This is a genomic window from Hyphomicrobiales bacterium, assembly GCA_030688605.1.
Taxonomy (GTDB): Bacteria; Pseudomonadota; Alphaproteobacteria; order Rhizobiales; family NORP267; genus JAUYJB01.
The window spans coordinates 1-54391 of sequence record JAUYJB010000163.1 but is presented as its reverse complement, the minus strand read 5'-3'; the positions used below and the strand labels follow the sequence as shown (position 1 = coordinate 54391).

Annotated in this window: 54 protein-coding genes; 30 read left to right on the top strand and 24 right to left on the bottom strand. The window is 65.6% G+C overall.

Annotated elements, in window-relative coordinates:
• Positions 1-72: 72 nt before the first annotated feature.
• The 3 genes from Q8P46_17195 to coxB form a co-directional block, all read right to left on the bottom strand.
• Positions 73-1017: a heme o synthase gene (locus Q8P46_17195; protein MDP2621884.1), complete on the bottom strand. Its 945-nt coding sequence runs from the start codon at positions 1015-1017 to the stop codon at positions 73-75.
• Between the two features lie 35 nt (positions 1018-1052).
• Entirely contained in the window at positions 1053-2651 is a 1599-nt protein-coding gene (gene ctaD, locus Q8P46_17190) for a cytochrome c oxidase subunit I (protein ID MDP2621883.1), read from the bottom strand.
• Positions 2652-2724: 73 nt separating this feature from the next.
• Positions 2725-3585, bottom strand: a complete 861-nt coding sequence (coxB, locus tag Q8P46_17185; protein MDP2621882.1) for a cytochrome c oxidase subunit II — start codon at positions 3583-3585, stop codon at positions 2725-2727.
• A gap of 638 nt (positions 3586-4223) precedes the next feature.
• Between coxB and Q8P46_17180 the strand changes: the two genes are divergently transcribed.
• Genes Q8P46_17180 through Q8P46_17170 form a run of 3 tightly spaced genes read left to right on the top strand, consistent with a single transcriptional unit; the run spans position 4224 to position 7956 of the window.
• A complete protein-coding gene (locus Q8P46_17180) occupies positions 4224-4724 on the top strand; it encodes an invasion associated locus B family protein (protein ID MDP2621881.1) in 501 nt (166 codons plus the stop codon).
• Positions 4725-4731: 7 nt separating this feature from the next.
• Positions 4732-6162: a metalloprotease TldD gene (gene tldD, locus Q8P46_17175; GenBank protein ID MDP2621880.1), complete on the top strand. Its 1431-nt coding sequence runs from the start codon at positions 4732-4734 to the stop codon at positions 6160-6162.
• A 27-nt stretch (positions 6163-6189) separates the two neighbouring features.
• Positions 6190-7956: a monovalent cation:proton antiporter-2 (CPA2) family protein gene (locus tag Q8P46_17170; GenBank protein MDP2621879.1), complete on the top strand. Its 1767-nt coding sequence runs from the start codon at positions 6190-6192 to the stop codon at positions 7954-7956.
• 53 nt (positions 7957-8009) lie between these two features.
• On the opposite strand, the gene Q8P46_17165 is transcribed toward Q8P46_17170, so the two are convergent.
• Positions 8010-8315 (bottom strand): DUF1127 domain-containing protein, encoded by a 306-nt coding sequence (locus tag Q8P46_17165; protein ID MDP2621878.1) that lies wholly within the window; start codon positions 8313-8315, stop codon positions 8010-8012.
• Between the two features lie 127 nt (positions 8316-8442).
• On the opposite strand from Q8P46_17165, the gene Q8P46_17160 reads away from it, so the two are divergent.
• Both Q8P46_17160 and Q8P46_17155 read left to right on the top strand, forming a co-directional pair.
• A complete protein-coding gene (locus tag Q8P46_17160; GenBank protein MDP2621877.1) occupies positions 8443-9321 on the top strand; it encodes a LysR substrate-binding domain-containing protein in 879 nt (292 codons plus the stop codon).
• Between the two features lie 43 nt (positions 9322-9364).
• Complete coding sequence (locus Q8P46_17155; protein ID MDP2621876.1) at positions 9365-9544, top strand: hypothetical protein; 180 nt, start codon at positions 9365-9367, stop codon at positions 9542-9544.
• Positions 9545-9593: 49 nt separating this feature from the next.
• Here Q8P46_17155 and Q8P46_17150 read toward each other — a convergent pair whose 3' ends face one another.
• Together Q8P46_17150 and Q8P46_17145 are read right to left on the bottom strand one after the other, a co-directional pair.
• Positions 9594-10964: a glutamate--cysteine ligase gene (locus Q8P46_17150; GenBank protein ID MDP2621875.1), complete on the bottom strand. Its 1371-nt coding sequence runs from the start codon at positions 10962-10964 to the stop codon at positions 9594-9596.
• 69 nt (positions 10965-11033) lie between these two features.
• The gene (locus Q8P46_17145; protein ID MDP2621874.1) at positions 11034-11786 is read right to left on the bottom strand and encodes a 16S rRNA (uracil(1498)-N(3))-methyltransferase; all 753 of its coding nucleotides are present in this window, start codon (positions 11784-11786) and stop codon (positions 11034-11036) included.
• A gap of 99 nt (positions 11787-11885) precedes the next feature.
• Between Q8P46_17145 and ubiA the strand changes: the two genes are divergently transcribed.
• Positions 11886-12827 carry a 4-hydroxybenzoate octaprenyltransferase gene (gene ubiA, locus Q8P46_17140; protein ID MDP2621873.1) on the top strand — a complete coding sequence of 314 codons (942 nt, stop codon included), beginning with the start codon at positions 11886-11888 and terminating at the stop codon, positions 12825-12827.
• A gap of 138 nt (positions 12828-12965) precedes the next feature.
• The gene (locus Q8P46_17135) at positions 12966-14090 is read left to right on the top strand and encodes a zinc-binding dehydrogenase (GenBank protein MDP2621872.1); all 1125 of its coding nucleotides are present in this window, start codon (positions 12966-12968) and stop codon (positions 14088-14090) included.
• A gap of 86 nt (positions 14091-14176) precedes the next feature.
• Here the strand turns inward: Q8P46_17135 and Q8P46_17130 are convergent, their stop codons facing one another.
• The gene (locus Q8P46_17130) at positions 14177-14488 is read right to left on the bottom strand and encodes a hypothetical protein (protein ID MDP2621871.1); all 312 of its coding nucleotides are present in this window, start codon (positions 14486-14488) and stop codon (positions 14177-14179) included.
• A gap of 126 nt (positions 14489-14614) precedes the next feature.
• On the opposite strand from Q8P46_17130, the gene Q8P46_17125 reads away from it, so the two are divergent.
• From Q8P46_17125 to Q8P46_17095, 7 genes are all read left to right on the top strand, one after another.
• Positions 14615-16003, top strand: a complete 1389-nt coding sequence (locus Q8P46_17125; GenBank protein MDP2621870.1) for a metallopeptidase TldD-related protein — start codon at positions 14615-14617, stop codon at positions 16001-16003.
• The gene (locus Q8P46_17120) at positions 15990-16799 is read left to right on the top strand and encodes a 3'(2'),5'-bisphosphate nucleotidase CysQ (GenBank protein MDP2621869.1); all 810 of its coding nucleotides are present in this window, start codon (positions 15990-15992) and stop codon (positions 16797-16799) included. The genes Q8P46_17125 and Q8P46_17120 overlap by 14 nt, the downstream gene beginning before the upstream one ends.
• Positions 16800-16998: 199 nt before the next feature.
• Positions 16999-18879 carry an ABC transporter ATP-binding protein gene (locus Q8P46_17115; GenBank protein ID MDP2621868.1) on the top strand — a complete coding sequence of 627 codons (1881 nt, stop codon included), beginning with the start codon at positions 16999-17001 and terminating at the stop codon, positions 18877-18879.
• A gap of 12 nt (positions 18880-18891) precedes the next feature.
• Positions 18892-19593, top strand: a complete 702-nt coding sequence (locus Q8P46_17110) for a lysophospholipid acyltransferase family protein (GenBank protein ID MDP2621867.1) — start codon at positions 18892-18894, stop codon at positions 19591-19593.
• Positions 19577-20860, top strand: a complete 1284-nt coding sequence (locus Q8P46_17105; GenBank protein MDP2621866.1) for a 3-deoxy-D-manno-octulosonic acid transferase — start codon at positions 19577-19579, stop codon at positions 20858-20860. The genes Q8P46_17110 and Q8P46_17105 overlap by 17 nt, the downstream gene beginning before the upstream one ends.
• A 4-nt stretch (positions 20861-20864) precedes the next feature.
• Complete coding sequence (lpxK, locus tag Q8P46_17100; protein MDP2621865.1) at positions 20865-21878, top strand: tetraacyldisaccharide 4'-kinase; 1014 nt, start codon at positions 20865-20867, stop codon at positions 21876-21878.
• A 350-nt stretch (positions 21879-22228) separates the two neighbouring features.
• Positions 22229-22621 carry a RidA family protein gene (locus Q8P46_17095; GenBank protein ID MDP2621864.1) on the top strand — a complete coding sequence of 131 codons (393 nt, stop codon included), beginning with the start codon at positions 22229-22231 and terminating at the stop codon, positions 22619-22621.
• A gap of 188 nt (positions 22622-22809) precedes the next feature.
• Here the strand turns inward: Q8P46_17095 and Q8P46_17090 are convergent, their stop codons facing one another.
• From Q8P46_17090 to Q8P46_17055, 8 genes are all read right to left on the bottom strand, one after another.
• Positions 22810-23391: an aromatic-ring-hydroxylating dioxygenase subunit beta gene (locus Q8P46_17090; GenBank protein MDP2621863.1), complete on the bottom strand. Its 582-nt coding sequence runs from the start codon at positions 23389-23391 to the stop codon at positions 22810-22812.
• An 11-nt stretch (positions 23392-23402) separates the two neighbouring features.
• Positions 23403-24776 (bottom strand): Rieske 2Fe-2S domain-containing protein, encoded by a 1374-nt coding sequence (locus Q8P46_17085; protein ID MDP2621862.1) that lies wholly within the window; start codon positions 24774-24776, stop codon positions 23403-23405.
• An 18-nt stretch (positions 24777-24794) separates the two neighbouring features.
• Positions 24795-26288, bottom strand: coding sequence for a glutamine synthetase family protein (locus tag Q8P46_17080; protein ID MDP2621861.1), 1494 nt, complete (start codon positions 26286-26288; stop codon positions 24795-24797).
• A 172-nt stretch (positions 26289-26460) separates the two neighbouring features.
• On the bottom strand, positions 26461-27438 hold the full coding sequence (locus tag Q8P46_17075; GenBank protein MDP2621860.1) for an ABC transporter substrate-binding protein: 978 nt from the start codon (positions 27436-27438) through the stop codon (positions 26461-26463).
• A gap of 6 nt (positions 27439-27444) precedes the next feature.
• Positions 27445-28152 carry a class II aldolase/adducin family protein gene (locus Q8P46_17070; protein ID MDP2621859.1) on the bottom strand — a complete coding sequence of 236 codons (708 nt, stop codon included), beginning with the start codon at positions 28150-28152 and terminating at the stop codon, positions 27445-27447.
• Positions 28153-28265: 113 nt separating this feature from the next.
• Complete coding sequence (locus Q8P46_17065) at positions 28266-28463, bottom strand: hypothetical protein (GenBank protein MDP2621858.1); 198 nt, start codon at positions 28461-28463, stop codon at positions 28266-28268.
• Between the two features lie 10 nt (positions 28464-28473).
• On the bottom strand, positions 28474-29913 hold the full coding sequence (locus Q8P46_17060) for a hypothetical protein (protein MDP2621857.1): 1440 nt from the start codon (positions 29911-29913) through the stop codon (positions 28474-28476).
• Between the two features lie 426 nt (positions 29914-30339).
• Complete coding sequence (locus Q8P46_17055) at positions 30340-31098, bottom strand: IclR family transcriptional regulator C-terminal domain-containing protein (GenBank protein MDP2621856.1); 759 nt, start codon at positions 31096-31098, stop codon at positions 30340-30342.
• Positions 31099-31262: 164 nt separating this feature from the next.
• On the opposite strand from Q8P46_17055, the gene Q8P46_17050 reads away from it, so the two are divergent.
• The 6 genes from Q8P46_17050 to Q8P46_17025 all read left to right on the top strand — a co-directional run bounded on the left by Q8P46_17050 (position 31263) and on the right by Q8P46_17025 (position 39050).
• Entirely contained in the window at positions 31263-32684 is a 1422-nt protein-coding gene (locus Q8P46_17050) for a UbiD family decarboxylase (protein ID MDP2621855.1), read from the top strand.
• An 18-nt stretch (positions 32685-32702) separates the two neighbouring features.
• Positions 32703-33002, top strand: a complete 300-nt coding sequence (locus tag Q8P46_17045) for a hypothetical protein (GenBank protein MDP2621854.1) — start codon at positions 32703-32705, stop codon at positions 33000-33002.
• Positions 33002-34510 carry an AMP-binding protein gene (locus tag Q8P46_17040; GenBank protein ID MDP2621853.1) on the top strand — a complete coding sequence of 503 codons (1509 nt, stop codon included), beginning with the start codon at positions 33002-33004 and terminating at the stop codon, positions 34508-34510. The genes Q8P46_17045 and Q8P46_17040 overlap by 1 nt, the downstream gene beginning before the upstream one ends.
• Positions 34511-34612: 102 nt before the next feature.
• Positions 34613-35611: a TAXI family TRAP transporter solute-binding subunit gene (locus tag Q8P46_17035; protein ID MDP2621852.1), complete on the top strand. Its 999-nt coding sequence runs from the start codon at positions 34613-34615 to the stop codon at positions 35609-35611.
• A gap of 65 nt (positions 35612-35676) precedes the next feature.
• Positions 35677-37593, top strand: coding sequence for a TRAP transporter fused permease subunit (locus Q8P46_17030; protein MDP2621851.1), 1917 nt, complete (start codon positions 35677-35679; stop codon positions 37591-37593).
• Positions 37590-39050: a UbiD family decarboxylase gene (locus tag Q8P46_17025; protein ID MDP2621850.1), complete on the top strand. Its 1461-nt coding sequence runs from the start codon at positions 37590-37592 to the stop codon at positions 39048-39050. The genes Q8P46_17030 and Q8P46_17025 overlap by 4 nt, the downstream gene beginning before the upstream one ends.
• A gap of 58 nt (positions 39051-39108) precedes the next feature.
• On the opposite strand, the gene Q8P46_17020 is transcribed toward Q8P46_17025, so the two are convergent.
• From Q8P46_17020 to Q8P46_17005, 4 genes are all read right to left on the bottom strand, one after another.
• Entirely contained in the window at positions 39109-39711 is a 603-nt protein-coding gene (locus Q8P46_17020; GenBank protein ID MDP2621849.1) for a pyridoxamine 5'-phosphate oxidase family protein, read from the bottom strand.
• Between the two features lie 62 nt (positions 39712-39773).
• Positions 39774-40136 carry a nuclear transport factor 2 family protein gene (locus tag Q8P46_17015; protein ID MDP2621848.1) on the bottom strand — a complete coding sequence of 121 codons (363 nt, stop codon included), beginning with the start codon at positions 40134-40136 and terminating at the stop codon, positions 39774-39776.
• A gap of 108 nt (positions 40137-40244) precedes the next feature.
• The gene (locus Q8P46_17010) at positions 40245-40739 is read right to left on the bottom strand and encodes a carboxymuconolactone decarboxylase family protein (protein ID MDP2621847.1); all 495 of its coding nucleotides are present in this window, start codon (positions 40737-40739) and stop codon (positions 40245-40247) included.
• 113 nt (positions 40740-40852) lie between these two features.
• Positions 40853-42409: an alpha/beta fold hydrolase gene (locus Q8P46_17005; protein MDP2621846.1), complete on the bottom strand. Its 1557-nt coding sequence runs from the start codon at positions 42407-42409 to the stop codon at positions 40853-40855.
• 482 nt (positions 42410-42891) lie between these two features.
• Between Q8P46_17005 and Q8P46_17000 the strand changes: the two genes are divergently transcribed.
• From Q8P46_17000 to Q8P46_16980, 5 genes are all read left to right on the top strand, one after another.
• Complete coding sequence (locus tag Q8P46_17000) at positions 42892-43827, top strand: DMT family transporter (GenBank protein MDP2621845.1); 936 nt, start codon at positions 42892-42894, stop codon at positions 43825-43827.
• A 228-nt stretch (positions 43828-44055) separates the two neighbouring features.
• Positions 44056-44466 (top strand): DUF3775 domain-containing protein, encoded by a 411-nt coding sequence (locus Q8P46_16995; protein ID MDP2621844.1) that lies wholly within the window; start codon positions 44056-44058, stop codon positions 44464-44466.
• Positions 44467-44480: 14 nt separating this feature from the next.
• Positions 44481-44744 carry a PadR family transcriptional regulator gene (locus Q8P46_16990; protein MDP2621843.1) on the top strand — a complete coding sequence of 88 codons (264 nt, stop codon included), beginning with the start codon at positions 44481-44483 and terminating at the stop codon, positions 44742-44744.
• A gap of 319 nt (positions 44745-45063) precedes the next feature.
• Positions 45064-45618: a hypothetical protein gene (locus Q8P46_16985; protein MDP2621842.1), complete on the top strand. Its 555-nt coding sequence runs from the start codon at positions 45064-45066 to the stop codon at positions 45616-45618.
• A 117-nt stretch (positions 45619-45735) separates the two neighbouring features.
• Entirely contained in the window at positions 45736-46521 is a 786-nt protein-coding gene (locus Q8P46_16980) for a hypothetical protein (protein MDP2621841.1), read from the top strand.
• Positions 46522-46775: 254 nt separating this feature from the next.
• Here Q8P46_16980 and Q8P46_16975 read toward each other — a convergent pair whose 3' ends face one another.
• The 3 genes from Q8P46_16975 to xseA all read right to left on the bottom strand — a co-directional run bounded on the left by Q8P46_16975 (position 46776) and on the right by xseA (position 48685).
• Entirely contained in the window at positions 46776-46916 is a 141-nt protein-coding gene (locus Q8P46_16975) for a hypothetical protein (GenBank protein ID MDP2621840.1), read from the bottom strand.
• Positions 46917-46944: 28 nt separating this feature from the next.
• Positions 46945-47172 (bottom strand): DUF2093 domain-containing protein, encoded by a 228-nt coding sequence (locus tag Q8P46_16970; GenBank protein MDP2621839.1) that lies wholly within the window; start codon positions 47170-47172, stop codon positions 46945-46947.
• A gap of 85 nt (positions 47173-47257) precedes the next feature.
• Positions 47258-48685, bottom strand: a complete 1428-nt coding sequence (gene xseA, locus Q8P46_16965) for an exodeoxyribonuclease VII large subunit (protein MDP2621838.1) — start codon at positions 48683-48685, stop codon at positions 47258-47260.
• A 124-nt stretch (positions 48686-48809) separates the two neighbouring features.
• Here xseA and purD point away from each other — a divergent pair, with 124 nt between their 5' ends.
• From purD to Q8P46_16950, 3 genes are read left to right on the top strand one after another with little or no spacing between them, the layout of a single operon-like run.
• Positions 48810-50099: a phosphoribosylamine--glycine ligase gene (purD, locus tag Q8P46_16960; GenBank protein ID MDP2621837.1), complete on the top strand. Its 1290-nt coding sequence runs from the start codon at positions 48810-48812 to the stop codon at positions 50097-50099.
• The gene (locus tag Q8P46_16955; GenBank protein MDP2621836.1) at positions 50096-50989 is read left to right on the top strand and encodes an alpha/beta hydrolase; all 894 of its coding nucleotides are present in this window, start codon (positions 50096-50098) and stop codon (positions 50987-50989) included. The genes purD and Q8P46_16955 overlap by 4 nt, the downstream gene beginning before the upstream one ends.
• Positions 50990-51019: 30 nt before the next feature.
• Entirely contained in the window at positions 51020-51862 is an 843-nt protein-coding gene (locus tag Q8P46_16950) for a patatin-like phospholipase family protein (GenBank protein MDP2621835.1), read from the top strand.
• 9 nt (positions 51863-51871) lie between these two features.
• On the opposite strand, the gene Q8P46_16945 is transcribed toward Q8P46_16950, so the two are convergent.
• Entirely contained in the window at positions 51872-52303 is a 432-nt protein-coding gene (locus Q8P46_16945) for a nucleoside deaminase (GenBank protein ID MDP2621834.1), read from the bottom strand.
• Between the two features lie 67 nt (positions 52304-52370).
• Between Q8P46_16945 and Q8P46_16940 the strand changes: the two genes are divergently transcribed.
• Both Q8P46_16940 and rsmD read left to right on the top strand, forming a co-directional pair.
• On the top strand, positions 52371-53201 hold the full coding sequence (locus Q8P46_16940; GenBank protein ID MDP2621833.1) for a pseudouridine synthase: 831 nt from the start codon (positions 52371-52373) through the stop codon (positions 53199-53201).
• Positions 53202-53206: 5 nt separating this feature from the next.
• Positions 53207-53779, top strand: a complete 573-nt coding sequence (gene rsmD, locus Q8P46_16935) for a 16S rRNA (guanine(966)-N(2))-methyltransferase RsmD (GenBank protein MDP2621832.1) — start codon at positions 53207-53209, stop codon at positions 53777-53779.
• 396 nt (positions 53780-54175) lie between these two features.
• On the opposite strand, the gene Q8P46_16930 is transcribed toward rsmD, so the two are convergent.
• The coding region (locus Q8P46_16930) for a DNA mismatch repair protein MutL (protein MDP2621831.1) at positions 54176-54391 on the bottom strand (216 nt) is incomplete at its 5' end.

Genomic DNA, 54391 nt, shown 5'->3' with positions numbered 1-54391 from the left:
CGAGCGCGCCCGCCGGCGCTTGGCCTGCTGCTCGTCCAACGGGGGAGGAAAGCTGTCCATTACCGCGCATTCTCACAGCGCCGCAGCCGGAGCAAGACCCAAGACCTGCTCGGCCAGCAGCAACGCGAACACCATGAATAGATATAGGATCGAATAGCCGAAAAGCCGACGTGCGGCGGAAATCATTTCGGTTTTTTCCGTCAGCCGGAAGATGCGCCAAGCGAGGTGGAGGAACACCACTCCCATCGCGGCCATGACGAGCACATAGAGCGGACCGGCAAACCCGAGCAGCCATGGCAAAATGGCGGTCGGCGTCAGCAGCAGCGAATAGATCAGGATCTGCCGGCGCGTCTCCGCAGCCCCCGCGACCACCGGCAGCATCGGCACGCCGGCGCGCGCATAGTCGTCCGAGCGGAACAGCGCCAGCGCCCAGAAATGCGGCGGCGTCCACAGAAAGATGATCAGGAACAGGATCACCGGCTCCAGCGCGATGCCGCCGGTCGCCGCCGTCCATCCAACCACCGGCGGAAGCGCGCCCGCAGCTCCGCCGATGACGATGTTCTGCGCCGTCAGGCGCTTCAGCCACATGGTGTAGACGACGACGGAGAAGAAAATCGTGAAGGCGAGAAGACCGGCCGCCAGCCAGCCGACGAGGATGCCGAGAACCAGCACGGAACCGGATGCCAGAGTGAGACCGAAGGTGCGCGCCTCCCCCGCCGAGACCCGCCCCTGGGGCACCGGGCGGCGCGCTGTGCGCGTCATCACCGCGTCGATGTCGGCGTCGTACCACATGTTCAGCGCCGCGGCGGCGCCAGCCCCGACGGCGATGCATATAAGCGCGGTGAAGGCCAGCACCGGATGCATGGCCCCCGGCGCCACCACCAGGCCGACCAGGGCGGTGAACACCGACAGCGACATGACCCGCGGCTTCATCAGCTCGACATAGTCGCCGACGCTGCCGCCGCCGATCGCCGCGGCGTGGCGTTGCTTGCTGGTCTCGGCGCTCGTATGCGACATGCGCAATGCCTTGCTTAGCGGCCCCGGGGCTCTGCCTACCTTATGCGCGGCAGGGTCTCGTACTGGTGGAACGGCGGCGGCGAGGGCAAGGTCCATTCGAGGGTCGTCGCGCCGGTGCCCCACGGATTGGCTTCCGCCTTTCGCTTCTGGGCGAAGGCAACAATGACCCCGATCACGAACGCGACCGTGCCAGCCGCCGACAGGTAGGAGCCGAGCGAGGAGACGAAGTTCCAGCCGGCGAAGGCGTCCGGATAGTCGACATAGCGGCGCGGCATGCCGGCAAGCCCGAGAAAATGCTGCGGGAAGAACAACAGATTGACGCCGATGAAAGTCAGCCAGAAATGGGTACGGGCGAGTACTTGGTTGTACAGATAGCCGGTTATTTTCGGGAACCAGTAATACCAGGCCGCGAAGATGCCGAAGGTGGCGCCGAGCGACATGGTGTAGTGGAAATGCGCGACCACGTAATAGGTGTCGTGCAGCGAGCGGTCGATGCTGGCATTGGCGAGCACGACGCCGGTGAGGCCGCCGATCGTGAACAGAAAGATGAAGCCGATCGCCCACAGCATCGGCACGCGGAATTCGATCGAGCCGCCCCACATCGTCGCGATCCAGGAGAATATCTTGATGCCGGTCGGCACCGCGATGATCATGGTCGCGGCGGTGAAATAGGCCTGCGTGTCGACATTCATGCCGACCGTATACATGTGGTGCGCCCAGACGACGAAGCCGATCGCGCCGATCGCCACCATCGCATAGGCCATTCCGAGATAGCCGAAGATCGGCCTCTTGGAGAAGGTCGACACGATGTGGCTGATGATGCCGAAGGCCGGAAGGATGAGGATATAGACCTCGGGATGGCCGAAGAACCAGAACAGGTGCTGGAACAGCAGCGGGTCGCCGCCTCCCTCGGGGCTGAAAAAGGTGGTGCCGAAATTGCGGTCGGTCAAGAGCATGGTGATGGCGCCCGCGAGCACCGGCAGCGCCAGGAGCAGCAGGAATGTCGTCACCAGGATCGACCAGACGAACAGGGGCATCTTGTGCAAGGTCATGCCCGGCGCGCGCATATTGAAAATCGTGGTGATGAAGTTGATGGCGCCGAGGATCGACGACGCGCCGGCAAGGTGCAGCGCCAGGATCGCGAAGTCCATTGCCGGCCCCGGCTGTCCGGTTGTCGATAGCGGCGCATAGACGGTCCAGCCCCCGCCGACGCCCATGGCGTTCGGCGGGCCCTCGACGAACATGGAAATGACGAGCAGGCTGATCGCCGGCGGCAGCAGCCAGAAAGAGATGTTGTTCATGCGCGGAAAGGCCATGTCCGGCGCGCCGATCATCAACGGCACCATCCAGTTGCCAAAGCCGCCGATCAGCGCCGGCATGATCATGAAGAACACCATGATCAGCCCGTGCGCGGTCACGAACACATTGAACGTATGCGGATTGGCGAAGATCTGCATGCCGGGTTCCTGCAGCTCCAGCCGCATGCCGATCGACAACACGCCGCCGATCAGTCCGGCGCAGATCGCAAGGACAAGGTACATCGTGCCGATGTCCTTGTGGTTGGTCGAGTAGGCGTAGCGGCGCCACCCGGTCGGGTGATCGTGAGCGCCGCGGGCCGCGGTATGTGTCGCCATCGTCATAGTTTTTGATTTCCGCTCCGTCTTGCCTATGGGCCGGGCGCATCGCTTACCGATGCACCGCGGCCGTTCATTTGCCGGCCGAACCGTTCAATGCCGCCGTCCAGTCGTCCGCCCTTGCCGGCATGTCCGTCTTCGAAGCGAACATCCTGTTCGCCTCGCCGATGCCTGCCATCTGCGCCGTCTTGACCCAGGCGTCAAACTCGTCCTCGCCGACAGCCCGCACCGTGATCGGCATGAAGGCGTGGCCCGTGCCGCAAAGCTCGGAGCACTGGCCATGATAGAGCCCCGCGCGCTCGACCTTGAACCAGGTCTCGTTGAGCCTTCCCGGCACCGCGTCGATCTTGACGCCGAAGGCCGGGATCGCCCAGGAATGAATGACGCCCTGCGGATCGGCGGTGACGATCAGCCGCACGACCTTGCCGACCGGGACCACGACCTCGGCATCGACGGTCAACAGGCGCGGCTGGCCCGGCTGCAGGTCCTGGTCGGGGACCATGTAGGAATCGAAACTGAAGTCGCCATTGTCCGGATATTCGTAAGTCCAGTACCACTGCACGCCGATCGCCTTGATGGTCAGCTCGGGGTCCTCGATCTTGTACAGGTAGTCCTGCTGGAAATAGAGCAGGCGGAAGGAGGGAATGGCGATGACCACAAGGATCAGGATCGGGAGCACGGTCCAAGCCACTTCGAGAACCGTGTTATGGCTCGTCTTTGACGGCGTCGGGTTGGCGCTCTTGCGGAAGCGGACCATGCAGACGAGCAGGAGCCCCAGCACGAAGGCCATGATCACCGTGATGATCGGCAATAGCAGGCCGTCGTGGAACCACGTAATCTCGTGCATGACCGGCGTCGCCGCATCCTGAAAACCGAGCTGCCAATCGACCGGCGCGCCGGACTGTGCGCGAACCGATGCCGCGGCAACCGCCATGCCGGCCGCGAACGCGGCGGCTCGGCCGGCCAAGCGCTTGAATATCGTCATCGTGCTCATTATCTGGTTCGTCGTCCTGCTTCCCACCGCGCGCTCCGGCGCAAGATCGGATGACCCGCTTTATCAGCCCCTCTGGGGCGCGGCGCGCAAATTGCCATCCGTCGATTGAGCAAGGAAAGGCTTTCCACGCCAACGCAGCAAATCGGCACCCAAGCCGCGCGGCCAGCGAAAAATTGGCCAGATTTCCGCTGCCGTCAATGAATGATTGCTGGAGCTTATTCCCATTCCTGCTGTCCTTGTCGGCCCGCGGCGGCAAAGGCACAATTTGCAGGGGCCGAAATTGGAATGCGTCTAATCACAATCCCACCGGCCCCGCAAGACCACAGGGAACGGTACCGCCTTCTGCGGCGATTTTACACACTCGACCGCTGCCAGGCGCCCCGAATGACGGCGCCAGGAGGCGGGCCGGCTCGCACAGCGCCAACTTGACATTGCGGGCGCGTCTGTTACCAGCCTAGAGCGGTGGCGGGGTCATCATTTTGCCCGGTTTCATGGGCTACGCCACATTCCGGGGTGACGGTGCGGCCGGCAGAAGAGACGCGAGACCCTTGGCAAGACCCGACGGTTGGAGGAATTCGATGGCGCGCTTGGCGGCGGCGTTGGCGATCGCTGCGGCGGCGCAGATTGCCGGCGCTCCCATGGCGGTGGCGGAAGGCAAGATCAAGGCGACCTTCGACGACTGGAACCTGGTCTGCGACACGCCGCCCGGCGCCCGGGCCGAGCAATGCGCCATGGTGCAGAGCGTCGTCGCCGAGGACCAGCAGAATGTCGGCCTGACGGTCATCGTGCTGAAGACCGCCGACGGCCAGAAACGCATCATCCGCGTGCTGGCGCCGCTTGGCGTGCTGCTGCCTTCCGGTCTTGGGCTGAAGATTGACGATGTCGATGTCGGCCGCGCCGGCTTCGTGCGCTGCCTTGCCAATGGTTGCATCGCCGAGGTCATCATGCAGGACGATTTGATCGCCAAGCTCAGGGCTGGTACCACCGCCACCTTCATCGTGTTCAAAACGCCCGAGCAGGGCGTCGGCATTCCGGTAACGCTGAAGGGCTTCTCCGGCGGTTTCGAGCAGCTTCGCTGACAAGGCCATGGGCGACAGGGCGCAGCCGCAGTTCGATCTTCTGGGCGCTAACGCGGTCGACCGCGGGCGTGCCCAGGCGGTGCTCGCCGAGGCGGTCGACGGCGGCGACGACGGCGAATTGTTCCTGGAATTGCGCAAAAGCGAAGGGCTCGTCTTCGACAATGGCCGGCTCAAATCGGCAAGCTACGGCACGGCCCAGGGCTTCGGCCTCAGGGTCGTTGCCGGCGAGGCGGTCGGCTACGCGCACGCCTCCGAGATTTCTGAAAGCGCGCTGCGCCGCGCGGCCGCGGCCGCCAGCGCCGTCAAGCGCCACCATGCCGGTGTCGTCGCTGCGGCGCCGGCGCGAAGCAACCAGAAGCTGTATACCGATGTCTCGCCGCTCGATGCGCCGGATTTCGCCGCCAAGACGGCGCTCTTGGCCGAGATCGACGCCTATGCCCGGGCCAGGGACGAACGCGTGCGCCAAGTCAGCGTCTCGCTCACCGGCGAATTTCAGTCGGTGGAGATTCTGCGCGCCGACGGGGCGAGCTACCGCGACCAGCGCCCGCTTGTGCGCCTCAACGTCGCCATCGTCGCCGAGAAGAACGGCCGCCAGGAAAGCGGCACTTCCGGCGGCGGCGGGCGCCTTTCCTTCAAGGCGCTGATCGATCCCGCGTCCTGGCGCCATCACGTCGACGAGGCGCTGCGTCAGGCCCTGGTCAATCTTGAATCGGTGCCGGCGCCGGCCGGCGAAATGGACGTGGTGCTGGCCTCCGGCTGGGCCGGGATCATCCTGCACGAGGCGGTCGGTCACGGCCTTGAAGGCGACTTCAACCGCAAGAAGACTTCCGCCTTCTCCGGCCTGTTGGGCGAGCGGGTGGCGGCTGCCGGCGTTTCGGTCGTCGACGACGGCAGTATCGCCGATAGGCGCGGCTCGCTGTCGATCGACGATGAAGGCACGCCGACCGGAACCACCGTGCTGATCGAGGACGGCATTTTGGTCGGCTATATGCAGGATCGCCAGAACGCCCGGCTGATGGGCATGACGGCAACCGGCAACGGCAGGCGCCAGTCCTATGCCCATGTGCCGATGCCGCGCATGACCAACACCTATATGCGCGCCGGCGACAAGGACCCGGAAGAGATCATCGCCTCGGTCAAGAACGGCATCCACGCGGTCAATTTCGGCGGCGGCCAGGTCGACATCGTCTCGGGAAAGTTCGTCTTTTCCTGCACCGAAGCCTACAAGATCGAAAACGGCAGGCTCGGGCCGCCGCTCAAGGGCGCGACCCTCATCGGCAATGGCCCCGACGCGCTCACCCGGGTCGCGATGGTCGGCAACGACATGAAGCTCGACCCCGGCGTCGGCACCTGCGGAAAGGCCGGCCAGGGGGTCCCGGTCGGCGTCGGCCAGCCGACCGTGCGCATCGACCGGCTGACGGTGGGCGGAACGGGTTAGAGCGGTTCCTGGCCATAGGAAGCTCGCGTGGCGGGGCAGACAAGCGGAAACCTTCTGACCGACGCGCTGGTGCTACTGGCCGCGGCCGTGATCGCGGTGCCGCTGTTCAAGCGCCTCGGCCTCGGGGTCATCCTCGGCTATCTGGCCGCCGGCATCGCGCTCGGGCCGTGGGGCATCGGCCTGTTCGCCGCGCCGGATGAGGTCCTGCGCATCGCCGAGCTCGGCGTCGTCCTGCTTTTGTTCATCATCGGCCTGGAGCTGAACCCTGCGCTGCTGTGGACCATGCGTCGCGATGTCTTCGGGCTCGGTTCGGCCCAGGTCCTCCTGTGCGGCGGCATTCTCTATGCGGCCGCGCTGGGGGCCGGGCTGTCGTGGCGCCCGGCGCTTATCGCGGGCTTCGCGCTGGCTCTCTCCTCCACCGCCTTCGGGCTCCAGCTCCTGCAGGAGCGTGGCCAGCTCAAGAGCCCTTACGGCCAAAAGGCCCTGGCGGTGCTGCTGTTGCAGGATCTGAGCATCGTGCCGCTGCTGGCGCTGGTGCCGCTCATCGCGCCGTTCAGGGAGACCGCCGACGCCGGCGCCCTGGGCCTCAGGGCGGCGACCATCGTCGGCGCCGTCGTCGCCGTCATCCTCGCCGGCCGGTTTCTTCTCAATCCGCTGTTCGGCCTGCTCGCCAAGGCGGACGCGCGCGAGATCATGGTCGCGGCGGCCCTTCTCGTCGTCTTCGGCGCCGCCTTCCTCATGCACGAGGCCGGCCTGTCGATGGCGCTCGGCGCGTTCCTTGCCGGCGTCATGCTCGCCGAATCCTCGTTCCGGCATCAGCTCGAAGCCGACATCGAGCCGTTCCGCGTTCTGCTGCTCGGTCTGTTCTTCATCGGCGTCGGCATGTCGATCGACCTTGGGCTGATCGCCGGCGCCTGGCCCTATGTCCTGGTCGGGGTCGTTGTCGTTCTGGCCTCGAAGGGGGTGTTCATCTGGGCGCTGGCGCGGCTGTTCGACTGTTCCAACGCCAACGCCCTGCGCGTCGCGGTGACTATCCCGCAAGGCGGCGAGTTCGGCTTCGTGCTGTTCACCGCCGCGGTCACCGCCGGGATCATGTCGGTCGGGGAGGCCAACCTTCTCGCCGCCATTGTCATCCTCACCATGGCGGCAACGCCGCTGTTGGGCGCCGTTTTCGAGCGCACCGCCGCCATGCTCGCGGCGAGCGGCGTGCCGGCCGACGTGGTGGAGACGTTCAGCGAGGCCAAGCCGGTCGTCATCGTGCTGGGCTTCGGTCGCTTCGGCCAGGTCGTCGGCCAGATGCTGATGGCCGAGGGCCTCGGCATCGTCGCCATCGACCGCGACCCGAATCGCATCGCAGTCGCACGCCGGTTCGGCTACACGGTTCACTACGGCGATGCCACGCGCGTCGACGTGCTGCGCGCTGCCGGCGCCGGCTCGGCGGTGCTGATCGCGCTATGCATCGACAACAGGCCGGCCATGACCAAGGCGATCGAGGCGATCCGCTCGACCTTCCCGGATACCGCGATCTTCTGCCGCGCCGCCGATCATGAACACGCGGCCGAGCTTGCCGCCGAGGGTGTCGACTACGCGATCCGCGAGACCTTCGAATCGGGAATCGCCTTCGGCAAGGCGGCGTTGGAGCATGTAGGCCTCACGCCGGAGCGCATCGCGGCGATCGAGCATGAATTGCGCGACCGGGAACGGCCCCGCAAGGAGAAAGAGGGTGGCGGGAGCGCCGCCTCGGATGAGCAGCGCCGGCGCGACCCGGGCTCAACGCCCGATCGGCCGGCTTAGAGCGCTCGCCGGTCGAGTGGTTCCATCCGACCGGCGAGAGTTCTGATGTCGGGTCAGTGGCGCCGTAGCGGGCGGCCCCAGAGGCGCCCCCGGCGCCGGTATTCGACCGTTTCGGCAAGATTGCGCGAAGGGTCGACCCAGACAGGTTGCGCCAGCGCGGACGTGACATCGGTGCGGGAAAGCCCGATATCGGCCAGCAGCCGGTCGTCGAGCAGAGTCATCCGGCGCACCGCCCGGCGGTTGCCGACGGCTTGAAAAAACCGCGCGATCTCGTGAAAGGCCCGCCGCCCGAACCCGGCGGCGGCTGGGCCTATGGGCGTCGTCAACTCCCGTTCGGCAGCTTCGTTGAATCGATACATCGCATCTCTCCTGATCACGGCGCGGCGCCAAGCCGCGAAAATATGCGCTGTATATGGCGAACGGAGATTGATTAATCCAACGAATGTTTTTAATATGACCCATCATCAATTGTGATCGGTTAAAATCATGCCCAGGCTCCTCGATATCGATCAGTTGCGAACCTTCACCGCGATCGCCGAGACCGGCAGCTTTACCAAGGCCGCCGACGAGGTTCACAAGACCCAGTCGGCCGTCAGCATGCAGATGAAGCGGCTCGAGGAACGCATCGGCAAGCCGGTCTTCGAGCGCGACGGCCGGCAGAGCCGGCTGACGGCGGACGGCCAGCGGCTGCTCGAATATGCAAGGCGGATCCTGCAGATCAACGACGAGGCGGTGTCGGCCTTCGCCGAACCCGAGCTGACCGGCAGCATTCGGCTTGGCTTGCCCGACGATTATGCCGATCGCCTGCTGCCGCGCGTGCTCGCGGCGTTCGCGCGCAGCCATCCGGGTATCGAGATCGACGTCTTGTGCGAGCCGTCCACGTGCATCTTCAAGCGCATCGAGGAAGGTCGGCTCGACCTCGGCATCGTCACCCACGGCGACTGCGGCGGGCTCGGCGAGATCTTCCGCCGCGAGCCGCTCTACTGGGTGGCCTCGGAGCAGCATTGCGCCGAGAAAATCGAACCCTTGCCGCTGGCGCTCGGACAGCAGACCTGCACCTGGCGGCGCGAGGCGCTCGCCGCCCTCGACCGGATCGCGCGGCCCTATCGCATCGCCTATGTCAGCCCGAGCGCTGCGGCGCTTTCCGGCGCCATCCTCGCCGGCTTGGCGGTATCGGTGCTGCCGGAGAGCGCGGTGCGCAACGAAATGCGCATCCTGAAATCCGCCGACGGGTTCCCCGCCCTGCCGGCCTGCGACATTGCCTATCTCCGGGCGCGCCAGGCGCGACTGCCGATTCACGACGCGCTGGTCGGCCACATCGTCTCGCGGCTCGGCAACCTACCGACGGCGATGGCCGCCGAATGAGGCTCTAGAGCGGTTCATGGTTATAGGAAACCATTTGACCGGGATGATTTTGCGCCGTGGCCAAGCGCGGCTCGCCGGGCGATGCGGTGCATCGGCCAACAGCCGCAACACCGCCACGGCGCAAAAGAACCCGGCCTTCGGTGGGCCAAATCGACCCACCGGGTTCGTTGCGGCGCTCGCCCGATATCCCGTATCGCGCGTCGCGCCGCGCCTGCCCGGATGAACCGATTTGGCCCATCGAATCGATCCCCTATAACCATGAACCGCTCTAGTTAGTACGCTTCCTCTTCGAACAGCCGGTCGATGTCGCCCTTCCAGACCTCGTGGTAGCGCTTGAGCAGACGCTCGGCCGCCGTCTCGCCGGACCAGACGATCGATTCCACCGTGTCGAGATAGAGCGTCTCATTGTCGCCGGTGGTGTTGAGGTTGCCGCGCCGGGTCAGGCCCTCGCGGGCGAGCGCCACCAGATCCTTGGCGACATCCTGGACGCTGCGCCCGCCGATGCGCGCGGCAAGTCCGAGCCGCGGCACCGAATCGCGCAGCGCCTCGCGCTCCTCCGCGCTCCAGCCCTTGGCCAGGTCCCAGGCAGCCTCGAGCACGTCGGAATCGTAGAGCAGGCCGGCCCACAGCGCCGGCAGCGCGCACAATCCGCGCCACGGCCCGCCGTCGGCGCCGCGCATCTCGATATAGTTCTTCACCCGCGTCTCCGGAAACAGGGTGGTCAGATGATCGGCCCAGTCGCCCATGCCCGGCCGCTCGCCCGGCAGCGCCTCCAGCCTGCCGTCGAGAAAATCCCTAAACGAGGCGCCCGCGACGTTGATGTAGCGGCCGTCGCGAAAGACGAAATACATCGGCACGTCAAGGGCATAGTCCACATAGCGCTCGAAACCCATGCCTTCCTCGAAGGCAAAGGGCAGAAGCCCGGTCCGCTGCGGGTCGGTGTCGCGCCAGACCTCGGCGCGGTAGGAAAGATAGCCGTTCGGGCGGCCCTCGGCGAAGGGCGAGTTTGAGAAGATCGCGGTGACGATCGGCTGCAGCGCCAGGCCAACGCGCAGCTTCTTGACCATGTCATTTTCGGACGCAAAGTCGAGGTTCACCTGCACCGTGCAGGTCCGGTACATCATGTCGAGGCCGTGGCCGCCGACCTTCGGCATGTGGCTGACCATGACGGCATAGCGCCCCTTGGGCATGTGCGGCGTCTCGGCAAGCGTCCATTTCGGCGAGAAGCCGAGCCCGAGAAAGCCGACGCCGAGATCGGCGGCGACGGCGCGGACTTCCTCCAGATGCGTGTTCACCTCCTGGCAGGTCTGGTGCAAGGTCTTGAGCTGTGCGCCGGAGAGCTCGAGCTGGCCGCCGGGTTCGAGCGAGATCGCCCCGGTTGCCTCGGGGCACCGCAAGCCGATGATGTTGCCGGCCTCGATCGCCGGTTCCCAGCCGAAGCGGCGGGCGAACTCCTTCAGAAAAGCGGCGATGCCCTGCGGGCCATCGTAGGGCATCGGCGAATGGTCGGCGAGGCAAAAGCCGAATTTCTCGTGCTCCGTGCCGATGCGCCACTCCGAGCGCGGCTTGCAGCCGCGCTCCAGAAAGGCGACGAGATCGGCCTTGCTCTCGATCGCCCCTTCCACCACCTGGGGAATGGACATTGAGTCCTCTTGATGCTCTTGAGGTCAAGCCCCTGTAAGCGCTCCGGGGCCACAATTGCAAGCGATGGTTTAGGCGTTCACGGAATTGAGATCGCCGAGCGTGGCCTGAACCAGGGCCAGCGCCGCGACGGCGGCGGTGTCGGCGCGCAGCAGGCGGGGCCCGAGTGAAATGATGGTCACATAGGGCTTTGCGCGGATCGTCTCGCGCTCCTCCGGGGCAAATCCGCCCTCCGGGCCGACCATGACAGCAAGCGGACCCGGTGGGAGCCGAGCCAACGCCGTCAAGGGGTTGCCGGGCGGCGCCTCCTCGTCACACAGGATCAGCCGGCGCCCATCGTCCCAGCCCTCGATCGCCTGGACAAGCTTCACCGGCGCGCGGACCTCGGGGACCGACAGGATGCCGCATTGCTCGGCCGCCTCGATGACGTTGGCGCGCATGCGATCGACATTGACCCGCTCGGAGACGGTGCGCGCCGTCATCACCGGCTGCAGCAGCGAGGCGCCCATCTCGGTCGCCTTCTGCACCAGATAGTCGAGGCGGGCGCGCTTGAGCGGCGCGAACAGATAATGCAGGTCGCAGGGCGACGTCTGGCCGCGGGTCCGGCTCGCGACGGCAAGGGTGCAGGCGCGCTTGCCGGGTTCAGCGATCTTGCTCAGCCATTCGCCGTCGTTGCCGTTGAACAAGAGCACGCTTCCGCCCTGCCTGAGGCGCAGCACGTTGAGGAGGTAATGCGCCTGGCCTTTCGGCAATGAAATCTCGGCCCCCGGCTTCAGTGCCTCGGTCACGAACAGTCTCGGGGTCGCAAAATCGTAGCGTGCCATTTGGCCGATCCGTTTACGCGCTTCGCGGTGCCGTTTCCAGTGACCCTTGACCCCGGCGGAACAACGCGCGACTTCTCGGCCATGCCAAGCGACGCGGAAATGACCGGACAGGCGAGCGGAACCGTCGCCGACGCGGTCCAGGACAGTTGGGTCGACAGTAGGGCGCCCGCCCGGGCGCGGCCCTATCTGCGCCTGATGCGCCTCGACCGGCCCATCGGCACCTGGCTGTTGCTGTGGCCGTGCTGGTGGTCAATCGCCCTTGCCGCGCTCGCCACGGGTGCGGCCTATCCCGACCCGTGGCTGATCGCGCTGTTCGGCATCGGCGCGGTGGTCATGCGCGGCGCCGGCTGCACCTATAACGACATCGTCGACCGGGACTACGACATGCAAGTGGCGCGCACGCGCTCGCGGCCGATCCCGAGCGGCCAGGTGTCCGTCGCCCAGGCCTGGGCCTTCGCCGTCGCGCTGTGCCTCGTCGGGCTATTGATCCTTTTGCAGTTCAATGTCTTCGCCATCGGCCTCGGCGTCGCCTCGCTCGCCGTCGTCGCCATCTATCCGTTCATGAAGCGGGTCACCTGGTGGCCGCAATTCTTCCTCGGGCTGGCCTTCAATTGGGGGGCGCTCTTGGGCTGGGCGGCGGTGCGCGGGCGGCTCGATTGGGCCGCCGCCGCGCTCTATGTCGCCGGCATCTTCTGGACCCTCGGCTATGACACCATCTACGCCCACCAGGACAAGGAGGACGACGCGCTGATTGGGGTCAAGTCGACGGCGCGGCTGTTGGGCGCGTCGACCAAGCCCTGGCTCATCGTGTTCTTTGCGCTCGCCACTGCGTTCCTCGGCCTTGCCGGCCATCTCGCAGGCACCGGCGCGGTCTTCTATGCGGGACTTGCGGCGAGCGCGCTGCACCTTGCCTGGCAGGTCGCGACGCTGAACATCGACGACCCGGACCGCTGCCTGAAACTGTTCCGCGCCAACCGCGACTATGGCCTCATCATCTTCGCCGCCATCGTCGCCGACGCGGCCTATGCAGCGCTGGGCTGAGCGGAGCCCTTTCGACACATGACGCCGGGACCGAAGATGGGATGCAGTCCAAGACCGGAATGGACCCGCTTCGCTTGGGGCGCGGAAATCGGGGCCGGTCACAAGTAAGCGCGAAATGCCGGTAAGGGAAATTCAGGCATGATCAGCTTCAAGGCAGCGGTTCTCGATACGTGCACGATGGTTCGCCCGTTTTCGGAAAGCCGGCCCTTGCGGATCGAGACGATCGAGGCCGAAGGTCCCCAGGCGCACGAGGTGCTGGTCAAAATCAAGGCGGCAAGTCTATGTCGTTCCGACCTGTCGGTGATCACCGGCGTGCGCGCCTGGCCGATGCCCATCGTGCCGGGTCACGAAGCCAGCGGGGTCGTCGAGGACGTCGGCGCCGAAGTCATTCGCATTGCGCCTGGCGATCAGGTGGTTCTGGTCTATCAGCCGCATTGCGGCACTTGTCGGTACTGCGTTGCCGGCAGCCCTCATCTCTGCGAGCCCGGCCTTGCTGCAAACCGTGCCGGAGCATTGTTGACGGGTGGCCCGCGCCTTTCGCGCAACGGCCACACGCTTCATCATCACATGGGACTTTCCGCGTTTGCCGAGATGGCGATTGTGTCGGAGCATTCGCTCGTCAAGGTCGAAAAGGCCTTGCAACCCGACATCGCCGCGCTCTTTGGCTGCGCGGTGATGTGCGGTGCCGGAAGCGTCATCAATACCGGTCGAATCAAAGCGGGAGAAACCGTCGCTATTGTCGGTATCGGCGGCGTCGGTGTCAGTGCCGTCCTTGGCGCCCAACTAGCGGGAGCAAGCCGGATCATTGCGGTGGATCCCGACGCCGAGAAACGCGAAATCGCAAAATCGCTTGGCGCAACGGATGCAGTCGATGGCAGCCCCGGCGCTGCGAGTGAGATCCTCGAACTGACCGGTGGCGGAGTCGACTGCGCGATGGAGACGGCGGGAACTCTTGCAGCCTTCGAAACCGCCTATGCATCGGCAAAGCGCGGCGGCCGCGTCGTGACTGTTGGGCTGGTCGACCCCAAGACGCCATTTGCGCTCGATGTCGCAGCCCATGTCACGAGCGCCAAAACAATCATCGGCAGCTACATGGGAAGCTGCAATCCCGTGATCGATATTCCGAAATTCGTCGAACTCTTCGTCGAAGGCCGATTCCCGGTCGATCGGCTGATCACCCATCGGATGCCACTTGCCGACGTCAATACGGCGCTCGAAAACATGGCGGCGAGTAAGGCTTTGCGTCAGATCTTGATCCCGTGATGCCGGGAGAGCTCGGCCGCAAACGGACAGGGAGAACCCGCCCGATCCAAATGATCGTCTATTGATACGAGGTCTGGAGAATCTAATCAGTTGCGGGCGATGATTTCCCGGCCGCGGACGAGGCCGGGCGGCGGCGCGCAACAGGGGCGGCGTTTGACGACCATCATCGGGCGGCGCTTGACGATGCGCGCGTCGAGCCGGCGCGGCCGCGGGCGGTAGGCGACAAGCTTGCCGATGCGCCGGACAGGCCGGCGCGATATCCTCGACCGCAACGAATAGGCGAAATCGTCGTTGGCCGCGGCGAGCTGCGCTGCGGCCGCCGCGTCAAATGGCGTATGACCGAGACCGTGCGCGCCAAAGGCGGTAGCCTGTCCGCCGTCGTTCTGGAGACGCCTCACCCTGCAACTCCCTGTCTGTCCCGCATTGCGCGGGTACGTCGTTGCCGGGCAAGGTCCCACAAAAAATTTTGAGGCGACTTAAGCAGATAGATGGCATTTTATCGAATCGAGTAAGGCCCTTTCCCCATGACCTCCCAGTCCCCTAAACCCCTGTCAGAGCCCCTGGACGACACCGGCCGGCAAAACCGCCTCCTCGAGCTTGCCGAGGGGCTGCTCGCCGCGGCGCGGCCGGCGGGCGCCGATGCTGCCGATGTGGTCGCGGTCTCGGGCCGGGCGCTGTCGGTGTCCTGCCGGCTCGGCAAGGTCGAGGAGACCGATCGCGCCGACAGCGACGGTCTGGGCTTGCGGGTCTTCGTCGGCCGCCGCCAGGCGGTGGTCTCGTCGAACCGCTGCGATCCGGCTGAATTCGCCGAGCTTGCCGAGCGCGCGGTGGCGATGGCCCGCGCGGCGCCCGAGGACCCCTATTGCGGGCTTGCCGATCCGCAGCGCCTGGCCAAGGACTGGGCGGGGCTCGATATCCTCGATGTCAGGGAGGTCAGCGCCGACGACCTCGCCGCCCTGGCGCTGGCCTCGGAGGAGGCGGGCCGCGCGGTTTCCGGCATCACCAATTCAGACGGAGCGTCCGCCTCCTGGTCGCTTGGCGGCATCGTACTTGCCACCAGCGACGGTTTTCGCGGCGGCTATTCCGGCTCGAGCTTTTCGGTTTCCTGCGCCCTCCTTGCCGGCCAGGGCACGGCCATGGAGCGCGACTATGAATATGAGACGCGCACGCATCTTGCCGACCTGCCGGCGGCGGACGAGATCGGCCGCAAGGCCGCCGAGCGGACGGTGTGCCGGCTCGGCGCGCGCAAGCTTGCCTCCTGTCAGGTGCCGGTCGTCTACGAGCCGCGTACGGCGTCAAGCCTCGTCGGCCATTTCCTCGGTGCCGTTTCCGGCGCCGCCATCGCCCGCAAGACGAGCTTCCTGAAGGACAAGCTCGGCGGGAAGGTGTTTAAGGAGGGCGTCGCCATCATCGACGACCCGTTGCGGCCGCGTGGCTTGCGTTCGCGGCCCTTCGACGCGGAGGGCGTCGCCGCGGCGCCGCTCGACCTTGTCGCCGGCGGGATCCTGCAAAGCTGGCTCCTCGATGCCGCCACCGCCCGCGAGCTCGGCCTTGCGACGACGGGCCATGCGCGGCGCGGCGTTGCCGGCCCGCCCGCGCCGGGGCCGAGCAATTGTCATCTTGCCGCAGGCGCCGTCAGCCCGGAGGACCTCATCAAATCGGTCGATCGGGGGCTTTACGTCACCGAGCTCATCGGCTTCGGCGTCAACGCAGTCACCGGCGACTATAGCCGCGGGGCGGCCGGCCTATGGATCGAGAAGGGCGAGCTTGCCTTTCCCGTAAGCGAGGTGACCATCGCCGGCAATCTCAACGACATCTATGCCGGGCTGACGCCGGCCGACGACCTTTCCTTCAAACGAGCCGTCAATGCCCCGACGGTGCTGATCGACAGGATGACCCTTGCCGGTCGCTAAGCCGGATCTGGGCCTCGCCGCCGAGCTGGTGCTGCTGAGCGAGGCGGTGCGCGCGGCGGGCGCGGCGGCGCTTAAATTCTACGGCAACGAGCCGCGGGTCTGGCACAAGGACGACCGGTCGCCGGTCAGCGAGGCCGACCATGCCGCCGATGCGGTGCTCAAGAACCGGCTTACGGCGGCGCGGCCGGCCTATGGCTGGATGTCGGAGGAAAGCGGCCATGTCGCCGCGCGCGGGCCGCAGGACCGGCTGTGGATCGTCGATCCGATCGACGGAACCCGCGCCTATCTGAAGGGTCGAGCCGAATGGGCGGTCAGCGCCGCATTGGTCGAAAAGGGCCGGCCGATCGCGGCCTGCGTGTTCAATCCGGCAGCCGGCCTGTTCTTCACGGCGATGAAGGGCGGCGGCGCCCATCTTAACGGCGCGGCAATTCGCGCCAGCAACCGGGCATCCATAGCCGGCGCGCGCATGCTCGCCCACGACAGCGGCCTGCGCGGCCGGCGGTGGCGCCTGCCCTGGCCGGACATGGAGCTGCACCGCGTCAACTCGATCGCCTACAGAATATGCCTGGTCGCGAGCGGCAAATACGACGCCGCCCTGTCCGGGTCGAACAAGAGCGACTGGGACCTGGCCGCGGCGGACCTTATCGTTCATGAGGCCGGCGGCAGGATTAGCGCTTTTAATGGCGTGGGTTTCGTTTACAACAGGGTTGGATTTCGCCACCAGAATGTCGTCTGCGCGGGAGCGCGTCTGCATGCCAAGCTGATCTCGCATATCAAAGCCGCGATTCGGCCCTGATGGAGGGATGGGCTTTCTTGCCTCCTGCGGCGGGGGGCACGGAATGCTCGATAATGCCCAAATGCCTAATTTTGGTGTACATTTGCCTCGACTTGTTGATGCGGGTTTGACCGGACGGCGGTCCCGGACCCGTTCGATCACGTGAGGAGGAATGGCCGAGCTTGAGGGAAAGGTAAAGGCGCGTGACGGGAGCCCACGGTTGAGCGAGAGGATCTTCACCGACCGCGCGAACGTCGAGCGCGAGATCGACAGCCTCCACCTTCGTCAGATGACCACTTGGCAGGTGGTGAAGCGCATCGCCGTCGACCTCCTGCGCCCGCGCATCAGGATCATCCTCATCGGCCTTGCCGCCATGCTGGCCGTCGCCGCGACCACGGCCGCCATCCCGTTCATGATTCAGCTCGCCGCCGACGAGGTCTTCACCAACCGCAACGAGAACCTCCTCTATATTCTGCCGCTGACCATCGTCGTGATCGTCTTGATCAAGGGGGTGGCCGATTACGTCTCGTCCGTCGCCGAAGCCTATGTCGGCCACAGGGTCGTCGCCGATCTCAGAATCGAGATGTTCGAGAAGATTGCCAACTCCGACCTGAGTTGGCTGCAGCGGCACCATTCGGGCCGCTTCATCTCCTCATTCCTGACCGACTCGGTGATGATCCGCAACGCCGCCGGAAACATTCTGGTGGCGATCGGACAAAACCTTCTCAAGGTCGTCGCGCTGTTGTTCGCCATGTTCTGGATGGATTGGCGGCTGGCCGGAATGGCGATCATCCTGATGCCCGTCGGCATCCATCTTCTCGGCCGGCAGCGCCGCCGCGTGCACCAGTCGGCGGCCAAGTCGCTGCAGGAGACCGGCGATCTCGGCTCGCTCATTTCCGAGACGCTGACCGGCATCCGCGTGGTCAAGGCCTATCATCAGGAAGCGCGGGAATGCGCGCGGGCGCGGGCGACCATCGACCGCACCGTCGAATTCCTGATGCGCGCGGTAAGGGCGCGGGCGACCGCCGGACCGATCGCCGAGACTCTGACTGGCCTGGGCTTCGCGCTGGCCGTGTTCTACGCCGGCTTCCAGGGCATCCACGGCAAGCTGACGATCGGCCATTTCATGGGCTTCGCCACCGCCGCGATGCTGACCTATCAGCCGATCAAGGCTCTGGCGACCCTGCAGACGACGTTGCAGGAGGGCATTGCCGCGGCCATTCGCATCTTCGGCATCATCGATCAGGACGTAAATGTGCGCGAAGACCCGAACGCCCGTCCGCTCAAGGTCTCGAAGGCCGGAATCGTCTTCGACCATGTCACCTTCGGTTACAATTCCGGCCAAAAGGTGCTGGCCAACTTCTCGCTCGACATCCCCGCCGGCAAGACCGTGGCGCTGGTCGGCCCCAGCGGCGCCGGCAAGAGCACCGTGCTCAACCTGCTGTTGCGATTCTTCGACCCGCAGCAGGGCAAGATCCTCATCGACGGCCAGGATATTTCCGAGGTCACCCTGTCGAGCCTGCGCATGGCGACAGCGCTGCTCACCCAGGAGCCGTTCCTGTTCGACGACACCATTTATGCCAACATCGCCTACGGCTCGAACGGGGCAAGCCGCGCCGATGTCGAGCGGGCCGCGTGCATGGCCGCCGCGCACGACTTCGTCATGCGGCTGCCGCGCGGCTACGAGACATCGGTCGGCGAAGCCGGCGGCCTTCTCTCCGGCGGCGAGCGCCAGCGCATCGCCTTTGCCCGCGCCATGCTGAAGGACGCCCCGATCCTTCTTCTCGACGAGCCGACGAGCTCGCTCGACAGCGAAACCGAGGCGCAGGTCCAGTCGGCGCTCGACACGCTGCTCAAGGGGCGAACGGTGTTGATGATCGCGCACCGCCTCTCGACGATCAGGAATGCCGACCTCATCTGCGTCCTCAATCGCGGCCGGATCGTCGAGACTGGGCGCCACGACGAGCTTGTCGCCCGTCGCGGCGCCTATGCGGATTTCTATCGCAGGCAGCTTCACGGCGGCCCGCCGCAAACTCGGGCGGACGTGAAGGAGGATCTGCGCGACAGCGTAGCCTCGGCGCTGTCCGGCGCCGTTGATTGAGCGTTCCGCGACATGTTGAAGAAACTCGGCCGTTCTGCGGCCGCGACGGCGGCGCTGGGCTGCATTCTGACTGCCTATCTCCGCCTCACCTATAAGACGAGCCGGTTCCAAGTCGTGCCCGAGGACATCTATGAGCGCGTCGACCGCAACATGCCGATCATCCTCGCGACATGGCACGGCCAGCATTTCCTGGTCCCCTTCCTGCGCCGGCCGCAGGACAAGGTCGCCGTGCTGGTGTCGCGCCATCGCGACGGCGAGATCAACGCCGAGGTCCTCCGTCGCCTCGGCTCCGGGCTCATTCGCGGCTCCGGCGACCATGCCCGTCGCTTCGTGCGCAAGAGGGGCGCGGCGGCGTTGCGCGAGATGGCCCGCGCTTTGGCCGCGGGCACCAGCATCGTCATGACCGCCGACGTACCGAAGTCCTCCCGGCGCGCCGGTCGCGGCATCGTCGCCCTGGCGCAGATATCCGGCCGTCCGATCTATCCCGTGGCGGCGGCGACGAGCCGGCGCTTCGAACTCGATACCTGGGACAGGGCGGCGGTGAACCTGCCGTTCAGCAAGGGGGTCTTCGTTTGCGGGGACCCGATCTTCGTGCCCGCCGATATCGACAAGAGCCAGGCGGAGCAGTATCGACAGAAGGTCGAGGACGCGCTCGATGCGGCGACCGAGCGCGCTTACGCCATCGTGGACCAACGTCGTGGCCAGACCGCTTAGCCTCGCCCTTTATCGTGCGCTGATTCGCACCGGGGCGCCGTTTGCCGGAGTTCTGTTGGCGCTGCGCCGCAGCCGCGGCAAGGAGCATGGCGAGCGGCTGTGCGAGCGGCGCGGCATTGCCACCTGCGCGCGCCCGGACGGGCCGCTGATCTGGGTGCACGGAGCAAGCGTCGGCGAGACGCTGTCGATCCTGCCGCTGATTGAGGCCCTTTCGGCCCGAAAGCCGGCTGTTTCGGTGCTGCTGACTAGCGGCACGGTTTCCTCCGCCGAGGTCATCGAGACCCGCGCGCCGCAGCGCATGCTGCACCAGTTCGTGCCCCTCGACGTGCCGGAGTTCCTCGAGCGCTTTCTCGACCATTGGCGCCCGCAGCTGGCGCTGTTTGTCGAATCGGAGCTGTGGCCGAACACGATCTCGGCGCTGAAACGGCGTGGGCTTGCCACCGTGCTCGTCAATGCCCGCATGTCCGCGCGCTCGTCGCGGCGCTGGCGCCGGGCACCGGCGACGATCCGCTGGCTGCTGCAGAGCTTCGATCTGTGCCTGGCGCAGAGCGAGGATGATGCGAGGCGCCTGACCGCTCTCGGCGGCGCCGCGGTTCACGTGACCGGAAATTTGAAATTCGATGCCCCGCCGCCGCCGATAACGCCGGACGCGCTCGCCGCCCTGCAAGAGGCGATAGGCGACCGGCCGATTCTCGTTGCCGCGAGCACCCATGCCGGAGAGGAAAGCCTGCTCGCCCAGGCGCATCGGGAACTTGCCGGCGCCATCCCCGGCCTGATGACGATCATCGCCCCGCGCCACCCGCCGCGCGGACCCGCCATCGCCCAGGAGATCGCGGAATTGGGGCTGACGGCGAAGCTGCGTTCGCGCGACGGCCTGCCGGACGCCGATACCGGCATCTATATCGCCGATACGTTCGGCGAGCTCGGCCTGCTCTACCGCCTGGGCGAGGTCGTCTTTGTCGGTGGATCGCTGGTTGCCCATGGCGGGCAGAATCCGATCGAGCCGGCCAAGCTCGGCGCCGCCATCCTATACGGGCCGCACACCTTCAACTTCGCCGAGATATATGCCCTCATCGAGGCGGAAGGCGGCGGCCGCCGGGTGACGTCGCAGGCAAGCCTCGTCGAGGCGGCGAAGACTCTGCTCGCGGACGCGGCCCAACGCCGCTGCATGGCCGAACGCGCCCGCTGCACGGTGGAATCGAGAAGCGGCGCATTGACGCGCACGCTGACCGCCTTGTGCCCCTATCTTCCGGGCCGGGAGGCGTAAGCCAATGCTCGCACCTTCCTTCTGGGACGCCCCGGGGCGATCCTGGCAGGCGTCGGCGCTGGCGCCGCTCGGTTTTATCTATGACGCGTTGACGCGGCTGCGATTTTGGCTTGCGCGGCCTTACCAGAGCCGGCTTCCCGTCATCTGCGTCGGAAATCTTACCGCCGGCGGCGCGGGAAAGACCCCGGCCGTTCTGGCGCTGGCTGAGCTTCTGCGCGGGCAGGGGCTTTCCCCTGCCATTCTCAGCCGCGGCTATGGCGGCGCCGAGTCCGGGCCGGTCGTCGTCGACCCCAAGACCCAAACCGCCGAGGCGGTCGGCGACGAGCCGCTGCTCTTGGCGCGCGCGGCACCGGCCATCGTCTCCAGGAACCGTCCGGCCGGCGCCCGGCTGGCGGAGCAAATCGGCGCCGACCTTATCGTCATGGACGACGGGCTGCAGAATCCGTCTCTGGCCAAGACGGCGTCCTTCGCTGTCATCGATGCGGAAACCGGCATCGGCAACGGCCGGGTGATCCCGGCGGGACCGTTGCGGGCGGGACTTGATTTTCAGATCAAGCTTATCGATGCACTCATCCTTGTCGGCAAGGGGCCTGCCGGCGAAACCCTCGCGGCACGGGCCAAGCGGCATGGCATCCCGGTGTTCCGGGCGAGAATAGCGGCGCGGAACGACGGCGAATTTGCCGGCAAGCGGGTCATCGCCTTCGCCGGCATCGCCCGACCGAAGAAATTCTTTGCTTTGCTTACGGCCGCCGGCGCAGACATCGTCGCCGAGCGCGGCTTCAGCGACCATCACGCCTTCTCGGACCGCGAAGCCGAAGAGCTGTTGGCGGTTGCCGAACGCGAAGGCGCCTTGCCGGTGAGCACGGAAAAGGACCTGGCGCGCCTCAAGGGCCGGACCGGGACGCTCGGGCGGCTGGCGGACGAAACGCGGCCGCTTCGGGTATCGCTGATATTCGACGATGCAAGCGCGGTCGCCGAATTCCTGCTCAAAAAGGGGATCGCGGCGAAAAAAGCCTAGGGCCTGCGCTCAAAAACAGAATCTGAGGGGCGTTCCAAATTTCCTCGTTTAGGGGTCATCCGGACGATCGACCCAAACGCGCGCACGTCGCAGAAATGCCAAAAGCGGAATATAGATTCCCGTTCGCGCAGGAGAAATTTTTTCTGGCCGTGTGCAACCTAGACATGAATTCTGCGAAGGCCGCCGCCGGTCCCAAGCCGCTGAACCGAGATGAAGTGTCACGCTTTCGATCGATTTCGAATGTGCTACCTTTCTCGGTCGACGGGAAAAGTCATCCGGGAAATCTCGGTCCATCTTCCCAGAGCGGCGAACGCCCCTGATCAAATCTCGAACCCGAGCGGAGGAAAGCCGTGGAGATTCTTCAACCCCAGGGGTGGGCGAAGCCCCGCGGCTATGTGAGCGGCATCAAGGCGCGGGGATATATCGTCGCGCTGGCCGGCCAGGTCGGCTGGAACGAGAACCAGGTCTTCGAGACAGACGTGATCGCCGAGCAGGTCCGCGCGGCCCTAAAGCGCATCGTCAGGCTTCTCAATGAAGCCGGAGGCGGACCCGAGCACATTGTGCGCCTCAACATGTACATGATTGACCGCGATGCCTATTTTGCCGAGGGGAAGGCCATCGGCGCCGCCTTCCGCGCCGAACTGGGCGATCATTCTCCCCCCATAACTGCGGTCGAGGTCAGCAAGCTTATGGTCGACGAAGCCAAAGTCGAAATCGAGGCGCTCGCCGTCATTCCCCACTGATGACGCGGCCGGGCGGCGGCGCTTGCTTTTGCTTGCGCCACAGGTGCTGAAGAAGTCCCCTTGTCGGCGGCCGGACGCGGTACGCGGGCGGGTGGTCGCTTATATTCGCTTCAATGTGTTCGGCAGCTTGAATCCACTTGCTGAGCACAAACTCAAATAGCATCTGCGGACTCAACACCGCGTCTGTCTTAGAGAATAATGCTCGGATTGCGGATGTTCCGATCGCAATCGATGAGATTGACCTGCTTCACGAGGATATCCCATCCGTCTTCTTTTTGCCGCAGGCGGTGGCCACACCAGCCGGCCCAATGACGGACCTCCTCGGCCCAGAACTCGCTGATCATGAAAGTCGACCGCACCATGAACAGGTCCTCGGCATCCGTTGCGAACACCTCCACATTGCTGACGAGCCGCACGGTGCGCGACGGCGGCCTTTGCGACCAGGCGTGCGCCAGCCGCAGCCGATAGATGCGGTCCTCGAGGCGGCGCCGGTCGTCGAAAGCAATCGCGACCTCGCGGCGCGGGTCGCCGCCCTCGGGCGTCGCCGGCACCCAATAAAGGCATTCCGGCGCGTAAAGGGCGAGCCAGTCTTCGAGCCGAAGCTCTTCCAGAAGCCGCGCTTCGCGCTCCAGCACCCTGCGGCAGGAATCGCGCAGCGCCGGATCGTCGCGCTCCAATTCCTCGCGCCGCCAGCCGGTGAAGTCGGTGATCAGTTTTTCGTAGAATTCATTGCCGACATAGTGCGAGGTCAGCGACGGGTCGTGCTTCATGCCTGACCCCTTCATGGCTCGCGCCGGATCGCCAGCCTCGGCTCGGCGGTCATCAGGCGCTTATATTCCTTCATGTATTCGCGCATGAAGACCTCGTCGGTGGCGGGCGCGATAAGGGTGCCGTCGTCCTGCACCCGAACCCGGCCTGGGATACCCATGCCCCGATGCATGTAGATCCACTCGTCCTCCTTGGCGGCGAGGCCCACCTGGATTTGCTCGAAATTGGTCAGATCGTCGACCTCGCCGAAATTGGGAAAGCCCTCCTGGGTACGCATGCGCAGCGCGTTGATATCCTCCAGCACGCCGGCGAACTCGCCGCTCTCGTCGATGATCGCGGTGCCGTACCAGGTGGTGTCGGTCTCGTCGACGGCGATGGGTTGGAGCACCTGGATGTGATTGCCGAGGATCAGCAGGTTGGGGAACACGTTGATGTTGACGGGCTCCGAGGCGGCGAGATCGAGCGCCCGGTCGGCCTTGTCCCCTAGTTTGGCTCTCAGGTTTTCATCGTAGTGCTCCATGCCGGGATGGCTCGCCTCGATCTCCCACAGCGCGCCGGGCCTTGCGTTGATGTTCGGCCGCTTGTCCTTGAAATGGTGGCCGTGGCCGAAATACTGCACATACATGGGGGCCGAATCCGGCGAGTCCTTGTAGAAGGACATGCCCTTGCGCCCTTCCCTCTCCAGCCGGTTCTCCATGGCGAGAAGCGAGCGATGCGAGAAGACCACATGGTAGCCGTCGGCGGAATTGTCGTAGGCGAGCTTCCAGTTGCCCTTGTATTTCAGCCGGTTGGCCTGGGCCAGCACGACCTTGCCGCCGGGGTGACGGTCGAGCCACTCGTCGATTGGCTTGGTCACGGGGCCGAGATAGTCGCGCAAGGGTGGCGCGTCCTCGTTCAGCGTGCCGAAAATGAAGCCGCGATAGCTTTCGACCCGCGGAACCTGGGCAAGGTTGAACTTGGCGTCAGAGAAGTCGGTCGCATAGCCGTCCGGCCACGGCACGCCGGAAAGCTTGCCGGAATTGAGGAAGGTCCAGCCGTGATAGGGGCATTGGAAGGACTTGGCCGAGCCCTTGCCGAGCCGGCACACGGTGGTGCCGCGGTGGGTGCAGCGATTGAACAGGGCGCGGATCGTGCCCTGTGAATCGCGCGTAACGATGATCGGCCGAAGCCCCAGCCGCGCGGTCACATAGTCGTCGCGGTTCGGGATCTCGCTCTCATGGGCGAGATAGACCCAGACCGCGCCGAATATCTTTCTCATCTCCTGATTGAAAATGGCGGGGTCGGTGTAGAGCAGGCGATGGACGCGGTCGTCCTGTACCAGCTCGCCATAGTCGACGTGCTCCGGCGAACCGTGCGCACGGCGGTCGAGCCGTTCAAGCTTGGTCATGGTCTGGTCGTCCAATCGCTAGAAAAAGTCGAAATACTCGTTCTGTTCCCATTCGGTCACGTCCCCGCCAATGTGCTCCAATCCGCGCTCGTTGCAAAATGTGTGGAACCGGCCGAGCTCGGCGCGCTTGAGCGCCAAATAATAATCGACAAAGACATCCCCGAATTCGCGGCGGACCAGCTCATCCTTGTCGGTCGCCTCGATCGCCTCGCCGAGATTGGCGGGCAGTGCCGGGTGGTCGGATTGATAGGGGTCGGTCTCGGGCGGGCCCGGGTCGAGGTTGCGCGCGATGCCGTTGAGGCCGGCGACGATCTGCCCGGCGATGAATAGATAGGGATTGGCCGCGGGCTCGCCGGCGCGGTTTTCAAGCCGGGTCGCCGTATCGCCGACGCCGCCCAGCGCGCGGATGAAGACGCCGCGGTGGTCGATGCCCCAGACGGCGCGGTCCGGCGCCAGTGAGTTGGGCCGGAAGCGGCGATAGCCGTTGACCGAGGGTGTGGCGAAGATGCTGGTTGCCGAGGCGTGGGTGAGCAGACCGCCGAGATAGGCGCGGCCTGTCGGCGACAACGCCTCGCTATCTGAGTCCGGCATGAAGAGATTGCCGCCCGTCTTGGAGGAAGTCAGCGACTGATGCAGATGCCAGCCGCTCGAGAAATAGCCCTTGAGCCCGGGATGGCACATGAAGGTGGCGAAATATCCGAGGCGGCGGCAGATCTGCCGCGTCGCTGTGCGCATCAGCACAAGATCGTCGGCGGCCCTGAGCGGGTCTTCCGCCTGAAACGTGCATTCGAGCTGGCCCGGCCCCCATTCGTTTTCGATCGAGCGCACGGGAAGCTCGAGCGCCCGGTAGTTCTTGGCAAGCTCGCTGATGACCGGCTGCATCAGGTCGAGATTGGTTTCGGAATGATAGGAATAGCCGGGCTCCACCGGCGTCGTGCGCAGCGCCCGGCCGCGCAGGCCCGGCACGCCGACATGCTCTTCGGTGAACCCCTCCTCGGCCGCCTTGGCGAGGTACCATTCGACCTCCAGCCCGACCCGGCAATCCCGGCCCTGCTCCTTAAGCCGCTCGACCTGCGCCTTCAGTAGACGCCGGGTCGAAAAGTGAAACGGCTTGCCGTCACGGAAATATTCGTCGCACAGGACCCAGCCGATGCCCGGCGCCCAGGGCAGAACGCGGAAGGTCGCGGGATCGGGCACGATGACGAGGTTCGGCGAGCCGGTCATCTCCTCAAGCCCCATGCCGCCGCCGCGCGTGAAGGACGCGAACACGCGCCCGCCCGAGCCGTCCAGGGTGCTCGTCGCCACGTTGATGTTGTAGCCCGCGGAAAGCGCCTCGACGAAGACTTCGGGGGCCACCGCCTTGGCGCGCGCGGCACCGTGGAAATCTGCCCAGGCGAGGCGGACAAGATGCAAGGCTTCCTTCTCGACTCGGCGTTTCAGTTCATCGGCGAGCCGTAACTGCTCCTCCGAATAGAGCCCATGGCGCGCGATGAAGGGGATGTCCGCACTCATTTTGATCGGTGGTCGGTACAACATGGTCTGGTCGATGCCTCGCGCCGGCGGGGGAATGTGCGGGCCTTTCGTTCGCCGGACTTTACCGATGCCGGTCGCGACTTTCCACCTGGAACAATTTGAAAAACATAACACGAAATAGGGAATGAAGGCGGTCAGGGTCCTCCGCCGGTCACCCGACCCCTGGTGCGAAGAGTTCTTCCGGCTCGACGACGCGCGGCGAAAGGCCCTGCTCGTGGACATAGCGGCCGATGGCGGCGAGCGTCGGCCGGTTGGGCTCGAGCCCATAGGCCCAGAAATCCTTGCCGAAGACACGCCATGCCTCCTCGACGTGATCGAGCAGAAACGGCAGCGCCACCTTCAGCGCGTCGCTGTCGTAAAGCCCTTCGAGCGCCAAATCCTTCGCCTCGCAAAAGGCCTTGTAGAGGCTTTTCGCCACCCAGGGGTGCTTGGCATGGACATCCTTGCGCACCACCACCGTGTGCATGATCGGGAAGATACCGGTGCGGCGGTAATAATCCTCTTCGACCTCTCTGAAGTTCGGGAACAGGCGGGCGATGAGCGGCGAGCCGTCGAGGAACAGCTTGGGGATATAGATGGAGAACAGGGCGTCCAGTTCGCCGGCTTCGAACATCTCCTCCAGCGTTTGCCCGGTGTCGAGGAACTCCAGCCTTACGTCATCGGGCAGGTCGAGCGGGATCAGCCGCTTCTCGGCGAATGTGTTGAGCGGCCCCATGAACCAGTGGATGTCGGAGTCCTTGACGCCATATTCGTGCCGCATCATGCCGCGCATGAAGACGAGCGCCGTCGCGCTGTACTGGCTGGTGCCGACCCGCTTGCCCTTCAGGTCCTCCGGCTTCTCGATCCCCGCGCCCTTGCGCACATAGATGCAGGAGTGGCGGAAGATCTTCGACAGCGCCACGGGAATGGCGATGAAGGGGCAGTCGCCGCGGCCAGTCAGCGCCGTGTAGGAAGCAAGCGACAGTTCGGAGGCGTGGAACTCCTGGTCGTCCAGCATGCGGCGGAAGGTCTCGCGCGGCCGCAGCACTCTGATGTCGAGGTCGATGCCCTCCGGCCTGACGCTGCCGTCGATCAATGCCCTGGTGCGGTCCGAGCCCCAGCAGGCAAGAGTAAGATTGAGATTGGCCATATGTCGTCAGGCGTCCAGCCTTATCTTTCCCTCGACCACGCCGACATAATACTCCCAGGCCCGGATCGGCTCGTGGACCCGGTCGTCGCCGTGGCGCCGCGCTGCGCCTTCCGGCGAATAGGCGCGCGGCGTAAAGCCTGCCCCTTGGGCCAGGAGTTGTGCTGCCGCCGTCTCCTCCAGGAACAGCGCCTGTACGCAGGCGTGCGGCACCGACTGGCCGACCGCGATCATGCCGTTCGACTGCAGGATGACCGCTTCTGAATCACCGAGGGCGTCGGCGACGGCCTTGCCCATCTCGTCATTCGCGACCAGGAAGGGCTGCTCGAAGACGTTCACAACGGCGCCGAGATTGGCGCCGAAGCCGTGCGCCACCTTGAGCGGCTCACCGGCGCTGGCGAAGGCTGCCACATGGCGTGGATGGCCGCGCGCCGCGGCCATGATCTCCGGGCGGCGGCGGTAGATGGCGAGATGCATCGGCACCTCCAACGGCGGGCTGCCGTCTCCGGCCACCTGTCGGCCGTCCATGCCGAGCTCGACCAGCTCGGCTTCGTCGGTCACCAGGCCGAGCGCCTTGCGCGGCGTGATCAGGACCCGATCCGCGCCGGGCACGCGGGCCGAGACATGGCCGAAGCCCTCGACGATCTTGAAGCGGGTCAGCACCTGGCAGGCGAGGAGCACCTCGGCGCACAGTTCGGACGTGGAAGCAAATTTCATCGGTGGTCCCTCTCGCGGCTGTGACTTGGCCGCCGGTCTAGTCGATTGATGCGGCCGTCTTAGAGCATACTCGAGCCGCAGGAAATCGATTGGTCGGCGCCCTGCGCAGCGCCTCACCGGGTTTCGCCGGCTTCGTACTCCGCCTCGGGGCGTAGCGGCACGGCGGCGCCAAGATTCCACAAGGCCCAGTGCAGCTCCATGTCGGCGTTGCGCAGCATCATCTCGATCTGCGGATATTCGCAGTCCTTCATGAGCGCGATGAGCTCAGCGCGGATGTCCGAAATGCGCGCGATGTACGTGTCCGTATTCATCCTCTCCTCCTCACCGGTCGAGCGCGCGGCGGAACTCCTTCGGCCGCTGATCGACGATGCGCTTGGTCTTCAGCTCGTAGCGCGGCAGGCTCCCCGGCGCGACCGCGATGGCGCGAAGGCGCACGTGCAGGCCGGCGCGGATGTGGTCGCTCAGGCGCTGGGCGATGTCATCCCACTGGCCCGGCTTGTCGGCAAACGCGGGTGCCGGTTCGAAGCGAATCGTCATCACGTCATTTTCGTCCTCGCGGGTCAGGATGAGCTCGTAGGCGTTGCTGACCTCGGTCACCTCGCCGATCAGATTCTCCACCGCCGTCTGATAGACGTTGGTGCCGCGCACGGTCAGCATGAAGTCGGAGCGTCCCAGCACCGAGCCGACGAACTTGACCCAGCTGCGGCCGCACGAGCAGTCGCTTCCGCGGCGGACCAGGTCATGGGTGCGGTAGTTGAGGAGCGGCTGGGCCGTGTTGGCGTAGGTGGTGACGATGTTCTCCCCAACCTCGCCGTCGGCGATCTCCTTGCCGGTGTCGGGATCCATGGACCAAGTAAACACGTTCATTTCGTTGACATGAACACCGTCGCCGTTCGGACAGCCTGGCGCCAGCGCGTCGATCTCGGCGATTCCGAGCAGCTCGCCCGCCTTCGCTCCCCATGCCTTCTCGATTCCCGCCCGCATCGCCGGCAGCGCGTTCGGTCCCGGCTCGCCGGCGTGGTAGGTGTATCGGATCGAGGACTGCGACGCATCGATGCCCATTTCGGCCGCCACGGCGGCGAGCCGCAGGGCGAAGGTCGGCGTCGATATGAGAACCGTCGGGCGCATCCGCGCGATCGCCTGAATGTGCCCCTTGGTGTCGAGGCCGCCGCCGGAGATGACCCGGCATCCGAGCCGGCGCGCGCCCCAATAGGCGCTCCAGAAGCCGGCGAAATTGCCCCACCCGAAGGCGAAATAGAAAATGTCCGACGGGCGGATGCCCAGCGCCCAGAAGCCGTAGACCCAGGATTCGCCGTAGCGCACCGTGTCGTACATGGAAAAGGGGATCGCCAACGGCTTGCCGGTGGTGCCGGACGTCTCGCAATGGTGGACGACGAGATCGCCGGGCAGAGCGAGCGTCGGGCCGTAAGGCGGCGTTTCGCGCTGCAGGTCGAGGAACTCGCTCTTGTCGGTCAGCGGCACCTTGCCCTTGAAATCGTCAAGCGTGCGGATGTCGGCCGGCTTCAAGCCGCAGGCAGCGAACTTCCTGCGGTAGAAGGGGCTGTAGCGATAGGCAAACTCGGCGAGCCCCTTGAGCCGCGCAAGGTGCAGCGCGTCGAGCTGCTGGCGCGGCATGGTTTCGGTGTATTCGTTCCAGAATTGGCTGTTCCGCGCCGTCTCGCCCAATGCGGACAGGCCGTCCTCGGGCCATGGTCGGCGCCCGGTTGCCGGACTGTCCCTCCCGGTTGCAGTGTCGCTCATCTCACCCTCCCTGCGAGCGGCCGATCGACCTCGTGCCGCGGTGCCCGAAGAACCCCGCTGCGGCGGTCCGCAAGCCATCTTGCTCCTACCGTGCGTCTGGCCGCCTCTCCTCCGCAACATCTTAGCGGGACGCGCAAATTTCTGCAGAACGGCGCGTGAAGCGCTCTTATCGCCGGGCCAAATCGGCCATGCGTCGACGAGATTAACAGCCAGACTCCTCAGAGGGCGGCGCGACGGATTGTCACAAACCGCAACGGGCTGCGCCGCATCTCGGGCATGCGTCAACTAGGTCATGGTTCGCCGTTTTTGCCAAAGGCAGAGATGCGATGGACAAACAATGTCTTGCCTTCCCGCCATTGACGGTCCGGCATCATTCTTCCCCCTCCCGAGAGTTTCGTGCCAATGGTTGTTTGCGCGGCACCAAATCTAAATCATGGTCTCCAGTATTGCCCGGCCTGCCCGAAGCTCTGGAAGGATGTCGCGGATCATTTCGTCGCCCGTCATGTGCGCGGCATGGAGGCTCACGGCAAGTCCGAGCTGAACCTGGCTGCGGGAGTTGGCGACGGGGATGGCGATTGATCTCAGCCCGATCTCCAGCTCCTCATCGCTGACCGAATAGCCCAGGCTTCGAGCCTGAGCGATCGCGGCGCGGATCTCATCCGGCGCGATCTTGGTGTGGGGGGTGAAGCGCCGCAGTTCGACATTGGCCAGAAAACGCTCGACATCGGCCTCGGGCCGGTGGGCGAGGATGGCCCGGCCCAGCGCCGTGCAATAGGCCGGCAGCCGCAGGCCGACGCTGGTCGAGGCGGCAACGAACCTGCGGGTCGAGGAATGGCCGAGAAAAACCACCTCGGCCCCGTCGAGGATCGCCAGTGACGCCACCTCCTTGGTCCGCTCGCCGATCTCGTCGAGGATCGGCTGGGCGATCTTCGGCAGCGGCGTGGAAGAGAGATACGCATAGCCGAGCCGCAGCACCCGCGGCGTCAGCCAGTAATGCTGCTCGTCGCTCTCGGCAAAGCCGAGCGCCTCGAGGGTCAACAGATGGCGCCTGACCGTGGCCCGGGTCAGGCCGGTCTTGCGGGCGGCTTGCGCCAGCGTCAGGCGGGGATGCGATGCCGAGAAGGCGGCGATCACCGCCAGCCCCTTTTCCAGACTGCCTATATGGTCCCGGTCGCCACCGCGCATTCCGTAACTCTCCGCGACAATGTGCGCATCGCGCACTTATGTGTTAAGGTCTTGACTGAATATCAGTGGGGAAATACCCTTAGTCAAGCACAAGAAGTACGCATCGCGCACACTTTTTTGGGTACCTGCGGCCTTAGCCTGTCGCCCAGGACGAGAGAAAACACATGGCGCATAAGGACATGCGGGCGTTCCTGGAAGCGCTCGAGACCACTCGCGACCTGGTCCGGGTCGACGATGAGGTCGACTGGGACCAGGAGCTGTCCGGCATCGGACGCCTAAGCTGCGAGCGCGACGGCCCGGCCTTTCTGTTCACCAACGTCAAGGACTATCCCGGCTGGCGGCTGGCGGCCAATCCGGTGGCCGGCTGGCGACGCTACGCCGTCGGCCTCGGCCTGCCCCCCGAGACCCCGGTGCGCAAGCTTTACAAGATCTATGCCGAGCGCGAGCAAAAGCCGATCCCGCCGGTCCGGGTCAACGACGCGCCCTGCAAGGAGGTGGTGATCCCGGGCGATCAGGTGGATCTGTTCGACCTGCCGGTGCCGATGGTGCACGAGGGCGATGGCGGGCGATATCTCGGCACCTGGGACCTGGTCGTCTCCAAGGACGCCGACTCGGGCTGGATCAATTGGGGCATGTACCGCTTCATGATCCACAATGAGCGGATCCTGACCGGATATCCGCGGCCGACCAGCCATCTCGGCAAGATGCTGCTCGACAGCTATGTGCCAAGGGGCGAGCCGATGCCGATCGCCATCGTCATCGGCGCCGACATGCCGAGCCATCTTGCGGCGGCCGCCACCTTCCGCATCGCCGGCGACGAGGCGGACCTGGCCGGTGGGCTTGGCGAGCGGGCGGTGGAGCTGATCAAGTGCGAGACTTCCGACCTTTACGTGCCGGCCTCCGCCGAGCTGGTCATCGAGGCCGAGGTCTGCCCCGACGCCATTGCTCAGGAGGGGCCCTACGGCGAATATCCCGGCTATCGCAGCGGCGAGATGGGCAATTCCATCTGCGCCCGGGTGACGGCAATCACCCACCGCCGCGACCCGATCCTGTCGCTGGACACCACCGGCTTCATGGATTCGAGCGCGGTGACCACCTCGATCTCCGGCGCCATTGCCATCCGCCGCCGGCTGGAGCGGCACGGTGTGCCGGTGGTCGAAGTCTATATGCCGCCGGAAGGCGGCGTGCACATGGCCGTCGTCTCGGTCAGCCGCGGCGGCCCCGACATCGCCCGCCAAGTGGTCGATATCCTGACCGCGCGCCGCGCGCTCGTCTCCAAGATCATTGTCGTCGATGACGATGTGGACGTGTTCAACATGGCGGCGGTCATTCACGCCTTCTCCACCAAGTGCCATCCCGACCGCGGCACCCACGTCCACAGCTATCAGGGCCGCGCCAACGCGCTGACCCCTGCCTACAGCATCGAGGAGCGGGAGAACCGCAATGGCGCAAGCGTTGCCTTTGATGCGACCTGGCCGCCCGACTGGCCAGCGGACACGATTCCGATCCGCGCCACCCTGGATTCCATGTACGCCCCAGACGTCCAGAAACGCGTGCGTGCGCGTTGGAAGGCGCTTGGGCTATAAAGGCGGAGGCGCCGCAAAATGACAGCTGAATATGAAACCTTCGTCCGCGACCCGAAGCGGGTTCTGTCCGGCCGCGAGGTGGTGCTGACGCTTCGCGACCTCACCCCGGGGCGGAAGAAATACCGCGGCGTCAATGTGCGCGCCGTGGTCTCGCGGCCGCCCAAGCCCGGCGAGCCGAAGCTTTGGCTCTATTCGGTGGTCGGCGCCAAGGATCCCCATCCGTGCAGCGTGCGGATCGTCGAGGAGCTGCCTGAAGTCTTCGAGGCACCGCCCTACAGCGACTATTTCAGGGTCATGGAGGCGTTGGAGAAGAACTGATGGAGACCATCACCGAGACTGTCGCCCGGCACGCTCGGGAGCGGCCTTCCGCTCTGGCGCTTGTCGACGACCGCTTTCGGATGGATTGGGGCGAGGTCGGGGCCTGGACGGAAAAGGCCGCCGGCTGGTTGACGGCGCAGGGTTTCCCGCGCGCGGCGCCGGTGGTCGGCTGGCTGCCCAATTGTGTCGAATGGAACCTGTTCCGCATCGCCTGCGAGCGCGCCGGGCTTTTGTTTATCCCGGTCCCTGCGAGCCAGGGAAAGCGCGAGCTTGCATCGATCGTCGAACGCGCAAAACCGGCCCTGTTGGTCTCCAAGGAGCGCTTCCGCAGCCGCGACTATGCGGCCGAGTGCGACGAGATTTGCGCGCGGCTGGATCAACCGCCGATGCGCCTGACCCTACCGGAGGACGCGCTGCCGCCACTTGCCGGCGCGCCGGCCGCGCCGCAGGCCGCGCTGACTCTTGACGAATTGGCGCACGCCTTGCCGACCAGCGGCTCGGAGGGCATTCCGAAACTTGCTCTATATACCGCCCGCGCAGCAGGCCTGCGCGGCGTTGCCCAGATCGAGCTGCTTGGCCTTGAGCCCGGTGATGTCCTTCTGGTGCTGTCGCACGGCACCGGGCCGGCCCGGCCCGCCTGGCTCGGCGCGCCGCTGATCGGCGCCTCGATCATTGCCATGCCTATATTCGCGGCCGACAAGGCGGTCGAGCTGATGCGGTGCGAGCACCCGACGATGGTCTGCGCCACGCCGACCCAATTGGCGATGATGGCGCCCCTGTTCGACGATGCGGCCCTTTCCGGCCTCAGGCTCTGGTACACATCAGGCGCGGTGGTGCCGCCGAGCCTTGCGGAAGAGCTTGAAGGTCTGAGCGGCGCCCCGGTGGTTTCCACCTATGGCGGCGCCGATTTCGGCGGCTGGGCCTCACCGGCCCCGGACGACCCGTCTGCGGTGCGCCAGCGCACGGTCGGGCGCCCGCGCGGCGGCAGCGAGTTCCGCATCGTCGATGATGATGGGTGCGACGTGGCGCAGGGCGAAGTCGGAGAGCTGATCGGACGTGGCCCCTGCTGCGTCGCCGGCTATTTCGGTGAAGAGGGGCGCGACCGCTGGCACGAGGGCTGGTTCCACACCGGAGATCTCGCCTGTATGGACCCGGAAGACAACATTGCCATCGTTGGACGGGTCAAGAATGTCATCGTGCGCGGCGGCGACAATGTGCTGCCGGTCGAAATCGAAGCTTTGCTCAAGACGCATCCCTTGGTCGGCCAGGTCGCGGTGATCGGCATCCCCGACCGGAGGCTCGGCGAACGGGTCTGCGCCTGCGTGGTTCCGAGGGACGGGGCGCGAATCGATCTTGAAGAACTGCGGCAACATCTGCGTGGCCAGGGAGTCGCCCACTACAAGTCGCCGGAGCGGCTGGTCGTGCTCAATGCCATGCCGACGGTCAGCGACAAGGTGGACCGGCGTGCCCTGGCATCACTGGTCGCGGGCCGAGAGGCGAAGGTGTAAGGCGGTTTTTTTGCGGCTTTGGGGGGAGCGCGGTTTCAGGGACTGTGGCCGGAAGCCGCGAAAATTCGCGGGGAGAACGATAATCAACGAAGGGAGAGGACAATGAAAGAGCTGTTGCGGCTGCTGTTGACGGCGGCCTTTTTGACCGGCGCGGGGGCGCCGGTGCTGGCGCAGAACATTCTGGTGCTCGGCGGCAACCCGCCGGGAAGCCTGTTCTACACGCAGGCCCAGGCGCTCGCCGCGGTCATCACGAAGCATACCGACCTGAAGGTCGACGTGCTGCCGCAGGGCGCCACCACCTGGTACCCGATGCTAGGCACCGGCGAGGTCGATCTCGGCGTCGTCAGCCCGGTTGACGCCTACCTCGCCTACAAGGGCATCTCGCCCTACGACGCAAGCACCGGCGGCAAGGGCTTCGAGATGCGCACGGTGATGCTGGGCTCCCTCAACAATCTGGGCATCGTCGCCGCCAAGGATGCAGGCATCGAGCAGATGGCCGACCTGAAGGGCCACAATGTCGTGGTTGACTACGGCGCCTTCGTCGCCTCCTCGCTTTCCGGCTACTCTGCCCTGGCCGCTGGCGAGGTCAGCCCCGACGATGTGACGATCGTCAAGGTGGGCAGCTATCCGCAAGGCGTGCAGGCGGTCATCGAGGGTCGCGCAGACGCGGCCGTCGGGTCGCTCGGCTCCGGCGTCATCCGCGAACTGGATTCGGCGCGCGGCGCCAAGTTCCTGTCGCTGCCCAACACACCCGAAGCGCTCAAGCGGGTGCGCGAGGTGGCGCAGGGGTTCAGCCTCGGCGAAGTGGCGAAGGGCCCCCCGGGGCTCGTGGAGAATACCGTCATGCTGCAGTATCCGGTGACCATCATCGGCCGCGCCGACCTGGAGCCGGAGGCGCTGAAGGCGGCCATCAAGGCGCTGTACGAGCATTACGAGGAGCTGGGGCCGGTGCATCCGAGCCTGAAGAGCTGGACTCCGGACCGCTTCGCCAGTACCGCGGCGGTCATCCCCTACCACCCGGCGGCGATCGAATATTACCGCGAGGTGGGCCTTTGGACGCCGGAAATGGACGCCCATCAGGAGATACTGCTCAAGCAGTGACGACCAAGATCGGGGGCCCGACCATCCGGGCCCCCGGTTAGAGCGAGCCACGAACGGGGCCCGTTGTGCTCACTGATAAACGAGACCTGTCCGGGCCTTGGGCCCTGATTGCGCGCCTGCTCGCAGGGTTGCTGCCGCTGGCGGCGGCGCTTTACGCTTTCGACGTCTTTTCGCGCTTCGGGCTGCTCATCTACAAGGAGCAGTTCCTCGGCTTCTTCCTCGCAATCTGCCTTATCGTCACCTTCATCTGGGTTCCGCTGCGGCCAGGGCTGCATGCGGACCGGGTCCCCTGGTACGACGTGCTGGCACTCGTCGCGTCGGCTGCCGTCGGCATCTATTTCGTCGGCTACTACCATGTGCTGGTATCGGAGTTCGGCTTCCTGACCACCGACAAGATCGTGGCCAGCGGCGTCGGATTGTTGCTGCTGATCGAGGCGACCCGCCGCCAGGCCGGTACAGCGATCTGCGCCATCGGCGTCGTCGTTCTGCTCTACGCCTATTTCGGCCGCCATCTGCCGGGCCTGCTCGAGGTGCGCCCGCTGCGCTTCGACCGGCTCTTGATCTACACCTACATGGGTCAGGGCAACGTCTTCGGCATACCACTCTACGTCGCCGCCTCGATCGTGACGGCATTCCTGTTCTTCGGCAAGGTTCTGTTCGGGGTCGGCGCCGGAAAGTACATATCGGACCTTGCCTTCGCCGTCGTCGGCCACCGCCGCGGCGGGCCGGCCAAGGTGGCGGTGGTCGCCAGCGCGCTGTTCGGCTCGCTCTCCGGCAGCGCCTCGGCCAACGTCGCCACCACCGGCATGGTCACCATCCCGATGATGAAGCGGAACGGCTATACGCCGTACGAAGCCGCCGCGATCGAATCGGTGGCCTCCACAGGCGGGCTGATCCTGCCGCCGGTCATGGCCGCGACCGGATTTCTCATCGCCGAATTCCTCGACATCTCCTATGCCGAGGTGGCGCTGGCCGCCCTGTGGCCGGCGCTGCTGCTGTATGCCGGCCTGTTCATCCAGGTGGACCTGGAGGCGGCGCGCCGCGGCATGCGTGGCGTCGCGGTGGACGACCTGCCGCCGATGCGGGAGGCGCTACGTCACGCCGCGCCCTTGGTGTTTCCGGTCGGGCTGCTGCTCTACATGCTGTTCGGGCTGCATTGGCGCCCCGAGGCGGCGGGCCTCGCCGGAACCGCGGCGATAGCCGCCTTGAGCCTCGTTCTGAAGGAGTTCCGCAGGCCGCTGCGCGCCTTTCTCGACATGGTGGTGGAGACCGGCGAGGCGGTGGTCTATGTCGCGCTGATCTGCGCCGTCGCCGGGCTAGTCATGGGGGTCCTGGGCATCACCGGCCTGGGGACAAACATGTCGCAGGCCCTGGTGCAGGCCTCCGGCGGCCAGGTGTGGCTGCTCCTGCTGCTGGCGGCGCTGGGCAGCATCGTGCTCGGCATGGGTGTTCCGGTCACCGCCACCTACATCATCCTGGTGGTCCTGGTCGGTCCGGCGTTGATCCAGGGCGGCGTGCCGCCTCTGGCGGCGCATCTCTTCGTCTTCTATTTCGGCACCCTGTCCTTCCTTACCCCGCCGGTGTGCATCGCCGTGTTCGTCGCCGCGGCGATCGCGGAATGCCCGCCGATGCGCACCGGCTTTCTCGCCGTGCGGATGGCGCTCGTCGCCTATCTGCTGCCCTTTGTCTTCGTCTTCAATCCGGCGTTTCTGCTCGACGGCGGGACCGGCGCCATCATCAACATGATGCTCGGCTCGGTGCTCGGCGTGTTCATGCTCTGCGCCGGTGTTGTCGGCTTTCTCGGCCGCCCGCTGTCGCTCCTCATGCGCGTGCTGATGGTGGCGGTCGGGATTGCGGCGCTGGTCGAGGGAGCACAATCGTGGCTTTGGCTCACCGGCGCCGCGGTGGCGGCGGTGGCGCTGGTGGGGATCAGCACGCGCAGCTTAACAATCAATCGCTCAGCGAAGGAAACCAGCCCATGAATGTCGCATCACGCTCCAAGCTCAAGGACATGCGGACCTGGATCGCCGAACTGAAGGAGGCCGGCGAGCTGATCCGCGTCGACAAGCCGGTCGATCCGCTGACCGAGATGGGCGCTCTGTTGTATCAGTGCCGCGAGAAAGCGGTCCTGTTCGAGAACCTGCCGCATGGCTGGCGCTCGCTCGGACAGGCGCCGGCCAATGTCCGCCATGCGGCGATCGCCTTCGGGACGAGCGAGGAAAATCTCGTGCCGCTGGTCGCCGAGCGGCTCGGCACCTGCGTGCCGCCAGTGATGGTCGATGATGGTCCGGTCAAGGAGGTGAAGCTCAAAAAGGGCGAGTTCGACCTGACCGAGCTGCCGGTGCATGTCGCGGGCAAGCGCGACGGCGGGCCAGTGATCGGCTCAGGCCTGGTCGTCACCAAGAACCCGGATACGGGCCAGCGCAACTTGAGCTTCCACCGGCTGCAGATCAAGGGGCCGGACAAGTCGGGCATCCTGCTGGTGCCGCGCCATTCGTGGAAGAACTATCTCAAATACCAGGCCCGCGACGAGGCGATGCCGGTCGCCGTCATCATCGGGCACCATCCGCTATACTACATGGCCGCGGCGACCACGGCGGCCTACGGAACCGACGAGCTGGGGATCGCCGGTGGCTATCTCGGCGAGGCGGTGCGGCTTGTGAAGTGCGAGACGGTGGACCTGGAAGTGCCGGCGGATGCCGAGCTGGTGCTTGAGGGCCACGTGCCGCCGCATATCCGCGAGGACGAGGGACCGTTCTCCGAGTTCCAGGACTATTACCTGACCGGCACCGGCAAGAACCCGATCGTCGAGTATCAGTGCATGACGCGGCGCAAGGACGCCATCTTCAAGAGCCTGCAGAACGGCTCGGAGATGGAAGGCTGCGTGTTCCACAAGGTGCCGCAGAGCGCCACCATCCTGCGCCGCCTGCGCAATGTCGGCGGCGGGCCCGAGGTGCACAATGTCATGGTGCTGCCGGGCATCTTCGCCGTGGCGATCCAGATGACGCCGCGCTTCTACGGCGAGGCCAAGAACCTGATGATGGCGGCGCTTTCGTCGGAATATCTGCACCCCAAGATCGTCATCGCCGTCGACCCGGACGTCGACATCTTCAATCATTCCGAGCTGTTGTGGGCGCTGGCAACGCGGGTGCACCCGGAAAAGGACGTGGTCGTCATTCCCGGCACCCACAACCACCCGATGGACGCGGCTCTGGCCGAGCTCGGCGCCGCCGGCACCGCGCTGTGGCAGCGCTTCGGCTCGAAGATGATGATCGACGCCACCATCCCGCCGCCGGCTGACGCGGAAGCGCGGGACAAGTTCGAGCGGGTCCGCCCGCACAAGCCCGACTTGAAGCTGGAGAACTTCGCCGCCAAGGAGTCCCTGCCGCTCGTGCGTGCGCTCTCGCCTTTGTTCTTCGGCTCCAGGCTATTGGACTAGGAAGGCAACGGCACCCAACGCAGCCCGAAGCATTTTTCATCTCCGCGGAATAACCCCATCAGCCCTTAAAGGTGGGTCGGCGCGGGTGGACGCAGTCCTTGAAATCGGCGAATCCCTTCCACGCCGGCTCGGTCGGTTCACGGCCGGGTCGTGGCGTATAGATCGACGGTTCGGTCAACTGCATGGTCGGGATGTAGCGCGGGCAATTCGGGAAGATTGCCCTGGCTGCGACACGAACGATGAGCTGCGCGCCAACGGTTCCGGCAACAAGCGGATCGTCGGGGCTCAGCGTCGCCTTGCCGTTGACCCGCAAACGCCGCGGCGTGCCGTGCATGGCGATGAAAAGCATGCCGACGTAGGGATTGACCAGAATATTGCCGAGGCTCTTGAACATGCCGTTCCCGTCATAGTCGGGAAACGCCAATTCGGACGGTCCCGTGACGCGCACGAAACCCGGCATGCCGCCCTTGAAGGAGCAATCGGGCCGTCCCTCGGCATCTGCTGTCGCGAGGAAAAAATACTGTGCACCTTCGATAAACGCCTTGTCGTCCGGCGTGAACTGCGTGCGCGTGAATTTTTCCAGACGATCGGAAATCCGACGGCTGTCGAACTGATCCTGCAGCCGGCGGTTCCCCTCGTGATACATGATGCTGTCGATCATCAATCCTCTCCCGCGCTGACGCTGCGGCTTGGCCGGGACGCCGTGATGGAGGCGATTGTTTGTCATTCGTCCCACGCTTGCACCAACGTTTGATGAGCGATCTTGCCGTTCTTGAGCTCGAGCATCGCAAGGCAGAACACCTTTGCTCCGTCAGGATAGGTGCAAGCCTGAGAGAACGCGAGCCGATCACCCTCGGCCGCGCTGAAGTTCACTTCATGCGTCATCGCGCGGCTGCAGATGTCGTCCCAGAAGGTCGTAATCGCCGATTTGCCGCGGACTTCGCGCGGCCGGCTCGGCGGATTGTTGCGATCGATGACGCGCACCACGGCGTCATCGGCATAAAAGCTCGCCAGCATGCGCCCGTCTCGGCTTTCGATGGCCTGCTTAATCGCTGAACCGGTCACGCCGCCCATTTTCAGGTTCATGATCTCCTCCTGTTCTGATTTCGGACATGCGCGTAGGCAAATCTTCGCCTCGCTTCTTGCACAGGCATCCCACCCTCACGGAGCGAGAGTGGGATGCTCGCGTGAACGTCACTTTTGTGCGCTCTTGGCCTTTTCGCCGGCGAGACGCAGGACGGCGTCCGTCTCGCGTTTGAAGCCGTCAAGATCGACCTGCATGCCGTTGAGCACCGTGCTCCAGTGGCGCACGATCGCCGCCATGGCGACGGCCTCGCGTATCTCCTCTTCGCTGGCGCCGTTGGCTTTGGCGGCCGCCGTGTGGAAGTAGACGCAATACTGGCAAGGGATTTGCGACGCCAGGGCGAGGCCGATCAGCTCCTTGGTCTTGCCGTCGAGCTCGGTATTCGGATTGAGCTGGACCGACTTGAACTCGGCCCAGGCCCCGGCGATGCCGACTTCCGGGAACAGCTTGAAGAAGCTTGGTACCATTCCGAGCGTCTCGTCGATGTCGCGATACGTCGCCTGCGCGGACATATCCTCCGCCGACGCGACGGGCGCCATGAGACTGATCGCGCCCAGCGATACTGCGGTCACGACCGTGATCAGAAGTCCAGTGGATTTGCGCATGTTGGTCTCCATCAAGTGATGCCCCCACGCTTCCACTACTAATCCGATCGAAGACGGCCCGCTTCGCCCGAACGGGCCATTCCGCCGATGGCCCGTTCGGGCCATATCGCCAATCAGCCAACCGGTGGCCGGGCCGCCATGGCCGCGGCGGCCGCGCGCGTCGGCAGATCGAGTTTCACCAGGATATTGGCCACGTGGCGCTTGACCGTATGCTCGCTGAGATCGAGGCGCTCGGCGATCGCCGCGTTGCTGAGCCCGTCCGCGACAAGCGCGAGAACCTCGCGTTCTCTTCCGGTGAGCGCCTCCAAGTTCGGCGTCTTGGCGGGGCGTGTGACCGGCTCCAGATGCTGCTCGACCATGACCGAGAACAGGCGCAGCCGTCCATCGCCTTCATTGATGTGCTCGATAGGGCGCTCCACGAAGTGCAGTCCGGAGCCCGAGACAAGATCGCTGACGACTCCCGACACCAGCACTTCGCCGGCGTCGGCATATGTCGAAATCCGCTCGGCCACATGCACCGCGTACCCCGAGAGCGCGCCGTCATGAATTTCCACTTCCCCCGTATGAACCCCGGCCGCAAGCCTGAGCTTGAGCGCATCGGCCGCGTCGCGAAGCGCGAGCGCGCATCCGATTGCACGCGCCGGCCCATCGAACCGTGCACAGATTTCCTCCGCGCCGACGACGACCGTTTCTCCCTCGAAGCGCGCAATCGCGTCGGCCGTGGCCTGGCGGAACCGGTCGAGACGTTCGCGCCAATGCCCGTCGCCCAGTCGCCGCGCCAATCGCTCGGGCGCGACCAGACGCGCGACCAGAATCGTCACCAGTACGCGATGGTGGGACGGCGCCGGCCGGACGCCGGTGACGAATTCCTCGATCTCGTCGACGATACGGTCGATATCGCCGATCCAGATCGGATGGTCGCGCCCCCGCAGTTCGACAAATCGCGCGCCGCCGATCTTCTCGGCGAGATGGCGGCCGCCGGTGAACTTGACCCGCCCGTCTTCGCGCCGGTGCATGACGAGGGTCGGAACGCGGATGGCCTCGAGGACGTTGCGCACGTCGATTTGCGCGTTCATACGGGCCAGCGCGACGGCGGCGGTGGGGCTCGCGGACAGCCGCTCGAACCGAGCCCACCATGCCTGAAAGCGGGGATCCTTTGCCCGCTCCGGGGCGAAATTCGGCAGGCTTGCGCCGCTGCCCCAGGCGCTTTCGACATCGCGGATGAACTCTGCGTGCGCCGCACGGCCCATGACCGAGGTTTGGAAATGCGCATAGCCGCCGTAAAGCACCAGGGCGCGCGTCCGCGCTGGATAAGCGGCGGCAAACAGGATCGACATTGAGGCGCCCTCTGCAGCGCCCAGCAGCACGGCGCGCCCGCTGCCGGCGGCATCCATGACCGCGCGAACATCATCCATACGCACTTCGAGGGTGGGTAGATGACGCGTGTCAACTCGATCGCTGAGGCCGGTGCCTCGCTTGTCGAATTGGATCACGCGGCTGAAGGCGCTGAGCCGCCGCAGCAGCCGGCCATAGCCGGGGTCCTCCCAAAGGACGTCGAGGTTGGAGATGAACCCGGGGACGAAAACAAGGTCGATCGGGCCGTTGCCGACCACCTGGTAGGCAATCCGGACTTGGTCGCTGTTGGCGTAGCGGGTCTCGGGGGGGGTCACGGCGTAGCTGTTTTGCCCGGTTTCCACATTGAAAGTATAGCACCGATGGCAATTTCCCTGCCTGGGCGATGCGGAACGGCTTCTCCCGCCTTACCGTCCGCTCCGGATTATATCCGGCTGTACTGGCACCGCCACCCGCAAGCCAGCTCGCCAGCCCTAAGCCGACGAAATCGACTTCAGCGCCCGGTCTGCGCCTCATTACCGGCCTACCACGGCGAAAGGCGGGACGGCTGAACCGTGACGCCTTCTGCCATCATCCGGGCCGGTTCGAGGGAGCCTCTGGGGAATGTCGGCTTTACTGCATTTTCATTTTGGACTTGAACTCTCGGCACATTGGGGTGCAGTTCCCCTGGATTTTCGTGACCCGGGCTGCCGCATAGCGGTAGCGGACAGACCGAGCGGGCGGCGGCATGGGAGCGGATCCCCGCCCGGTGTCTCCCTCGCGCAGTTTCGGTAGAACCCCCTGGCGGATTGCTTTCCCCATGTTGAAAACCGGTCCGCATCGACGCCTGCCCGCAATTTCGGATGCGACGAAGGGGGCGTTGTATATGACGGCCGCCGCCTTCTTTTTCGCGCTCATGAATGCCCTTGTGCGGATGGCAACCGCCGACCTGCCGCCTCTGGAAGTCGCCTTCTTCCGCAATCTGTTCGCTGTGGCCTCGATGCTGCCATGGATGCTGTCGAGCGGCTTTCCCGCCTTCTACACCCGTCATTTCAGGCTTCACTTGGCACGTGCCGTCGTCGGCGTTATCGCGATGGGGTTTTGGTTCACCTCGCTCGCGCTCGTACCGTTGGCGGACGCCGTGGCGCTCAATTTCACCATGCCGCTTTTTATCGTTGCCGGGGCCGCGATCATCCTCCGGGAGAAAGTCGGACTGCGCCGCTGGAGTGCAACCGCCATAGGCTTTCTCGGCATGCTGGTGATCATGCGGCCCGGGATCGCCGAGGTATCCCCGGTCATGGCGCTACCCATCGTCGCCGCTATCTTCATGGCGGCGTCCGTCTTGCTACTCAAACATATGTCCGCCACCGTGCGCGCCGGGACGGCCGTGCTCTATTTGAACTTGCTGATGACGCCCTTGTCGCTGGTGCCGGCGGCCTTCGTGTGGGTATGGCCGCATGGGCAGGATTACGTCATTCTCGCAGCCCTCGGCGTCCTGGCAACGCTGGCGCATCTTGCGCTCGCCCGTAGCCTTGCGACCGCGGATGCGTCGGCGATCATGCCTTTCGACTATACGCGCCTCCCGTTTATCGCGCTGTTCGCCTTCCTGCTGTTCGGAGAGGTCGCCGAAGTCTGGACATGGGTGGGCGCCGCGATCATTGCGGGCTCCGCATTCTATATCGTCCGGCGCGAAGCCGCCCTGGCCAAGAAAAGAGACGCGATGCCGCCCATCCCGCCCGTGACCGCCGACCGCTGATCGGCAAGCGGCCCGATGCGGATGTCCGAAGCGAGCACCGCGTCCTGACCGTAGCGCTCGCGCAACGCGGGAACGAGCTCCGAGCCGATATGACCAAGAGCGCCGGTGACCAATTTTCTTTGCATAGGCCCTTGCTCCCGTGTCAACCCCCGTCAAACCCATTCTAGGGTCATGCTTGAAAGCAGCGACTCGGCTTCATTAATCTGACAAGATCATCATGAGGCACACATGCTCAAGCACATATCCACCGAAGACGTCGAACGGATCGCGCAGCTTGCCAAGGCGGCCCGCGACGCACGCGACGTGATCCTTAGCGAGGTTCGCGAGCAGGACTTGGGACAGCCAAAGCCGGCGCGTGGCGAGCACAACCCCGCCGCGGCGCTGGGGCTTGATCCGCTGCCCTTCGACCATCCCGCGCGCAAGGCGTTGCGGCAAACGATCGCTGCGCTGTCGACCGACGCGCGGCGCGAGCTGCAAGCGCTCGTTTGGATCGCCCGCGGCGACTACGGCGCCGCGCAGTGGGACAAGGCGTTTGCCGACTCAGCCTCAATCGTCGACCTTCCCGCGGCCCAGCTCACCAGCGAGGCCGACCTGCACGAATTGCTGATGAAGGGCCTCTACGAGCTGAAGCTGAGCTAAGCCAGTGGGCACTCGTGCGGCCCTCAGGGGCCCGCGCGAACCAGCTTCGCGAAAGTCGCGATTCAAGCCGCCTCAGCCCCGGCACTTTCTATCCGATGCCGCACAGCCTGGAGCGCAAGGGCTATCTCACGTCGCGGCGGGAGGGGACAGGCAAACGGTCGCGGCGATTTTACTCGATCACGCCGAAGGGTCGGGACGCCCTGATCGACGCCAAGGAGAAAGTGAAGGAGCTCTTCGGCGAGTTGTTCGAAGCCCGGCAAGGACCGCAACGTTCTTAATTTCGCCGCTTGGCCATCTCTCGATAAAGGGCCTCGGGGCTAACAGTGGGAGCGCGAAGCTGGCCAGCTTCGCTTCGAAACGGACCGGCGAATCGGGGCGAGCGGTTTAATATGCGGTGCAATGGATAGTGGGGCGCCAGGGGTTCCTGGAATGCGATTTCTGACCGTGGCGGATGCCGTGCCTGACATATATTGTCACAAAAAAATCGCCTCGCTGGGAACCTTCGGCGAAATGTGGGCCTTCTAATAGCCGCAGCAACAGAGTCTTTGGTAATCAAGCGTTGCCTCCGCAACGCGAGGTCATTCAGGAGCAACAAACATGAAACGCTTGGCACTATCCGTCGCGGTCGCAATTGCCGTAGCGCCGTACACGTCATTGGCGGAAACGCAACAGCCGTACGCAGGTCTCGAGACGCGGACCATAAAGAGCCTCTCCGACAAGCAAATCGCCGATCTGAAGGCCGGCCGCGGCATGGGGCTGGCACTCGCCGCCGAGCTCAACGGCTATCCGGGTCCCGTGCATGTCCTCGAACTTTCCGAATCCCTGGAGCTGTCGGAGACGCAGCGGGTCAAGGTGCAGGAGCTCCATGCGGCAATGAGGGCCGAAACGGTTCCGCTCGGCGAAAGGTTGATCGCGCTGGAAGCCGAGTTGGACCGGCAATTCGCCGGCAAGGCCGTGACCGAGGCAAGCCTCGTAGCCACCACGCGGGCGATCGGCGCAACGCAGGCGGCGCTCAGAGCGGCTCACCTGAAGTATCATCTTGCGACCATCGAGGTACTGGTGCCGACACAGCTCCGGCGGTACGCCGAACTGCGGGGCTATGCGGGCGGCGCGCCCGCCGGGCAACAGCATGGGGGCCACCAGCACCGATGACCCGCACGGTCAATCGACGGTCAATCGCAACTTGACACGCATCAAAGGATTGGACCGGTAAGCGAGTAGAAATATCGAGGCTGCACCCGGGATGGTCTCGCGGCATGCAATTTTGAGATGCGCCTTACTCACGGTGACAATTTGTCAAACGGCTCGCCCCCCCGCGAGCAAGAGCGGGACGGTGCCCGGCTCGTCTGGACGACGGCGCTGATCGCGGCGATATGGGTCGCCTCGGATCTCGGATACTACTTTCTGTTGCCGGCGCTTGGCATCAAGCCCGACTACAATGCGGGTTCCATCGCCATCACCCTGTATTACGTCTTCTGGGCCGGAATCGCCGTCATCGCGTTCTGGCCGCAATACGCCAGCTGGTCCCGCTACACCAGATGGGCCACCTTCGAAAACCGGCTGGCGAGCTTTGTCGTCTGGTTCCTGGCTTTCGCGGGCGCCGTGCTGTTCGCCGGGTACGTCCTTCCCGCCTTGCCTCCATTCAGCCCGCGCGGGGTCAATCCGCCGGAGCTCCCGCTCGCCACGCCATGGTACTTTCTGCCGAAATCCGTCGAGATCCTGTTTCAGCAGCTTCTCGTCGTCGCCCTCGTTCTCACCCTATCGGCTCAGAATCACAGCCTTCGAAAAATATCGATCACCTGCGCGGTCCTGTTCGGCGGAGCGCATCTTCTGCTCGCGTTCGGCGACGTGCCCTGGGGCTATGTGGCGCGGTTTGCGACCCTGGCGGCCGTCTTCGGGTTCGCCTTTCCTTATCTTATCCTGCGCGTGCCGAATGGCTTGGCCTATTCCTATGTCACCCATTGGGGGTACTACGCCATGACCGTCGTGATGGCCCGCACGCTGGGGCCGGGGGCGATTCCCGATTTACTGAAACGGCTGTTGGATTGGTCCTAGTCGGCTGTTGAAATACGGCGATCGAGCCACCGCAAACACCTCTCCCCGGTGGGGAAAGAGCCTGCCCCCGACCTGATCGGGGGCACCCCGCCATAGCGGAGCGAAGGCGGGCGGCTGAGGGGGCTTGGGAGTTTCAATAGCTCACGCATGTCCCCCCTCACCCTGTCCCTCTCCCCACGGGGGCGAGGGGGCGCTGTGTGGGCTTCCATCGCACATTTTCAACAGCCTGCTAGTGGCCGCCGGCGGTGACCGGGTCAGGCCGTTTTCTCGACCGCGGGGCCCAGCTCCTCGATCATCTGCTCGCGTATGATGAATTTCTGCACCTTGCCAGTCACCGTCATCGGGAACTCCTCGATCTCGCGCGGAAAGATGTTCTCGCCGCCGCGGATCAGCATCTCCTTGGTGCGGTCGAGGATGTTGCACCTAGTCGTTTTGCGCCGCCGTTTCCTGATACCGCTTGAGCGAGGCTTCCGGCGTCGCATAGGCCTCCTGCAGCGCCACGCTCCAATAGCGCAACTCCTCGAGCGCGATCGGCTGCCCGGTCACCGCACAGCGCACGAAAGCCCCCGGCGAAAGCACCTCGAAATCGCCGTTGCCATAGCGCAGCTTCGCTTCGTCCTGGCGCTGGAAGGATCTTTCGAATCGGTTCATCGGCGGCTCGCTTGGGTCCAGAGCGAGATACATATCGTGCGGCGAAAGATTTTGCCAACCCCAACTTGTCCGAGGGTGCCAAAGCCTAGAACAGCGAGCCCTGCGGGCCGGGATCAGCCGGCTTCCGGGTCGCCAGACGGCGCTTGCCGCCGCCCGGTCCCGGCGCCTCATGCGCGGTCGCGCCGATCGTGCCGTCGGCGAACTCGATCTCCAGCTCCGCGCCCGGCGCCACCGCGGCGGCGCTGCGCACGACCTTTCTGGCCTCGTCGCGGACGAGCGCGAAGCCGCGCCTGAGCACGTTCTCGTAGCCGAGCGAGGCGAAAAGCTTGACCGCCGCATCGAGCCGGCGCCGCTGCTCCTTGAGCTGGCGCGGCAGGGCGCGGCCGGCGCGGGCGCCGAGTTCGGCGATACGTCCGCCCTCGCGGCTGAGCCTCTGGCTCAGGGCCGCCGGCGCAAGGCGCGCCGTGGCGCGGGCAAAGCGCACGCCATGGGTGTGGGTGTTGGCCCGCAGCGATTGCGTCAGCCGGCCCGCCGCCATGTCGAAGCGCTGTCGCGGCAGGGCCAGGAGTTCGCTCAGTCTCGGCAGGCCGCGGGCGGCGCCGCGCAGCGCGGTCCTGCGTTCGGAAAAATAACGCAGCCCGGCGCGCGCCATGCGCCGGGCAAGATCGTCGACGGCGGCGATGAGCTCGGCGCGCACCGGCACCGCGATCTCGGCTGCCGCCGTTGGGGTCGGCGCGCGCACATCGGCGACAAGATCGATCAAGGTCCAGTCGGTCTCGTGGCCGACCGCGGCGATGACCGGGATCGTGCTGTCGGCAACCGCGCGCACGACGATTTCCTCGTTGAAGCCCCACAGCTCCTCGACCGAGCCGCCGCCGCGGGCGACGATGAGCACATCCGGGCGCGGGATCCTGCCGCCCGGCTCAAGCGCATTGAAACCGCGGATGGCGGCGGCCACCTCCGCTGCACTGCTCTCGCCTTGCACGCGCACCGGCCAGACCACCACGCGGCGCGGAAAACGGTCGGCGAGCCGGTGCAATATGTCGCGGATGACGGCGCCGGTCGGCGAGGTGACGACGCCGATGACGCCCGGCAGATAGGGCAGCTTGCGCTTGCGCGCCTCGTCGAACAGGCCTTCGGCGGCAAGCTTGCGCTTGCGCTCTTCGAGCAGCGCCATCAGCGCGCCGACGCCCGCCGGCTCCAGCGAATCGATGATGATCTGATAGCTCGACCGGTTCGGATAGGTGGTGAGCCTGCCGCTGGCGACCACCTCCATCCCCTCCTCCGGCGGAAAGCGCAGCTTCTGGAACACGCCCCGCCAGATGACGGCGTCGATCCTGGCCGCCTCGTCCTTGAGCGCGAAATAGCAGTGGCCGGAGGTATGCGGCCCGCGATAGCCGGAAATCTCGCCGCGCACGCGCACATAGCCGAAATTCTCCTCGACCGTGCGCTTGAGCCGCGCGGAGAGTTCGGAGACCGAATATTCGGCGATATTGCTCGTTGCCTCGGCCAATGTTCCGGTGACTCCGTATTATCCCCAAAGCCGGCCCGAATGCGGTTCCGTTCGGGGCGCGCCGGTGATAGCACACAAGCAAGTGGGGCCGAAAGCAAGCAGGGCCGAAAGCGGGGGGCATTTCATGAAGGTACTGGTCATCGGCAGCGGCGGCCGCGAGCACGCGCTCGCCTGGGCGATCTCGAAGAGCCCGCTCTTGAGCGAGCTCGTTTGCGCGCCGGGAAATGCCGGCATGGCCGAGATCGCCCGCTGCGTCGACCTCGACGCCGGCGACCACGCGGCGGTGATCGCCTTCTGCCGCAATGCGGCGATCGACTATGTGGTGATCGGACCCGAGATGCCGCTCGTCGCCGGCCTCGTCGACGATCTGAGGCGCGCCGGCATCGAGGCCTTCGGGCCGAGCGCGGCGGCGGCCCGGCTCGAGGGCTCCAAGGGCTTCACCAAGGAATTGTGCCGCCGCAACGACATCCCGACGGCGCGATATCAGCGCTTCTTCGATGCGGAAAGCGCCGCCCAATATCTCAGGGAGGTTGGCGCGCCGATCGTCATCAAGGCCGACGGCCTTGCCGCCGGCAAGGGGGTCACCGTGGCCATGACCAGGGATGCCGCGTTTGCCGCCGTAGACGAAATCTTCGCCGGCAAGTTCGGCGCGGCCGGCGCCTCGCTGGTGATCGAGGAGCACCTTACCGGCGAAGAAGCGAGCTTTTTCGCGCTCGTCGACGGGCGCAGCATCCTGCCGCTCGCCACTGCCCAGGACCATAAGCGGGTCGGCGACGGCGACCACGGGCCGAACACCGGCGGCATGGGCGCCTATTCGCCGGCGCCGGTGATGACCGACGCCCTCTGCCGCGCAACCATGGACGAGATTCTGCGCCCGACCGTGCGCGCGCTGGCCGAAGCCGGTACGCCCTATTCCGGCGTCCTTTACGCCGGCCTGATGATCACCGAGGACGGGCCCAAACTGATTGAATATAATGTGCGTTTTGGCGATCCGGAGTGCCAGGTGCTGGTGATGCGCTTAGAGGACGACATCTTGCAGCTGATGCTGGCGGCGAGCCGCGGGATGCTCAAGAAAATGTCCGTCCACTGGCGCGAGGAGACGGCGCTGACCGTGGTCATGGCCGCCAACGGCTATCCGGGCAGCTATGAGAAGGGGAGCGAGATCCGCGGGCTCGAGGATGCGGGCGCGGACCCGGACGTGATGATCTTCCACGCCGGGACAAGGCGCTCGGACGGGCGCATCCTGGCCGATGGCGGGCGCGTGCTCAACGTCACCGCCCGCGGGCGCAGCGTCGCCGAGGCCCAGACCCGGGCCTATTCGGCGGTCGACAAGATCGACTGGCCGGAGGGCTTCTGCCGCCGCGACATCGGCTGGCGGGCGGTCGCCCGCGAACGGGCCGGCGGCTCACCGTGAGCGACCTGTTCAAAGGTTTCAACACCCATATCGTCGATACCGCCGGCGCCACCATCCATGCGCGCTCGGGCGGCGCCGGCCCGCCGCTCCTCTTGCTGCACGGCTACCCGCAGACACACGTGATGTGGCACCGCATCGCGCCGAAGCTCGCCGAGCGCTTCACCGTCGTCGCCGCCGATCTGCGCGGCTATGGCGACAGCTCCTGCCCGCCGAGCGACCCGCAGCGCTTCACCTATTCCAAGCGCGCCATGGCCAACGACAATGTGGAACTGATGGAGACCTTCGGCTTCAAGGATTTCCGCGTCGTCGGCCACGATCGCGGCGGGCGCGTCGCCTACCGCATGGCGCTCGATTTCCCCGACCGGGTAAACCGGCTCGCGGTCCTCGACATCATCCCGACCCATGCGGTGTGGGCGGGGCTGACGGCGGACAACGCCATGCGGCTCTTTCACTGGCTGTTCCTGGCCCAGCCGGAACCTTTGCCCGAGACGCTAATCGCCCGAGCGCCGGTGGAATTCTTCGACCGCATCTGCGCAAGCTGGACCAAGGCCGGCGACCTTTCCGCCTTTTCGGCCGAGGCGCTCACCCGCTACCGGCTGTCCTTTGGCGATCCCCTCCGCATTCATGCCGCTTGCGAGGACTATCGCTCCGGCCGGACCTATGACGACCGGGCCGATGCGGCCGACCGCGACGCGGGCAAGCAGATCGGCTGTCCGGTTCTGGCTCTGTGGGGAAAGGGCGGGCTCGCCGGAGAGGCGCAAACGCCGCTTGGCGTGTGGCGGGAGTGGGCCGGCAATGTCGACGGCGCGGAAATCGACGCCGGCCATTTTCTGCCCGAGGAAAACCCGGCCGCGACGGTCGAAGCGCTGATGGCCTTCCTGCGCAAATAGGCAAGGCCGTTGCTGCCTGGAGCTTGAGACATGAAAACGGCCCGGCAATCCACCATCGGCCTGGCGCTCGGCGCCGGCGGGGCGCGAGGTTTCGCGCATATCTCGGTTCTCGAAGCACTCGACGAGCTGGGGCTGAGGCCCGCACGCATCTCCGGCACCAGTATCGGCGCGATCATCGGCGCCGGTTACGCTTCCGGGCTCGCCGGCCGCGAGATCCGCGCCCATGTGCTCGAGGTCCTCGGCGATCGTGGGCGGGTGCTGGCCAAGCTGATGCAGCTCAGGCCGCGCCGCTTCAAGGAGTGGTTCGCGCGCGGCGTCCTCAATGCCGTTCAGTTGGACGCCGAGCGCATCATCGACCTCTTCGTCCCCGACAGTCTGGCCCAGGACTTCGGCGACCTGTCGACGCCGCTCTCGATCATCGCCACCGACTTCTACGGCTGGTCGGAATGCGAGATGACCGAAGGGCCGCTGCGCGCCGCGATCGCGGCCTCGATCGCCTTTCCGCCGCTGTTCACGCCGGTGATCCACAAAGGCCGCGTCATGGTCGACGGCGGCATGGTCAACCCGCTCCCCGCCGACAAGCTTGCCGGCAGCGACATCGTCATCGCGGTCGACGTGGTCAGCGGGCCGGCGCAGCGCGACGGGCGCGAAATCCCCACGCCCATGAACGCGATCTTCGGCGCAGCCCAGATCCTGATGCAGAGCATCATTTCCGAAAAGCTCCGCAGCGACCGCCCGGACATCCTGCTCAGGCCCGACGTCAACGAGTTCCGGGTGCTCGATTTCCTCAAGGTCCGCGCCATTCTGAAGGCCGCGGACCCGACCAAGGAGGAGCTGAAGCGCCGGCTGGAACTCATTCTAAACACTTCTTAGATCAATGGCTTAACGGCGTTCATTAAAAAAGTGTTTAAGCAGGGCGGCGGACTCCTTCTCGCCAATCCCGCCATAGACTTCCGGTGCGTGGTGGCAGCTGGGCGAGGAAAAGAATCGCACCCCATGCTCGATCGCGCCGCCCTTGGGGTCGGGGGCGCCGAAATAGAGCCGCCGCAATCTGGCAAAGGAGATCGCCGCCGCGCACATGGCGCAGGGCTCGAGCGTCACATGGATGTCGCAGCCGACGAGGCGTTCCGAACCGACGCGCGCCGCCGCCCGGCGGATGGCCAGGCACTCGGCATGGGCGGTCGGGTCGGGGACGGTCAGGGTCTCGTTGTGGGCTTCGCCGACGACCGCGCCGTCGCGACCGACGATGACGGCGCCGACCGGCACCTCGCCGAGCGCGGCGGCCTCGCGGGCAAGTTGGAGCGCCCGGTGCATGGGCGAGGGCTTGCCGCCGGCGCCCAGTTCTGAAAGTTTCTGCGGTTCCATCTGAGAGCGAGATAGCATGAGGAAGCCTCAAGCCGCCAAGCATAAACGAACCACGGCCGAGGTCGCCTCCCCGGGCGGCGGGCGCATCGCCAAGCTTCTCGCACGCGCCGGGCTTTGCTCGCGCCGCGAGGCGGAGCGCTGGATCGCTGAAGGCCGGGTCGCCGTCAATGGGGTGGTCCTGACCTCGCCGGCGATCAATGTCGCGCCCGCCGACAGGGTGACCGTCGACGGCAAGCCGCTGCCGCAAATCGAGCCGGCCCGGCTGTGGCGCTACCACAAGCCGAAAGGTCTGGTGACGACCCACAAGGACCCCGAGGGCCGACCGACCGTGTTCGCGCGATTGCCGGGCGACCTGCCGCGGGTGGTCTCCGTCGGCAGGCTCGATTTCAACACCGAGGGGCTGCTGCTCCTTACCAATGACGGGGCGCTGGCGCGGCTCCTCGAACTGCCTTCGACCGGCTGGCTCCGCCGCTATCGCGTTCGCGCCTTCGGCGGCGTGGCGGAGGCCGACCTTGAGCGGCTCCAACGGGGGCTGACCCTCGAGGGCGTGAAATACGGCCCGATCAGCGCCAGGATCGACCGGGTCCAGGGCGACAATGTCTGGCTCAGTTTGAGCCTGCGCGAGGGCAAGAACCGCGAGGTCAAGCGGGTGCTGGAGCATTTGGGGCTTAAGGTCAACCGGCTGATCCGCGTCTCCTTCGGCCCGTTTATGCTCGGCGATCTGGCGCCGGGCGCGGCAGACGAGGTCAAGCCGCGAGTGCTGCGCGACCAGCTCGGTCCGCGGCTTTCGCGCGCCGCCGGCGTCAGTCTCCCCGCGCCGCGCCGGGCGAAAAAAAGGGAGCGCTGAATCTCATGCGCATCGTCGCCGGACGTTTCAGGGGCGCGCATCTGGCAGGCCCGCGCGCCGGCGACACGTCGCTGCGGCCGACCTCCGACCGGCTGCGAGAGACGCTGTTCAACATTCTTGCCCACCGGGCCGACGGCGACCCGGTGCCGGCTGCGCGCGTGCTCGACCTTTTCGCCGGCACCGGCGCCTTGGGGCTCGAGGCCTTGTCGCGCGGCGCACGCTTCTGCCTGTTTGTCGAGGAGCGGGCTTCCGCGCGCGCCCTCATCCGCCGCAACATCGAGGCCCTTTCCTTGACCGGCGTCACCAAACTCTTCCGCCGCGACGCGACAAGCCTTGGGCCGGCCGGGACCCTCGGCCGTTTTTCGCTCGCCTTTCTCGATCCGCCCTATGGCAGGGGCCTGGCCGAGCGTGCGCTCGCCTCGGCGCGCGACGGCGGCTGGCTTAAAGACGGCGCCGTGATCGTGGTCGAGGAGGCCCGTACGGCGGGCTTTGCAGCCCCTCGAGGTTTCACCGAGACCGACCGCCGGCAAAACGGCGACAGCGAGCTGATTTTCCTATCCCACGAAAGTGCGCCCTGACTCCTGTCCATCCCCCTCGTCATCCCGGACAAGCGACGGCCCGGGAGCTCCCTTCTCCTCCTCGTCACCCGCGGGCTTGACCCGCGGGTCCATGAGGCAGCGCAGCGGATGCATCAGGACCGTTTGGATCCTCGGCTGCGCCGCATGGATTGCCGGGTCAGGCCCGGCAACGACGAATAACCATTCCCCTCCCCCTTGACGGGAGAGGGATGCGGAGCCTTGCCGGCCCTGGCCGGCTTAGGGGGAGCTGGGTGGGGGTGTGGCGGAGCCGCCGCATGGATTGCCCCCGGGTCTTGCTTCGCGAGCCCGAGGACAAGCTTTGCCGACCCCGAGGGCAGGCTTGTCAAGCCCGGCAGCGACGTGAGCTGGCGCGTGACGTTGCCTCGACGCCCGCGTCTAGCGCCTTCCGAACAGGCGCTCGATGTCGGCAAGCTTCAATTCCACATAGGTCGGCCGGCCGTGGTTGCACTGGCCGGAATGGGGCGTCGCCTCCATCTCGCGCAACAGCGCGTTCATCTCTTGCGCCGTCAGGCGGCGGCCGGCCCTGACGCTGCCGTGACAGGCCATGGTGGAAGCGACCGCGTCGAGCCGCTCCTTAAGCCGCACGGCAAG

Coding starts and splice junctions, on each gene's coding strand:
- Q8P46_17055 (MDP2621856.1), bottom strand. CDS start 31,098: ATGCGCGGTGGCGACCGGGACCATATAGGCAGTCTGGAAAAGGGGCTG.
- Q8P46_17070 (MDP2621859.1), bottom strand. CDS start 28,152: ATGAAATTTGCTTCCACGTCCGAACTGTGCGCCGAGGTGCTCCTCGCC.
- Q8P46_17145 (MDP2621874.1), bottom strand. CDS start 11,786: ATGGCACGCTACGATTTTGCGACCCCGAGACTGTTCGTGACCGAGGCA.
- Q8P46_17135 (MDP2621872.1), top strand. CDS start 12,966: ATGATCAGCTTCAAGGCAGCGGTTCTCGATACGTGCACGATGGTTCGC.
- Q8P46_17020 (MDP2621849.1), bottom strand. CDS start 39,711: ATGATCGACAGCATCATGTATCACGAGGGGAACCGCCGGCTGCAGGAT.
- rsmD (MDP2621832.1), top strand. CDS start 53,207: ATGCGCATCGTCGCCGGACGTTTCAGGGGCGCGCATCTGGCAGGCCCG.
- Q8P46_17085 (MDP2621862.1), bottom strand. CDS start 24,776: ATGACCAAGCTTGAACGGCTCGACCGCCGTGCGCACGGTTCGCCGGAG.
- Q8P46_17010 (MDP2621847.1), bottom strand. CDS start 40,739: ATGCGCAAATCCACTGGACTTCTGATCACGGTCGTGACCGCAGTATCG.
- lpxK (MDP2621865.1), top strand. CDS start 20,865: ATGCTCGCACCTTCCTTCTGGGACGCCCCGGGGCGATCCTGGCAGGCG.
- Q8P46_16975 (MDP2621840.1), bottom strand. CDS start 46,916: ATGCTGATCCGCGGCGGCGAGAACATCTTTCCGCGCGAGATCGAGGAG.
- Q8P46_17025 (MDP2621850.1), top strand. CDS start 37,590: ATGAATGTCGCATCACGCTCCAAGCTCAAGGACATGCGGACCTGGATC.
- Q8P46_17000 (MDP2621845.1), top strand. CDS start 42,892: ATGTTGAAAACCGGTCCGCATCGACGCCTGCCCGCAATTTCGGATGCG.
- Q8P46_16970 (MDP2621839.1), bottom strand. CDS start 47,172: ATGAACCGATTCGAAAGATCCTTCCAGCGCCAGGACGAAGCGAAGCTG.
- coxB (MDP2621882.1), bottom strand. CDS start 3,585: ATGGCGGTTGCCGCGGCATCGGTTCGCGCACAGTCCGGCGCGCCGGTC.
- Q8P46_17180 (MDP2621881.1), top strand. CDS start 4,224: ATGGCGCGCTTGGCGGCGGCGTTGGCGATCGCTGCGGCGGCGCAGATT.
- Q8P46_16945 (MDP2621834.1), bottom strand. CDS start 52,303: ATGCACCGGGCGCTCCAACTTGCCCGCGAGGCCGCCGCGCTCGGCGAG.
- Q8P46_17075 (MDP2621860.1), bottom strand. CDS start 27,438: ATGGCCAATCTCAATCTTACTCTTGCCTGCTGGGGCTCGGACCGCACC.
- Q8P46_16995 (MDP2621844.1), top strand. CDS start 44,056: ATGCTCAAGCACATATCCACCGAAGACGTCGAACGGATCGCGCAGCTT.
- Q8P46_17125 (MDP2621870.1), top strand. CDS start 14,615: ATGACCTCCCAGTCCCCTAAACCCCTGTCAGAGCCCCTGGACGACACC.
- Q8P46_16950 (MDP2621835.1), top strand. CDS start 51,020: ATGAAAACGGCCCGGCAATCCACCATCGGCCTGGCGCTCGGCGCCGGC.
- purD (MDP2621837.1), top strand. CDS start 48,810: ATGAAGGTACTGGTCATCGGCAGCGGCGGCCGCGAGCACGCGCTCGCC.
- Q8P46_16980 (MDP2621841.1), top strand. CDS start 45,736: ATGCGCCTTACTCACGGTGACAATTTGTCAAACGGCTCGCCCCCCCGC.
- Q8P46_17090 (MDP2621863.1), bottom strand. CDS start 23,391: ATGAAGCACGACCCGTCGCTGACCTCGCACTATGTCGGCAATGAATTC.
- ubiA (MDP2621873.1), top strand. CDS start 11,886: ATGACCGGACAGGCGAGCGGAACCGTCGCCGACGCGGTCCAGGACAGT.
- Q8P46_17110 (MDP2621867.1), top strand. CDS start 18,892: ATGTTGAAGAAACTCGGCCGTTCTGCGGCCGCGACGGCGGCGCTGGGC.
- Q8P46_17035 (MDP2621852.1), top strand. CDS start 34,613: ATGAAAGAGCTGTTGCGGCTGCTGTTGACGGCGGCCTTTTTGACCGGC.
- ctaD (MDP2621883.1), bottom strand. CDS start 2,651: ATGGCGACACATACCGCGGCCCGCGGCGCTCACGATCACCCGACCGGG.
- Q8P46_17015 (MDP2621848.1), bottom strand. CDS start 40,136: ATGAACCTGAAAATGGGCGGCGTGACCGGTTCAGCGATTAAGCAGGCC.
- Q8P46_17195 (MDP2621884.1), bottom strand. CDS start 1,017: ATGTCGCATACGAGCGCCGAGACCAGCAAGCAACGCCACGCCGCGGCG.
- Q8P46_17060 (MDP2621857.1), bottom strand. CDS start 29,913: ATGAGCGACACTGCAACCGGGAGGGACAGTCCGGCAACCGGGCGCCGA.
- Q8P46_17040 (MDP2621853.1), top strand. CDS start 33,002: ATGGAGACCATCACCGAGACTGTCGCCCGGCACGCTCGGGAGCGGCCT.
- Q8P46_16940 (MDP2621833.1), top strand. CDS start 52,371: ATGAGGAAGCCTCAAGCCGCCAAGCATAAACGAACCACGGCCGAGGTC.
- Q8P46_17155 (MDP2621876.1), top strand. CDS start 9,365: ATGATTTTGCGCCGTGGCCAAGCGCGGCTCGCCGGGCGATGCGGTGCA.
- Q8P46_16985 (MDP2621842.1), top strand. CDS start 45,064: ATGAAACGCTTGGCACTATCCGTCGCGGTCGCAATTGCCGTAGCGCCG.
- tldD (MDP2621880.1), top strand. CDS start 4,732: ATGGGCGACAGGGCGCAGCCGCAGTTCGATCTTCTGGGCGCTAACGCG.
- Q8P46_17165 (MDP2621878.1), bottom strand. CDS start 8,315: ATGTATCGATTCAACGAAGCTGCCGAACGGGAGTTGACGACGCCCATA.
- Q8P46_17050 (MDP2621855.1), top strand. CDS start 31,263: ATGGCGCATAAGGACATGCGGGCGTTCCTGGAAGCGCTCGAGACCACT.
- Q8P46_17045 (MDP2621854.1), top strand. CDS start 32,703: ATGACAGCTGAATATGAAACCTTCGTCCGCGACCCGAAGCGGGTTCTG.
- Q8P46_17080 (MDP2621861.1), bottom strand. CDS start 26,288: ATGAGTGCGGACATCCCCTTCATCGCGCGCCATGGGCTCTATTCGGAG.
- Q8P46_17150 (MDP2621875.1), bottom strand. CDS start 10,964: ATGTCCATTCCCCAGGTGGTGGAAGGGGCGATCGAGAGCAAGGCCGAT.
- Q8P46_17160 (MDP2621877.1), top strand. CDS start 8,443: ATGCCCAGGCTCCTCGATATCGATCAGTTGCGAACCTTCACCGCGATC.
- Q8P46_17065 (MDP2621858.1), bottom strand. CDS start 28,463: ATGAATACGGACACGTACATCGCGCGCATTTCGGACATCCGCGCTGAG.